45 protein-coding genes (1 of these 45 running past the window's edge) are annotated in these 47,618 nt (G+C 65.5%); 9 read left to right on the top strand and 36 right to left on the bottom strand.

All coding sequences use genetic code 11. From position 1 onward, the window contains the following. Positions 1 to 1,343: 1,343 nt before the first annotated feature. Together BLW48_RS28985 and BLW48_RS28980 are read right to left on the bottom strand one after the other, a co-directional pair. Positions 1,344 to 1,673, bottom strand: a complete 330-nt coding sequence (locus tag BLW48_RS28985) for a type II toxin-antitoxin system RelE/ParE family toxin (protein WP_093178950.1) — start codon at positions 1,671 to 1,673, stop codon at positions 1,344 to 1,346. After that, positions 1,670 to 1,927 (bottom strand): type II toxin-antitoxin system ParD family antitoxin, encoded by a 258-nt coding sequence (locus tag BLW48_RS28980; protein ID WP_093178949.1) that lies wholly within the window; start codon positions 1,925 to 1,927, stop codon positions 1,670 to 1,672. Before BLW48_RS28980 ends, BLW48_RS28985 begins: the two co-directional genes overlap by 4 nt. Positions 1,928 to 2,287: 360 nt before the next feature. Here BLW48_RS28980 and BLW48_RS28975 point away from each other — a divergent pair, with 360 nt between their 5' ends. From BLW48_RS28975 to BLW48_RS28965, 3 genes are all read left to right on the top strand, one after another. Beyond that, positions 2,288 to 2,647, top strand: a complete 360-nt coding sequence (locus BLW48_RS28975) for a DUF2958 domain-containing protein (protein WP_093178947.1) — start codon at positions 2,288 to 2,290, stop codon at positions 2,645 to 2,647. Positions 2,648 to 2,976: 329 nt separating this feature from the next. Further along, a complete protein-coding gene (locus tag BLW48_RS28970; protein WP_093178973.1) occupies positions 2,977 to 3,798 on the top strand; it encodes a prephenate dehydratase in 822 nt (273 codons plus the stop codon). 605 nt (positions 3,799 to 4,403) lie between these two features. Further along, positions 4,404 to 5,465, top strand: a complete 1,062-nt coding sequence (locus tag BLW48_RS28965; protein WP_093178945.1) for a DUF932 domain-containing protein — start codon at positions 4,404 to 4,406, stop codon at positions 5,463 to 5,465. Positions 5,466 to 5,581: 116 nt separating this feature from the next. Here the strand turns inward: BLW48_RS28965 and BLW48_RS28960 are convergent, their stop codons facing one another. The 4 genes from BLW48_RS28960 to BLW48_RS28945 form a co-directional block, all read right to left on the bottom strand. Next, positions 5,582 to 6,238 (bottom strand): HNH endonuclease family protein, encoded by a 657-nt coding sequence (locus BLW48_RS28960; protein ID WP_093178944.1) that lies wholly within the window; start codon positions 6,236 to 6,238, stop codon positions 5,582 to 5,584. Next, positions 6,231 to 7,601: an AAA family ATPase gene (locus BLW48_RS28955; RefSeq protein ID WP_093178942.1), complete on the bottom strand. Its 1,371-nt coding sequence runs from the start codon at positions 7,599 to 7,601 to the stop codon at positions 6,231 to 6,233. The genes BLW48_RS28960 and BLW48_RS28955 overlap by 8 nt, the downstream gene beginning before the upstream one ends. A gap of 158 nt (positions 7,602 to 7,759) precedes the next feature. Then, positions 7,760 to 8,056: a hypothetical protein gene (locus tag BLW48_RS28950; protein WP_143047810.1), complete on the bottom strand. Its 297-nt coding sequence runs from the start codon at positions 8,054 to 8,056 to the stop codon at positions 7,760 to 7,762. Positions 8,057 to 8,067: 11 nt separating this feature from the next. Then, positions 8,068 to 8,316, bottom strand: a complete 249-nt coding sequence (locus BLW48_RS28945; protein ID WP_143047809.1) for a hypothetical protein — start codon at positions 8,314 to 8,316, stop codon at positions 8,068 to 8,070. Between the two features lie 747 nt (positions 8,317 to 9,063). Here BLW48_RS28945 and BLW48_RS28940 point away from each other — a divergent pair. The 3 genes from BLW48_RS28940 to BLW48_RS28930 all read left to right on the top strand — a co-directional run bounded on the left by BLW48_RS28940 (position 9,064) and on the right by BLW48_RS28930 (position 13,456). Beyond that, positions 9,064 to 11,229, top strand: coding sequence for a ParB/RepB/Spo0J family partition protein (locus BLW48_RS28940; RefSeq protein WP_093178937.1), 2,166 nt, complete (start codon positions 9,064 to 9,066; stop codon positions 11,227 to 11,229). Positions 11,230 to 11,805: 576 nt separating this feature from the next. Then, positions 11,806 to 12,357, top strand: coding sequence for a hypothetical protein (locus BLW48_RS35930; RefSeq protein WP_256330976.1), 552 nt, complete (start codon positions 11,806 to 11,808; stop codon positions 12,355 to 12,357). Beyond that, a complete protein-coding gene (locus tag BLW48_RS28930; RefSeq protein ID WP_093178935.1) occupies positions 12,350 to 13,456 on the top strand; it encodes a relaxase/mobilization nuclease domain-containing protein in 1,107 nt (368 codons plus the stop codon). The genes BLW48_RS35930 and BLW48_RS28930 overlap by 8 nt, the downstream gene beginning before the upstream one ends. Before the next feature lie 161 nt (positions 13,457 to 13,617). On the opposite strand, the gene BLW48_RS35140 is transcribed toward BLW48_RS28930, so the two are convergent. From BLW48_RS35140 to BLW48_RS28860, 16 genes are all read right to left on the bottom strand, one after another. Then, the gene (locus tag BLW48_RS35140; protein ID WP_143047808.1) at positions 13,618 to 14,118 is read right to left on the bottom strand and encodes a hypothetical protein; all 501 of its coding nucleotides are present in this window, start codon (positions 14,116 to 14,118) and stop codon (positions 13,618 to 13,620) included. Positions 14,119 to 14,433: 315 nt separating this feature from the next. Next, positions 14,434 to 15,096, bottom strand: coding sequence for a TraX family protein (locus BLW48_RS28925; RefSeq protein WP_256330975.1), 663 nt, complete (start codon positions 15,094 to 15,096; stop codon positions 14,434 to 14,436). 65 nt (positions 15,097 to 15,161) lie between these two features. Further along, positions 15,162 to 15,488 carry a phospholipase D-like domain-containing protein gene (locus tag BLW48_RS28920; protein WP_093178934.1) on the bottom strand — a complete coding sequence of 109 codons (327 nt, stop codon included), beginning with the start codon at positions 15,486 to 15,488 and terminating at the stop codon, positions 15,162 to 15,164. Positions 15,489 to 15,591: 103 nt separating this feature from the next. Then, complete coding sequence (locus tag BLW48_RS28915) at positions 15,592 to 16,785, bottom strand: LPD7 domain-containing protein (RefSeq protein ID WP_177142441.1); 1,194 nt, start codon at positions 16,783 to 16,785, stop codon at positions 15,592 to 15,594. Positions 16,786 to 16,854: 69 nt separating this feature from the next. Beyond that, the gene (locus tag BLW48_RS28910; RefSeq protein ID WP_256330974.1) at positions 16,855 to 18,840 is read right to left on the bottom strand and encodes a type IV secretory system conjugative DNA transfer family protein; all 1,986 of its coding nucleotides are present in this window, start codon (positions 18,838 to 18,840) and stop codon (positions 16,855 to 16,857) included. Beyond that, complete coding sequence (gene virB11 / locus BLW48_RS28905) at positions 18,770 to 19,918, bottom strand: P-type DNA transfer ATPase VirB11 (RefSeq protein WP_093178930.1); 1,149 nt, start codon at positions 19,916 to 19,918, stop codon at positions 18,770 to 18,772. The genes BLW48_RS28910 and virB11 overlap by 71 nt, the downstream gene beginning before the upstream one ends. Continuing rightward, entirely contained in the window at positions 19,887 to 21,224 is a 1,338-nt protein-coding gene (gene virB10 / locus BLW48_RS28900; RefSeq protein ID WP_093178929.1) for a type IV secretion system protein VirB10, read from the bottom strand. Before virB10 ends, virB11 begins: the two co-directional genes overlap by 32 nt. Then, the gene (gene virB9 / locus BLW48_RS28895; protein ID WP_093178927.1) at positions 21,221 to 22,063 is read right to left on the bottom strand and encodes a P-type conjugative transfer protein VirB9; all 843 of its coding nucleotides are present in this window, start codon (positions 22,061 to 22,063) and stop codon (positions 21,221 to 21,223) included. The genes virB10 and virB9 overlap by 4 nt, the downstream gene beginning before the upstream one ends. Next, positions 22,060 to 22,782 (bottom strand): VirB8 family type IV secretion system protein, encoded by a 723-nt coding sequence (locus BLW48_RS28890; protein ID WP_093178926.1) that lies wholly within the window; start codon positions 22,780 to 22,782, stop codon positions 22,060 to 22,062. Before BLW48_RS28890 ends, virB9 begins: the two co-directional genes overlap by 4 nt. Before the next feature lie 154 nt (positions 22,783 to 22,936). Then, positions 22,937 to 23,989 carry a TrbL/VirB6 family protein gene (locus BLW48_RS28885; protein ID WP_093178924.1) on the bottom strand — a complete coding sequence of 351 codons (1,053 nt, stop codon included), beginning with the start codon at positions 23,987 to 23,989 and terminating at the stop codon, positions 22,937 to 22,939. An 11-nt stretch (positions 23,990 to 24,000) separates the two neighbouring features. Continuing rightward, the gene (locus BLW48_RS35130; RefSeq protein WP_143047806.1) at positions 24,001 to 24,225 is read right to left on the bottom strand and encodes a hypothetical protein; all 225 of its coding nucleotides are present in this window, start codon (positions 24,223 to 24,225) and stop codon (positions 24,001 to 24,003) included. A 15-nt stretch (positions 24,226 to 24,240) separates the two neighbouring features. Further along, entirely contained in the window at positions 24,241 to 24,975 is a 735-nt protein-coding gene (locus BLW48_RS28880) for a TrbJ/VirB5 family protein (RefSeq protein ID WP_093178923.1), read from the bottom strand. After that, positions 24,968 to 27,478 carry a VirB4 family type IV secretion/conjugal transfer ATPase gene (locus BLW48_RS28875; RefSeq protein WP_093178921.1) on the bottom strand — a complete coding sequence of 837 codons (2,511 nt, stop codon included), beginning with the start codon at positions 27,476 to 27,478 and terminating at the stop codon, positions 24,968 to 24,970. The genes BLW48_RS28880 and BLW48_RS28875 overlap by 8 nt, the downstream gene beginning before the upstream one ends. Before the next feature lie 14 nt (positions 27,479 to 27,492). Next, the gene (locus BLW48_RS28870; RefSeq protein ID WP_093178920.1) at positions 27,493 to 27,861 is read right to left on the bottom strand and encodes a VirB3 family type IV secretion system protein; all 369 of its coding nucleotides are present in this window, start codon (positions 27,859 to 27,861) and stop codon (positions 27,493 to 27,495) included. 12 nt (positions 27,862 to 27,873) lie between these two features. After that, positions 27,874 to 28,374, bottom strand: coding sequence for a TrbC/VirB2 family protein (locus BLW48_RS35925; protein WP_256330972.1), 501 nt, complete (start codon positions 28,372 to 28,374; stop codon positions 27,874 to 27,876). Further along, positions 28,371 to 28,940 carry a DUF4200 domain-containing protein gene (locus BLW48_RS28860; protein ID WP_093178917.1) on the bottom strand — a complete coding sequence of 190 codons (570 nt, stop codon included), beginning with the start codon at positions 28,938 to 28,940 and terminating at the stop codon, positions 28,371 to 28,373. Before BLW48_RS28860 ends, BLW48_RS35925 begins: the two co-directional genes overlap by 4 nt. 183 nt (positions 28,941 to 29,123) lie before the next feature. On the opposite strand from BLW48_RS28860, the gene BLW48_RS28855 reads away from it, so the two are divergent. Together BLW48_RS28855 and BLW48_RS28850 are read left to right on the top strand one after the other, a co-directional pair. Next, on the top strand, positions 29,124 to 29,915 hold the full coding sequence (locus BLW48_RS28855; RefSeq protein ID WP_093178915.1) for a ParA family protein: 792 nt from the start codon (positions 29,124 to 29,126) through the stop codon (positions 29,913 to 29,915). After that, a complete protein-coding gene (locus BLW48_RS28850) occupies positions 29,912 to 30,820 on the top strand; it encodes a ParB/RepB/Spo0J family partition protein (protein WP_093178913.1) in 909 nt (302 codons plus the stop codon). The genes BLW48_RS28855 and BLW48_RS28850 overlap by 4 nt, the downstream gene beginning before the upstream one ends. Positions 30,821 to 30,986: 166 nt before the next feature. Here BLW48_RS28850 and BLW48_RS28845 read toward each other — a convergent pair whose 3' ends face one another. After that, on the bottom strand, positions 30,987 to 31,973 hold the full coding sequence (locus BLW48_RS28845) for a GlxA family transcriptional regulator (RefSeq protein WP_093178912.1): 987 nt from the start codon (positions 31,971 to 31,973) through the stop codon (positions 30,987 to 30,989). A 338-nt stretch (positions 31,974 to 32,311) separates the two neighbouring features. Here BLW48_RS28845 and BLW48_RS28840 point away from each other — a divergent pair, with 338 nt between their 5' ends. Beyond that, positions 32,312 to 33,022 carry an autoinducer binding domain-containing protein gene (locus BLW48_RS28840; protein ID WP_093178910.1) on the top strand — a complete coding sequence of 237 codons (711 nt, stop codon included), beginning with the start codon at positions 32,312 to 32,314 and terminating at the stop codon, positions 33,020 to 33,022. A 38-nt stretch (positions 33,023 to 33,060) separates the two neighbouring features. On the opposite strand, the gene BLW48_RS28835 is transcribed toward BLW48_RS28840, so the two are convergent. From BLW48_RS28835 to BLW48_RS28775, 13 genes are all read right to left on the bottom strand, one after another. Further along, a complete protein-coding gene (locus BLW48_RS28835; protein ID WP_093178909.1) occupies positions 33,061 to 33,657 on the bottom strand; it encodes an acyl-homoserine-lactone synthase in 597 nt (198 codons plus the stop codon). A 232-nt stretch (positions 33,658 to 33,889) separates the two neighbouring features. Continuing rightward, positions 33,890 to 34,786 carry a nucleotidyl transferase AbiEii/AbiGii toxin family protein gene (locus BLW48_RS28830; RefSeq protein WP_093178907.1) on the bottom strand — a complete coding sequence of 299 codons (897 nt, stop codon included), beginning with the start codon at positions 34,784 to 34,786 and terminating at the stop codon, positions 33,890 to 33,892. Continuing rightward, on the bottom strand, positions 34,779 to 35,714 hold the full coding sequence (locus BLW48_RS28825; protein ID WP_093178906.1) for a type IV toxin-antitoxin system AbiEi family antitoxin domain-containing protein: 936 nt from the start codon (positions 35,712 to 35,714) through the stop codon (positions 34,779 to 34,781). Before BLW48_RS28825 ends, BLW48_RS28830 begins: the two co-directional genes overlap by 8 nt. Before the next feature lie 457 nt (positions 35,715 to 36,171). Then, positions 36,172 to 37,035 (bottom strand): DMT family transporter, encoded by an 864-nt coding sequence (locus tag BLW48_RS28820; protein WP_256330971.1) that lies wholly within the window; start codon positions 37,033 to 37,035, stop codon positions 36,172 to 36,174. Beyond that, entirely contained in the window at positions 37,028 to 39,223 is a 2,196-nt protein-coding gene (gene pabB, locus BLW48_RS28815) for an aminodeoxychorismate synthase component I (protein WP_093178902.1), read from the bottom strand. Before pabB ends, BLW48_RS28820 begins: the two co-directional genes overlap by 8 nt. A gap of 371 nt (positions 39,224 to 39,594) precedes the next feature. Next, positions 39,595 to 40,632, bottom strand: coding sequence for a tyrosine-type recombinase/integrase (locus BLW48_RS28810; protein WP_093178901.1), 1,038 nt, complete (start codon positions 40,630 to 40,632; stop codon positions 39,595 to 39,597). A 242-nt stretch (positions 40,633 to 40,874) separates the two neighbouring features. Beyond that, complete coding sequence (locus tag BLW48_RS28805; protein WP_093178899.1) at positions 40,875 to 41,705, bottom strand: hypothetical protein; 831 nt, start codon at positions 41,703 to 41,705, stop codon at positions 40,875 to 40,877. A gap of 6 nt (positions 41,706 to 41,711) precedes the next feature. Next, a complete protein-coding gene (locus tag BLW48_RS28800) occupies positions 41,712 to 42,845 on the bottom strand; it encodes an alanine racemase (protein ID WP_093178898.1) in 1,134 nt (377 codons plus the stop codon). A gap of 36 nt (positions 42,846 to 42,881) precedes the next feature. Then, positions 42,882 to 43,667, bottom strand: coding sequence for an HAD-IIA family hydrolase (locus tag BLW48_RS28795; protein ID WP_093178896.1), 786 nt, complete (start codon positions 43,665 to 43,667; stop codon positions 42,882 to 42,884). Next, entirely contained in the window at positions 43,658 to 45,304 is a 1,647-nt protein-coding gene (locus BLW48_RS28790; protein WP_093178895.1) for a hypothetical protein, read from the bottom strand. Before BLW48_RS28790 ends, BLW48_RS28795 begins: the two co-directional genes overlap by 10 nt. Continuing rightward, positions 45,301 to 45,912: a dephospho-CoA kinase gene (locus tag BLW48_RS28785; RefSeq protein ID WP_093178893.1), complete on the bottom strand. Its 612-nt coding sequence runs from the start codon at positions 45,910 to 45,912 to the stop codon at positions 45,301 to 45,303. The genes BLW48_RS28790 and BLW48_RS28785 overlap by 4 nt, the downstream gene beginning before the upstream one ends. A gap of 23 nt (positions 45,913 to 45,935) precedes the next feature. Further along, positions 45,936 to 46,985 (bottom strand): phosphoenolpyruvate carboxykinase (ATP), encoded by a 1,050-nt coding sequence (locus tag BLW48_RS28780; RefSeq protein WP_093178892.1) that lies wholly within the window; start codon positions 46,983 to 46,985, stop codon positions 45,936 to 45,938. Then, a protein-coding gene (locus BLW48_RS28775) for a hypothetical protein (RefSeq protein ID WP_093178890.1) crosses the window boundary here: on the bottom strand, positions 46,982 to 47,618 show its 3' portion. Its footprint extends 488 nt past the window's final position; the window shows 637 of its 1,125 coding nt (coding positions 489-1,125); its start codon lies beyond the right edge, outside the window; it ends in the stop codon at positions 46,982 to 46,984. The genes BLW48_RS28780 and BLW48_RS28775 overlap by 4 nt, the downstream gene beginning before the upstream one ends.

Genomic DNA, 47,618 nt, shown 5'->3' with positions numbered 1-47,618 from the left:
ACAGCGGCAAGTTCGCCTGGCCCAAGAACATCGACGGAACGCTGGCACTGAGCCGGCCGCAGTTCGATGCGCTGGTACTGGGACTGCCCTGGCAGTTCGTCGGCGAGGCCGGTGTGATCACCACGCTGTAGCGCGTCCATTGCGGCAGCGGATTAGCGCGCACTGAGCTGAAGGCTGATCCTGGCCGGCAGCGAAAGTCTGGCCTGCGGGCAGGAGACTATCCGCAGTCAAGACGGGATGGCTGCTCGCTTACGCTGCAACTGCGTGCTGCCTGAAATTGAACTCGATACCCACGTCGGTAAATCTGACGCAAGCGCCTAGTTCAAATTAGCTTGATACGTAAGCGCACGATGAAGTCATCTTGAGTGCCTGAGAGTCGGCAGGCATCGTGTCCGCGATGAATGATGTGGACACGATAGATGGTGTGGTTAAGCGGGCGACTCGTCGCAAGCACAGCGCGCAGTTCAAGGCGGAGGTCCTGGATGCATGCCGGCAACCCGATGCGTCTGCTGCGGCGATCGCTAGGCTGTACAACCTTGTTCCCTACATTCGTCAATCGCGGCCGCGCGTTCCCGTTCTCATGTGAGGTAGCACACAGAGCGTAAGACCAGGAAGTGCCACCATCGCTGCGTGGCAAAGATCCCCTCTACGATGAGCAAGCCGATTCAGCAAGCCTTGGCGGTTTGAGCAACTGCTATTGAAGCCGTCCTGCAAGACATCGACCGAATTGCAAAAGGGTGGGCAGTCGAATCCTGCAGTGACGGGTGAATTGATGGCCGCAGTTGAAGCTGCTCGCCAGCGATGCGAGGAGGTGGATCTTTGTGATGCGCCCCTCATCAGCACCAAGCTCGGCCTCTGAGAAGCACACACAAGATGAGTTTTCCGGACGCATACACTTCCCGTGCGAGTGGGGGGTGAATTGCTCGGACGCCTGTGCCTGTGTGAGTGAAGCCAAGGGAATTTCTCTCGACAATGTCGAGAGTCCGTAGCCAGTCCGGTGGCCCATGGCGCCATGAGGGCCTTGGCTCCAGCCAGTAGCTTCGATGGGCCGATGCAGCGCTCTGTCCGACATCGACCCTCCGGGCTCCCGCGTGTGCCGGATCCTGCACCTGCTTTCCTTTCGCGCACAGGTGCGCGAGAACGCCTGCGCGGTGCAGGCCCCGGGCACGGCTCGCTTCGCCTCGTGGCCGCCCGAAGAAGGAGAGCAGAAAAGGCGACAGTGGTGGTGCGTCGGCCGGCATGCTGGCTCCTTCATCGTGGCACACCTTTCTCACCGTCAACGCCTGCGGGCACCTCTGCGTGGCGCGCTGGCGGCCTGGGGGCCGTCTTCGAACCAGGTCTTGTCAGATCTCGTCCGGTACCCGCATCCACGCAGGAATGTCCTGCTGGCCATGCAATACACGCCACACATCGATGTGGGGGCCGCGCTCGACATAGAAGACCAGGTACGGATAGCGCGTCAAAGGCCAGAACCGCAGCCCCGGCAGGTTCAGTTCGTGCGCGTACCTTGGCGAGCCGGTGGACGGGTGGCGCGCAATGTGCGCGTAGGCCTCTTCCAATGCGTCGATGAAGCCCAGCGCGACACGCTCGGCATCTTCGCTCAGGTAGTGTTCAATGATCGCGTCCACGTCCTCGTGGGCTTGTGCGCGGGGGACGATCTCCCTGGCGGTCACTTGCGCGCGTTGGCCTGCGGCTTGTCGGCTGCACGAACCCGGTCGCGCAGCGTCCTGAAGTAAGCCGTGTCGGCCGGCTTTCCGGGCGCTGACGCCGCCCCCTCAAGCAGCAAGCCGCGAAGATGCAGACGCTCCTGATCCTTGCGGATCAACTCGCGCACGTACTCGCTGCTGGTCCCGAATGCGCGCTTTTCGACTTGTTCGTCCACGAAGGACTTGAGCGTGTCGGGCAGGGAAATGTTCATCGTGCTCATGGCGCGATGATAGATTCGATGGCAAATTTTGGCAAGAATAGCCTGGATTGAACCCGAGACGGCGCGAAAGGCCCCCCGCCTGTTCTGCAGGTCTCGGGCGCGCTCGCTTTGCCTCGTGCCGACCCGAAGGAGAGGGGGCAAGGGGGAGGTGCAGAAAGAAGAGGGAGGCGGTGGTGATGTGTGGGGCTGGCTTGCTGCTGGCTCCTTCATCGTGGCACGCCGTTCTCGCCGTCAAGGTCTGCGCGCGCCTGTGCGGCGCGCTGGCGGCCCGCGGGCCGTCTTCGAACCCTGACCGCTGCGCTGCGGCGTGTCCGCGACGGTGCCGGGCAATCCCGCCCGCAACCGTTCAAGGAGAACGCCATGGCTGCTTCCATCTTTACCTTCCTCAGCGACGCGCAGTTCGACCAGTTGCTGGCCAACGGCCTGGCTTCGCGGGCGCAGGCGGACTTCGATCCGCTGCCCGTGGTCAAGCTGTTCACGCCCGATGCGGGCGCCATCTGGCTGCTCAGCGAGATCGACCCCGAGGACCACGACACCGCCTTCGGCCTGTGCGATCTCGGGATGGGCTTTCCGGAGCTGGGCTGCGTGAGCCTTGCCGAGCTGGCCGGGCTGCGCGGCATGCTGGGGCTGCCGGTCGAGCAGGACCTGCATTTCCGCGCGGACAAGCGCTTGCGTGCCTATGCGAAGGAGGCCCGCAGCGCGGGACGCATCCAGGCCTGAGGGGGCCCGCCGCGGCAAGCCGGGCCGCCCAGTCGGTGTGAGGCTTGTCGCGGGTTTCGCGCGGCGCAATGCCGGTGGGCCTGGCGCCCCGGGGGCGTCGGTCTTCTTGCGGCGTGCGGCAAGTGCATGCCATGCAAGCGTTGCGAGAGGCATCCCGCGCCCGGATCATCGGGCCTCCCCCGTCGCAGACCTGCGGGCTTGCGGCATTCGACCCCACAGGGACTGCGGTGAGCTATGTGCCGTGCGTCCGTGTGCTTCATGCACTCAGCCGCTTTCTCTTGCCGTTGCCCATCATGAAATCTTCCGTCACCTTCACCGCCATGATTACCATGCTCTCCATGAGCATCTGCACTGCCGGTGCCCGGATCGGCTACCTGGGGCCGGCGGGCAGCTGGACACACCAGGCCTGCGTGGAGCTGTTCGGCGACGCGGACCTGGTCGCGCTCGACAGGCAGGCGCTCTTCGAGGCGCTGCAGGCGAAGACGGTCGACAGGGTCTGCGTGCCCGTCACGACCGCGGTGGTCGGGGCCACGCCATACCTGGACGACGTGCTCGCGCTCGAGGGCGTGCACGTGGTGGCCGAGTACCCGAAGGCGCTGGGCTACAGCCTGCTGGCCAGGCCTGGCACCCGCAGGCAGGACATCCGCACGGTCGTCGCGCATCCCGTGGCGCTGGAGGAGGTGAAGCCCTGGCTCGACCTGGAGATGCCCGGGGTCGAGCGCAAGCCGGCCGCCAGCGCGGGCGCCGCGGCGCAGCTGGTGGCGCAGGGGACGGCTTCGGACATGGCGGCCATGGGGCCGCCCGGCGCCGCGCGCATCCACGGGCTGGCGGCGATCGTTAACGGCATCGAGGAAGGGCCTCACAACACCACGCGCTGGTGGGTGCTGGGGCATGCGCTGCCCGCGCCGAGCGGCAACGACAAGACCAGCCTGCTGCTGACGGTCGACGAGACCGGCTTCCAGCGTTCGCTGCAGGCGCTGGCGGGTTCGGCCCGGGTGCTCGCTATCTACGAACGTCCGGGCAGGAAGTCGCTGGACGGACATCGGTATGTGATCGACGTCGCGGGCCATGCCTCGCAGCCGCAGATCGCCAGGCTGCTGGCGCGGCATGTGGAGTTCCGGCTGCTCGGTTCCTATCCCCGAAGATACTGAACACTGCCTGCGCGTCCGCGCTTCGCGGGGCTGAGCAAGTTGCAGGGCCTCAAGACGGACTGTGTCCGCCTGAGCCGGCATGCTCAGGCGAATCAGGATAGCTGGTCAGCGCGGCGACGTCGTCGGCGCGTGTGTGCGACACATCCACCATGACCACGAGATCCGGATGCCTGAAACAGGCGATCAGGTAGGGGTACCTGGACAGTTTCCAAGAACGCAGGCCGGCTCCCCAATGCGGCTTCAAGACTGGCGTGACGGTCGGAATCTGTCTGCCGCCGCGGCCGCAACACACACGCCCATGCGCCGAGGCCTTCGGCAGGCGCCCCTGCACTCAGCGGTGCCGGGACAGGCACATGCCCTGAGCCTGATGTCCGTCGCCGGTCATGGCGGTGCTCGCAGGCGCGGCGGCACGCAGCTTCTCGAGTACCTGGCCGTAGTTCTCGTGAAGCGCAGGCCAGTCCGCACCGGGCTGGAGGTGGCTGGGGTCCAGCCGGCGCAGTGCACCTCGGCGCCGGTCCTGGACTGGTGGCAGGCGAACATGGCCGCGCCGTGGTCCGGGCCCACGTTGCGCTCGTCCGGACAGCGGGCGCGGGAAGGGGGAGAGGATGAGGGGCAGGGGAGGGCTTGCCTGTGTCGGGTCAGGGTATCACGCGGTTCTCGCGTTCAAGGCCCTGCGCGCGCACCTGCTGTGCGTGCTCGGCGCGTGCCGCGCGCCTGCGGCGGCCCTGAGCGCTGCGCTGCCGCGTGAGCCGGGGGCGACGCAGGCAATCCTGCCTGTGTTTCTCTTCCAGGAGCTCATCATGACGCTGTCTTCTTCCCTTTCCGCTTCGTTCGTTTCTTCCTCTTCGTCCTCCTCTCATGTCTTCGCCGCGAGGACGTCCCTGTCGCCGCAGGAGCTCGCGCGCAGCGCGCCGGCAGCGTTCGCGCAGCAGGCCGCGGCATGCACCGGGCCGAAGTACGTCTTCATCAGCACGCGCGAGATCGTCGCGGCGCTGGGAGAGGCGGGCTTCGAGCCGACGTTGGCGGTGCAGACGCGTTCGCGCGGCACTGGCGCGGATCGTGCAGATCGCGAGGGTCATGCGCTGCACATGCTGCGCTTCCAGCCGGTGGTGCAGGCCCTCTCGCTGGACGACGTGCTCGGCGAGATCGTGCTGATCAATTCGCACGACGGGCGCAGCGCCTACCAGCTGAGGGCGGGGCTGTTCCGGCCCGTGTGCACCAACGGGATGCTCGCGGCGATCGGCGACTTCGGGCTGGTCCACGTGAGCCATCGCGGCAACGTGGTGGCTCAGGTGGTCGATGCGGCGCAGCGGATCGCGGGCGAGTTTACCCGGGTGGGCGAGGCCGTGGAGGCGATGCGCGCCACCGTGCTGTCGGGCGCGCAGCAGCTGGACTTCGCGCGCGAGGCGCTGGCCCTGCGCTACCCGGACAAGGCCGAGCCGCCGGTGCAACCGGCGCAACTGCTCGAGCGCCGGCGCATGGCCGACGTCGGTGACGACGTCTGGCGCACGTTTAACGCGATCCAGGAGCACACGCTGCGCGGCGGCCTCGACGGCCGTACCGCCACGGGCCGTGCGATGCACACCCGAGGCATCCGGGCCATTCGCGAGACGGTGCGGCTGAACACGGGCCTGTGGGATCTCGCGCTCAAGCGCATCGCTGGCTGACGCGGCAGGGCCGGATTTCGTCTCCGGCCCTTTCGTTGCTTGCACGGCGCGACTGGCGCAGGTCCCGATTGCAGGGCCTGGGCCCGAACGCCGCAGAAAATCCGGATGCGGCAGCGTCACATCAGTATCAGCATTTCCTGCAGCGATTTCAGCGCTGCAGATCGGGTGAGAGGATCCTTGGTGCCCAGAAACTTCTCGGCTGCGGCCGATACGTCCGCATCGTCGTAGGGCGCTTCCCATCCAAATTCCCGCAGCCTTCTGTTCAGCTTGCAAGCGCCGATCGTGAAATGCCCCTTGCTGGACAGATCGAGGTAGTAGGCGCCGTTGACGACCTTGATGTGGCGTTCGTACTCGTCATAGTGAGGGTGGACGATCTTGAAGGCGTTGGACGAGCGCGGGTAGCGTTTGCGGCCCTCGCCGCCCACGACCGTGTCGGGCTCATTCCGAAGAACTTCCTGCTCTCTCTTGATCGCGTTGCAGTCGGCGCAGATGACGCAAAGATTTTTGGGCTCGAAGATGAAATGCCGATACTTCGATTTGGGTGCGATGTGTTCGACATGGCAATTCATGGCCGACTGAAGAGACACGGACTGCCTGCAGTACGCGCAGATTCCGACTTGCGCCCTGCGGTAGTGCGCCCTGATGTGGTGGCGCAGCGCCTCGAGTTCGTCCCTTGCCCAGTCCTCGTGCGTGAATGACTGGTCGGCGAGCTTGCTCGCGATGAGCTGCGTCATTTCTTCGGAATAGGCGACTGCTTGAGGAAGATCAGCCATAGGTCCGGGCCAGCTCTTCCAGGGCAGCGACGAGGTCTCGCAACGGATCGTCCGGGCGAAGCTCGGGGAAGGCTCTTCTGAGCGTCTCCAGGTCGGCGTGGCTGCGAGGGTCCAGCTCCTTCGACTTCGAGACCCTGGCGAAGACGTTCAGGGCGATGCGATTCAGGTATTCGTTCTTGTAGCCGGGCGCATTGAAGACCTCCGCGAGCTGAAAATCGATGGAACGATGCGCATAGCGTGCGGCCCGCCGCGCGACACCGTCTTCCATCGCCATCACATAGCAGTTCCCGTCCGGCAACTGGGCGACGATCTGCGGGGAATGCGTCGCGATGACGAAATGGCAGCCCCGGTAGCTGTTGAAAGTGCGGAAGAGAAGCTCGATGTACTTCTCCTGCCATTCCGGGTGCAGGCACACTTCCGGCTCATCGATGCAGATGAGTGCCCCGTCGGCAATCTGGCTGCCGATGCCAAGCAGGCTCATGACCACCGCCTGCTCACCCGAGCTGGCTTCGTGAAGCAGAAATGGCCCGAAACTCCTCTTGGACAAGACCACTTCCTTGTGCTTCAGCAAGCCCGAGTTCGCCAGAAGGATGACCTCGTCCGGGCTGCAGTCCCAGTCCGCTCTTACCTTGACACCGCGGGCACCGACGGTGATGTAGGCACGACCGCGCGGGAGCCGTGTGACCATGCGCGCGGCGATTCCGAGGACTTCAGAAAGCTGCTCGGGCTCCAGCCCAAGCAGCTGTCGCGGTGCGACAAGGTGACTGTCGTGAATCGGGAACGGTGAAGGGCGCTGAATGTACTCGTACAGGAATTCCTGAGGATGCTTCGCTGCAACAAGCTCCTCCAGGAATCGCGCCGACGGAGGAAGGAACGTCGCTTCCAGTTCCTCCTCGTAGCCGAGATACCTGAGCACCTTGCTGATGGCCGAAGCCTGCGCGCGACTTCGTGCGGCAGCACCGATGAGGGCCGAAACGATGCGCGACAGGTAGGCGACGCCGAGGTTCGTGCTGGGCAGGCCGCGCAGCCCGAGGTAGCTGTACCGGTCGGTGACATAGTCCCTGCGGAAGAGCGGAAACCTGTCGAAGGGGCTGGTCGAGACGCAGATGACTTTCGAGGGGCGATGCACGGTGTCGACGGTGCCGACGTAGTCCAGGTTCGAGCGCAGGCGCTCTTCCTTCGCGAAGGCGATCGGGTCCACGGAATCCCCGATCAGGTTGATCACCAGGGACCTCAACAGGCGGCTCTTTCCCGTGCCGTTTCTGCCGACGATCACCGTGAATGTGTTTCGGTCCGAGGACCCGTGGCCGTCCGGTTCGACGAACTCGAACGATCGGCCGTCAGTCGTATAGCTTTTCAGCATCGCAATCCCTCCGGGTCCGGAGAATACCGAAGCCGCGCGGGCCGCAATGCTCGGCGTCTCCCGGATATCGCAAGGAAAGACACCGGTGGTGCGCGGATCGGATCAATCGGCGCACCGGGGCGATCGCCGTCGAGGCGCCGGCCACCGGGCGGGCGCGGTCAGCGAGGTGACTTCGGGCTGGCGCTGAGGCTGTCGAGGAACGAGATCACGCAGTCCTCGGGCAGCTTGACGAGTTGCTCGCCCCCGCGGCCCGCCACCTTGACCACCAGCCCCTGGGAGCCGGTCGCCTTCCTCCGCGGCTCCCCGGTGAAACTCACGCCGACGGTTTCCCAGTAAGTGCACTCGTACCTGCAGGACGTGACGTCGGTGTCGATCCTGGTCACGGGATATCTGACGCCGCCTTCCGTGTAGGCCGAGTCGTAGTAGCGCCGTCCGCCCTCGAATGACGCCAGCACGTAGAGCTGGATCACGTCGCGCTGGCCTGGTCACCTGAATGCCCGCAGGTGCGCGCTGTTGAACCGCTCCTGGCGACGTACGCGCCCTTGAATGTCGTGAGGCCCTTGAACGTGTCGTTCGTGACCTCGAGCTTGCGGGCCCAGCCCGCCTGCCGCTCGGCGGGCGTGCGACCCACGATCTCCGGTCCTTGCACGCATGCGCCCAGAAAGACCGAGGACGCGCACACCACCGCGATGGCCGAGATTCTTCCAATACCCATCATCATCGCTCTCCAATTCCTCCAAAGATTCCTGATCGAGTGCTTCAGTCTAGCCACGTCCCTGCGGCGGCAACCGGCCTGTCGGACGCCTTGCGCCATCGGGCGTGCGCTTGGGCTCGACCCCGGTCCCTCCTCGCGCGGCGGAGGTGCCCGATCGTGTCGTTGCGGCATGCATGGGCGCATGTCTTCGCCGGAGCAAAGAGATGGCAGATCGAATGGCAGATAGCGGCCCAAGCGCCCCGGCGGCTTCTCGCCGCCGTCGGGCTGCTGCAGGTTCGCACCGCCGCGCTCATCCCCTCTCGGGGACGGCCCGCGGCCGCCTTGCGCATCCCTGGCGCGGGGGCTGGCGCCCCCTGAACATCCTCCTGATCGGACCTGCCTGCGGCAGGTGAGGGCGCTCGCCGCGCGGCGGTGGCGGTGCGCCCCGGTCCGTGGCAGGGGGCCGGCGTCTTCCCGCGTCCTTCGCCTTGTGCGGTGACTGTGCGGGCCCGGCGCCAGGGCACCGGCTTCGCCTGCAAGGGGGTCTTCATAACGCTTCGCGTGACGAATGCTTCCCCCTTGCTCCCCCGTCCCCGCCCCCGCCTGGCGTCACCGGGCGAAGAACTCAGGAAGACGGCGGCCGGCTCCGGATGCCCGGCCGATGCGATCCGCCACCCTTTTCCCGAAGGGCTCCGAATCTAGGAATCCGGCAGGGCTCTTCGTCCATTTCTTTCTTCAACGCATCCATGCTGCAAAGGAAACACGGAAATGACTGCTGCTACTGCTACCACTACCACCACGGCCACCACGGCCACCACCGCGCGCCGCGCGAAGTCCCGCAAGCGCGGTGGCGCGCTTGCGCCGCAACCTGCTGCCGTTGCCAAGGCGCCCCAGGCCAGGCCGGCGGGGAAGGGAAACCGCAAGGCCGCGCAGGCCGCCGATGCGGTCGATGTCACAGGCCGCGATGTGCTCGTGCCGCTGGACCGGCTCGCGCTCGGCGAGGCCAACGTGCGCAAGGTGCCGTCGAGTCCCGAGGGCATCGCCGAGCTCGCAGCGCTGATCGAGTCGCAGGGCCTGCTGCAGCGCCTCGCGGTGACCGCGCTGGCCGATGGCCGCTTCGCCGTGGTCGCCGGTGGGCGGCGCCTGCGCGCAATGCAACTGCTGGCCGCCGATGGCCGCTGGCCGTCCTCGCAGCCGGTGGAGTGCAGGTGCTACGACGATGCGCGCGCGGCGGCGGTGTCGCTCGCCGAGAACTCCGGGCGCGAAGCCATGCACCCGGCCGACCAGATGGAGGCTTTCCGCCAGCTGGTCGAGGACGGCCTGAGCGCGGCGCAGGTCGCCGCGCGCTTCGGCGTGAGCACGCTGACCGTCGAGCGGCGGCTGAAGCTCGCACGCCTCGCGCCCCGGTTTCTCGCGCTCTACCGGACCGGCGACATCGAGCCCGAGCAGTTGCAGGTATTGGCCCTCGTGGAGGACCACGCGGCGCAGGAAGCGCTCTGGGACGGTTTGCCGTCCTACGACCGCGATGCGTGGACACTGCGGCGCGTCATCACCGAGCAATCCTGCCCGGGCGACAGCCGGCTCGCGCGGTTCGTGGGCATCGAGGCCTACGAGGCCCGCGGTGGTGCCGTGCGGCACGACCTCTTCGCGGATGCGGAAGACGCGGCCACCGTCTATCTGGACGATCCGGTGCTGCTGCAGACGCTCGCCATGGAGAAGCTCCAGAGCCTTGCCGAGGAGGTGAGGGCCGAGGGCTGGGGCTGGGTGGATTGCCTCACCGTCGGCGACAGCCTCGCGCTGCGCCGCTACGGACAGGAAACCCAGGTCCGGCGGGAGCCGACGCCCGAGGAGGCGCAGGCCATCGAGGCGATGGAGGCCGAACACGCGGCCCTCTCGCAAGCCTACGACCGGAACGAGGAGGCATCGCAGCAGGACGCGGACACCGATGGAGACGACGATGGCAATGTTGACGGCGACGGCAGCTCCTCTTCCAACGCGTACGAGGCTGAGGAGCAGCGGCTGGCCAGCGCGCTGGATGCGCTCGACGACAGGCTCGAGGTCGCGCGCACCGCGCTGCTTCAGTGGACACCCGCGCAGATGGCGCATACCGGCGTGCTGCTGCACATCGACCATGACGGGCAGGTGCTGGCACATCGCGGCCTCGTGCGGCCCGAGGACAGGAAGGCGGCGGGAGAGGGCGGCGGTGATGGATCGCCGGCGGCCGCATCGATCCATGCCGATCCCGATGCCCGCAGCAAGCGGTCCGATTTCAGCGAAGGACTGATGCGCGATCTGACCGCGCACCGCACTGCCGCCCTGCAGGCCGCGCTGATGCGCAACCCGCATGTGGCGCTCGCGACGCTGGTGCACCGCATGGCCGAGACCGTGTTCGACCGCTACGGATGGGGCAACGACGTGGTGAAGGTCCACGTCCGGGCGACCAGCGACCACGCGCTGGCCGAGCATGCAAGCGACTACGCGCGCTCGTCCGCCGGGGCATTGCTGGGACTGGCGGTCGCAGCATGGAGCGAGCGTATCCCCGACGATCCGCAGGCCGTGTTCGGCTGGCTGCTCGGTCAGGACGAGGGCACGCTGCTCGAACTGCTGGCTTATTGCACGGCGCGCAGCATCGACACTGTGAGCGGACGGGAGCGCGAGCGCGATCACAGCGATGCGATCGCCGAAGCGCTGGGCGTGGACATGGCCGACTGGTGGGCGCCGACTGCCGCGAACTATCTCGGGCGCGTGAGCAAGGCCAAGGCGCTGGAGGCCGTGAAGGAGGCGACCGGTACCGACGCCACGCAGGCCATGGCCGGGATGAAGAAGGCCGATGCGGCGGCGCACTGCGCCGTCAGGCTGGCAGGCTCACGCTGGCTGCCCGCGCCGCTGCGCGTGATCACGGCGGCGATGCCCCAGGGGGAGACTGAGGCGTAGTCGTCCCGCTCGTCTTGCCAGTCCTTTGCTTTCCTTCTCTTCCCTCGATGTTCGGCATGCCGAACATCGAGGGCGCACGACCTCGGCGGCGCGCACCTATCCCCTGTCCCCCGGCCCGCAGCCCGGCCCTGGCGTCCGTCAGGCCCTTGCCGTCTCGTCCAGTTCCGCCAGCAGGTGCCGACGATTGGAATGCCCGCGCTCCAATCAGTGACAGTGGACTCCTTCTTCGAATCATCGAGCGTGCGTCGCGGTGGCCGCGGGCGCTCCATCCATTCCTTGCTTGCTCATGATCTTCTCCTCGCACTGTCCAGGACCTCCAGTCCAGGATGGGCGGGTACGGCCCGGCTGTGGGGAAGGGCGACGTCGTGCGCCGAAGTGATCTCCGAGGCTCACGAGGCCGAGAGCCGCCTTGCTGTAAACCGTGCGGTCGCGGCAAAGAGGCGGCGAAGACCATGTGTGCGCGTCGCAGGTGCGGCAGGCTTGGCGTGCGCGTGAGCCTCCGGGGGCAAAGTCCTTGTGCGGTGTTGAGGGCAGGATAGACTGCCGTCAGACATTGTTAACAGCCATGGCGTTGCGATGACCAAGACCTCTCTGTCGAGCGTGATTGGGACCCGGGTGCCGCCCGATACGAAGGCGCGGTTTGCCGCGCTGGCCGTGCGCCACGAACTGAGCGAGTCGGGGCTGCTCGCCAAGATGGTCAACGAAGTGCTGAAGACCAACAGCGCGGGGGCGCGTGATTCGACGGCCGACGGCGCCGCATCGGATCGCATCACGCTGCGGCTTCGCAACGGCGATCGAAGGTTGGCGGCAGAGCGGGCCCGTGCCCGTGAGATGAAGACCGGCAGCTACCTGGCCATGCTGGTCCACAACCATGTTCGGCGCTCGGCGGCGTTGCCTCCGAAAGAGCTGGACCAGCTCAAAGTGACCTGCGCAGAGCTGGCCGCGCTCGGGCGGCAGCTTCGCATGTTCGGGATGCCGAACACTTTGACGATGTCTCTGGCCTCCGAATTGAGTGAGGTGATCGCACTGGCCCGGCGGGAAGTCGAAGTAGCGCGTGAAGCGACAGCTGCTGTCGTGCGCCAGAACGTCATCAGCTGGGAGACGGATGGGGAGTTGAGCCATGCCTAAGCAGATGGTTCGCCTCGGTCGGAACAGCCGCGGGTCCATCGGTGCAATGCGCGACATGGCCTTGGACATCGTGAGCTACGGCCGGCGAGGGCCCGGTGGCACGCTGCGCTTCGGAGCCGACCAGATCGCGCAGATCCAGCGCACGGTGGGTCGCACGCCCGAGGTGATGGTGAAGGTCTCCGGCGGCGGGCGGGACGTGGGCGGGGTCGAAGCGCACCTGCGCTACATCGGCCGGCACGGCAAGCTGCCGGTGGAAACAGACGAGGGACTGATCCTGCAGGGCCGGGGCGCTGCCAGGGACATCGCGGTCGACTGGCAACTGGACCTTTGCAGAAGCCAGTACAAGCCCAAGCCGGCCGAGGGCCGGAAGGACACCCGGGCGAAGCTCGTGCACAACATCGTGCTGTCGATGCCGGCCGGTACCCCACCACAGAAGGTGCTGGCCGCGGCACGCGGGTTCGCGCGCGAGAACTTCGCGCTGCAGCATCGCTATGCCATGGTGCTGCACACCGACCAGTCGCACCCGCACGTGCACCTGGTGGTCAAGTGCGAGCATGAGTTCGAACCAGGCAGGCGCCTGTACATCCGCAAGGACACGCTGCGGCAATGGCGCGAGCAGTTCGCCGCGCTGATGCGCGAGCAGGGCGTGGCGGCCAATGCGACGCCACGGCAGGTGCGAGGGCAGACCCGCAAGCCGTACAAAGACGCGATCCATCATCGGCTCCGCGTGCTTCGGGCGTTCAGAAAATTGTCAACCGACGAGCGTGCGAAGCGTCGGCAGCCGAAGACATCAACCTTCATGCGTGCCAAGCTGGAGGGTGTGTTCGAGGTCCTGCGAAGGAGCAGGGGCGCATCCGATGCGGGCCAGGAGGCGATGCAGGGCACTCGGCAGGCAGTGATCTCAGACTGGCGCACAACGGCTGAGGCGTTGCGAAGACAGGGAGAAGATGGTCTGGTGGCTCAGGTGAATCGTTTCGTCGCACGCATGCCGGCCGTGCAGACTGATACGCGGCGACTGGCCGATCGCTGGAGAAAACAAGCCAGAGGCCGAGCGCTGGAGCGCACAAACACCAAAACACCAGGCCAGCCAGTCCGCTGAGCCGTCGCCCGGTCATCGCAAAATGAGGTCTTCCTGCGCTGCTGGCGATGGGCTATCTTGCGGGTTGACCAATTTCGCCTCCGGCGCGAAGGTCCGACGAGCGCTCAAGTTCCGGTACTGCACACATGACGGGGAGGTCTGACCGGCACCCGCCAACATCATCACCGCATGCGAGTGCGGTTGACGACTACGTGGAAACCGGAGTCAGCGTCCGCCTCCATCTGCGTGGTCGAAGCGGGGCCGGACGGGACTGAAAAACTTGCCTTCGTTGATCGCTGTTCTGGGGGAGCCATGGCCGAGCACTTTCCCATGCGGCCATTTGCAGGCAGATGCTGCTCATCGATGTCCAACATCTGTACTTCGAACTGGATTTCAGCCTTGGTGCGTTTGGCATTCAGCCGAACACCGAGACTGCGATCAACCACTTTGATACTTCGAGGCTGGTCACCATTGCATGTCACTTCAAGCTGGCCAACCGTCAGTACCCTTGCCGAAGCTGCACTTGACTCTTCGAGTCCCAGTGCGACTGGTCCAGAAAAGACCTGACCGTTCTTGTGAACGACGATCTCAATCCGGTCCATCGGTGCGGGTTGGGCTTGGGACGCCAGGCTGACCAAGCCGATTGCAAGAAAGGTGAGTGTTTGGGATACGAGAAGCCTCATGGATCTCTGATGAGTGCTGTTGGTTTCGTCCCGAACATGCGTCGTCTTGGGTTGTGAAAACTGTACGAGCGACCGCCGATTTGCGCTCGCTCAATCCACTTCATCGGCAATTCTGAGAGAAACTTTAATCGGCGAGGTGCTGGGTGGCCGACCCGGCGCATCAGCGAGGTGGCTCGCGCGACTGGTCAGCTACAGCATCATTGATATTCAGGGTCGGCGCTGCGGCAAGACATCCGTCCGGTCGCCGAGATGACACTGAAGGGCTGCCGAGAAGAAAAAAGTCGCGAGTATCTGTCGCTCCAGAGGCTTGGCTTTTCACGTCTGCCGGTGCACGAGAGCAATGAGCGAGAGGTGCGCCGGATAGAAGCTGTAGAAGATCCACCGGCTGCGCGGACATGGTGTCTCGACCTGGCTCGCTCCCCAGATCAGGGGCAGGGCGACCACCGCGGCGAAGTTGCCGTTGACGACGGCGAGCGAACCCGTCGCAAAGGCCCACAACAGCAGCCGAAGCATGCCGGGCCGGCGCAGGAATCCCCAAGCGGCTAGGCAAGAGAGCAATGCCGGCCACCAGAACTCTACCATCGCGCCACCGAAGAGAAAGGCGATCACAGCCGCACAGCAATGGACCCAACCGCCCCGTTCTAGCAGCCAGACGATCAGCGTTACCAGGAAGAGGGTGGCCAGAATGTTGAATGGCCACCAGCCGTTCAGGCGAACGAAGGCAGGTGTCGCCAGCAGTGCAAAGATCGCCAGTCGTTTCATGACGCGCAGGTGCACACCTGCTTCGAGCGCCCCGGGCCGTGTCAGATTGACCATCAGCACGAAGCCGAAAAGGGGCATCACCAGCCGTCCCAGTGCGTAGAGGGCAGGGCTCGTCTCGGGCAGCAGATACTTGTTGACGTGATCACCTGTCATGAGCAGCAGGCCTACCCATTTGAGTGCTTCCAGTGAGCCATTCGAGATCGACCACGCGCTCATCGACGTTCGGGGTTTCTGTTGGATTGGCTGGGACATCGCGGCGCGATTGCGTGGCTCCCCGTGCATCAGCGCACTGGAGGCCGTTCGGCGCCTTCGCCCCACGGACGCCACCATGCTGCGCTGCACTGGGCGAAGAGCGCTGGCGTGTTGCGCGCGATCAGCACGTTCTCGGCGTTGTGTACTGCAGCTGTGGGCGGGGAGTTGAAGCTGCCGGTCTCCGCCGTCAGGTCGTGCGCCGCGAAGACTCGGATGTTGCGGCGCTGGACATCTCGCATGGAAGTGGCCGCCGATCGGGTGGTGAACGAGTAGACCGAAGCCAGGAGCGTGGAGCGGACGGCTCGTATAAGGTTCAGCACCATCGGCAGGGCCTTCTTGTGCGTGAATGCGGCCAAGCATGAAGTCGCCTGCGTGGCTGCGGATATGGGTGACGCCAGCAACGCGGACATGAGGTTTGTTGCCAGGGCAGCGAACTTCAGGCCTGGCTCCTTACGATGTCTAAATGCGTTCATGGATCAAGTCCTCACGGCCGCGACCCATGCGTTGGCGCACGTGCTTTGGCGTGGGGCTCGGGCGGTGATCTGGGAGGTAGATCGAGCGGCCTTGTTCCATAGTGGTGGCCAGCCGTTCGCGAATCGCCTGCACTAAGCGTTGCTGGGAGGCTTGATCGCCGGTCACTCGCCGGGCGTACTGCTCGGCCAGTTTGAGGCCGGCAGCCACAGTGACGAGGTCAGGGTCTTGGCCCGCGTTGGACTGAAGTTCTCCGTTGCGTACGCGTATGGCACGGTGCTCCATCGCGCGGATGTGGCCGGGTGTTTCGGCGCTCCATCGGGCACGCTGCGCGATGATCTTCTTCTCGCCGATCAGCTCGCCGTCCGCATTGCGGGCAGTCGTGCGGACATTGACCGGCCGGGTGCCATGCTGCGTGAGAACGACCTCGTCACCGATGCGCGGTTGCGAGGCCGACTCGGCAAGCGCGCGCTCGAGGTCCGCTCCCCAGATGGTGCGCTCGCCGGTTTCCGTGCGAACCGTCGCGTAGAAGGACATTCGCTGTGCGGGATCAAAAAGGTATGGTGCGGCGGCCGCCGCCACGAGCATGCCTCTGACAGGCGGTCTAGGACCGTCGCGCAGGGATCGATTGTCTTGCGATGCGTCGGGCGGACAACTATCGGAGTTGCGATAAGGTTCGGCGGGTACGGAACCTTCGCGCGCGATCGGCACGTCGCGGTTCGGTGATGCGGGCTCTTGACCGGATTCCATCTCGTGCGAGGGGCGCGACTTTTCACGCGCACGCTGTACTTGGAGGACTTCAGCCTGAGTCGGCTTGTAGCCCTGGGCCTGGATGCCGCGCAAGGCGGCTTCACGCCACATGCCCTGGCGAAAGGACCCGGTGCCTTTGAGCTCGATGACCCTCCAGCCGCGCATTTCCACGATGGCCACGACGCTGTGGAGTACCTCGCGGTTCTCGGTCCGCACACGGATGCGGCCGTCGTCGTCGATGAATGCGAGTGTGCGGTCCGGAAAGAAGTAGCGGTTGTCGACGCGCAGGTAGCGGCGCACGATGGCGTCGGGTACCCGATGGCGGCTGTGGCCCGCGGGAGGCGCGTCGCCTTGGATGGAGCCGGCAAAGTCCGGCGAAGCCGTGCCCGCGCCGCCAGTTGGAGAGTCATCGGAGGAATGGTCTGTAGACATTGCGGCTCCTTTCACTGTTCGTGCAGTCATGTCGGACGCAGGGGTCGGCCGAATCGGCTCGATGCGGCATCAATCCAGAATCTGCGACACGAATTCATCGGCTCGGCGCTTCACATCCTCGTCACTGAGCTTTTCGGTGGGGATCTCCACGTCATCGAAGTCGAACGAGAAGTCATCCAGTTTCAGGTTGCCATTCAGTACTTCGCTGGCGATGGTGCGAGCCTCTTTCATCGACGCAGATTCGCTGCCTTGTGGCGCGGCATTGGTGATGGGCCCTCGACTCGCGTCGGGCGCGTCCTCCTCGTCGTCCGTCGTCGTCCGAGCGGTCGGGATGACCCGACCAGACCTGTCCACGTCCAGCTTCGGAACCGGCGGTGGCGGTAGTTCGCGCTTGGCGAAGAACTTGTCGCGGAAGTAGAGGATGCGGTACGCAAGCACCGGGCGCAGGCCTTCGCGGAAGAGGATCATCCGCTCCGGGTCCAATTCCTTGACCTCCTGGGGAAGCAGCAGGCGGCGCGGTTGCTCGCTCACGCTCACGGTCGGTGTCTTGCCCGCGCCGCCCCACATCGGGCGGCTGACGTTCTTCTGCTGAACGGTATAGGTCCCTAGTTCGCGCGAGATGGCTTCGGCATCCTCGTACTCCTTGGGTGGAAACACGATGCGTGCAGCCAGCGTCTTGCGGATCGACTTGGCGCCCTCGACGCCGTACTTCTCGATCAACTGCGAGTTGGACTGGACAATGATCACCGTGCGCACGTTGTAGCCCGGCAGAAAGGCCGTGGAGTCGGCGATGACGGGGATGCGACCCAGGGCGGGGAATTCGTCGAGCATCAACAGAAGCTGGTGACGAAGCTGCGGGTTGTTTTCGGGCAGCTCGCGCGTCTGCAGGCCGATCGCCTGCTGGAAGAACAGGTTGAGCAGCGGCCGCAACCGCGCGATGTTGTCGGGGTTGATCTGCACATAGATCGAGATCGTGCGCTTGCGCAGGTCGCGCAGGTCGAAGTCATTGGCCGAGGTGGCTGCATCGATCATCGGGTTGAGCCACAGGTCCAGGCGGCTGGTGAAGGTCTTGCGGATGCTGGAAGCCGTGGTCGGTGCCAGGTCGATCACGTCGTAGAGGCTTTGCACCGCCTCCTGCGACAGTGGATAGCCGGCGCGCTCGCAGGCATCGATCACACGTTTCCAGTGCTTCTGGAAACCCTCGGCATCGCTGGCCATGCCCTGGCGCAGCACTTCACCCAAGGTGCGCGTTGCGCCTTCGGTCTCGAAGAGGTACAGAGCGACGCCCAGGAACAGGGAGCGCGCCGACGAGGTCCAGAACGGATCGCCGACTTGCGGGTCGGGAAAGAGCATCGTACCGATGCGTTGCAGATCGTCGATGCAGCGGTAGGGCACCTCGGACACATAGCCCAGCGGGTTCCATCGCGCCGAACATTCGCGTTCGGACAGGGGGTCGAACAGATGCACCTCCTGCCCGTGGGCCGCGCGGAAGCCGGCCGTACGCATGAAGTTCTCGCCCTTGATGTCGCTGACGATCGCCGAGCCGGGCCAGTTCAGCAGGTTGGGAATGACGACGCCGACGCCTTTGCCGCTGCGCGGAGGTGCCTCGAGCTCGACGCCCTGCTGGCCCGGAAGCACCAGGTAACGGTGGCCGAGGCGGCCGAGGATGATGCCCTGCTCCTTCAGCAGGCCCGCCTTCGCGATTTCGCGCCGAAGGGCGAATCGCGCCGCGCCATGCAGCGGCGGGCGCCGCGGCAGCATGGCAAGACCCACCAGGCCCAGCATGAGGCCCTGGGAGCCGAGCAGCGCCGCGATGAGCGCACGGCGCACGTCCGGCTGCTTGCCGTAGGCCCCCCAGTACCGATGGAGGGTCAGCGGCGTGGCATTCTGCGGCGGCAGCTTCATGGCCATCAGGAAGGCGTAGCCGCCGACATACAGGCCGACCACCGCCGCCATCAGCAGCGCGGCCGCGATCCTGAAAGGACTAGGCAAGCCCTCGGTGCTTGGTGCCCGGGTCATACCAGATCTCCCGTACGATGCGCCGCTGCCGGCCATCGAGCCGGTCCCTCGCGCATTGCACGACGACGTCCACGCTCATCTGGGCCAGCTCCACGCCCTCGCGTGTGCTCATGCCCTGGCCTGCCTGGCTGCGCTTCATCAGCTGCGCCAGCGCCACGAAGGCCATCTCCGCGCTGTCCGCATGCACGCTGGTGATCGAGCCGGGGTGGCCGGTGTTCACGGACACGAGGTAGTCGTAGACCTCTTCGCCGGTGCGCAGCTCTGACACGAACACCCGGTCGGGGCGCTGCCGCTTGGCGCTGGCCAAGAGTTGGCCGGGCGTGACCTCGGCCTGTCCCTGGGCACCTTGCGAGTAGAAGAGTCTCACATGATTGGGCTGGTTGCGCAGCGACAGTTCCTTGACGTCCTCGATGGTGATCAGTCGGTCTTCGGAAGGCACTTCGAGGATCAGTGCCTTGCTGACCGTGGTCTTGCCGGAGCCGGTGGCGCCGGACAGAAGGATGTTCCTGCGCAACTGAACGGCACGCCGCAAGAAAGCCACGAATTGCCTGTGTGCGAGGAGGTCCTCCAGTTCCCGATCTTCCGGCGACGGGATCTTCGAACCGGGTTGCCGCGTCGGGGTCGCGGGCGCGCAGCGCGTCGGCTCGAAGATGCACAGGTCCTCCAGATCCTCGAGGGTCCAGAGGGTGCTCGACGGGCGCCGGATCGTGATCGAGACGGTCCGGTCCAGGGTCGCAGGCGGCAGCACGACTTGGATCCGTTCGCCGCCAGGCAGGGTCGCGGACAGGAGGGGCTCGCTGGCCGAGATGCGCTGGCGCGTGAAGTTGGCCACGAGCTTGGCGACGGACATGCACCAGTCGAAGCTGGCGAAGGGAAGCTCCTCGCGCGTCCAGCCGGACTGCCGTTCCACGAAGGCCGCACCGGGCTCGTTGATGCAGATCTCGGTGAGCGCGGGGTCGTCCAGCAGCCGGCCGAGCGGACCGAGAAAGAGAGCGAGTGATGAGGGCGGCTGCACCGGTGCACCGACAGGCGCAGGCTTTCCTTTCGCCTGTCCGCTGCCCGTTGTGGCACCAGGCTCGAGATCAAGGATTGACTGTGCCGGATCGAAGCGCATAGACGCTCCTGAAATCCACGTCGCGCGCGACCAGGATCTGGATCCGCTCGCCCTGGTTCTTGACGACAGTCGGTGGGATCGAGACGGTGCTGCGCAGCACCTCCGCGATGACGTCGCGGCTGCCCTGTGGAGCGAGCACCACGCCACCGCCACCGCCGACGCTTGTGCCGCTTTGCTGATGGGCAGCGATGGCCTGCATCGTTCCGTCGATCACCGAGATCAGGATCGCGGTGCCGAAGCGGTCCCAGAAATGGGTGTTGACGAAGCCCGGGAGACCGCTGCGTCCCAGCTCGTCGGTGCCTGGAGAGGCCAGCAAGGCCACGACGCCGGTGGGTGTGCGGGCTTCGTTCCACACGACGAAGACACGGCCCTGTCCCTGGCGCGGTGTTCCGCGCTGTTCGCCGACATACTTGGTCCCCCGTTCCAGCAGCACGACCTTGCCGTCGGCTCCGTAGACGTCGCTGGCGCCGATGCACGTGACCATGCCCCCGTAGGTGGAGTCGATGGCCGTTTCCAGGGTGCAATCGATGAATGCGCCCTTGGGTAGCAGCATGCGGCGTGTAGGCAGGACCTGGGCGGCAACCTCCGGCGTGGGGGTAGGCCGGAGGCCGGCGGCGAGGCCGCCACTGCTGCCGCTGAGAGTCGCTGAACCAGTATTGGGCGCCTGCAGCGCGCCGATCAGCTGCGCCATGCCTGGAACACCGCCCGGCAATGTTGCCGGATCCGCGAAGGCGTACGGCGTTGTGACACTCGCCGCCTGCGAAGACTGCGCCCGGCGAAGCACCGGCGCGCCCAGTTGCCGCTCCAGTGCGATCTGCTCGGGTGTTTTCTGTTGCGGCCCCGCGTTGGCGGTGTTCGCCGGCCCCGGCGGTGGCGGGTTGTCGGAGATGGACGTTGGGGCCGATGAGCCCGTTGGCGGGTTGATGCGGCCCAGCGGCGGCACCTTCATTTCGCCGCCGGCGCGTGCAGCGGCCGCCTTCCTCGCGGCTTCTTCGGCCTCCCGGGTCCTGGCGTACTGTGTGTTGTAGTACCAGAACAGGAACCCGGTGCCCAGCAGAATGATCGCCGCCAACGCCAGAGCGCCACTGATGCGTGACTGGATGGAGCGCTCACGATTGACCGAAGGGATGGTGCGCTCACCCTGGATTGTCGTGTCCCCAGTGGTTGCGCGGGAGGCGTCAGGCTTTGGTTCTGTGGTTCGTCGCACGGCCAGGACCTCTCCAGTGCCTGGATCGATCTGCGGCGCGTCGGCATCTTCCCGACGATCGGCCGGCGGGGGACGGCGGAACCGGTCCAGCCAGATCATGGTCCGTCCCCCGTGGTGATGCGCTGCACACCCGGCACGCTGGTGCTGGACGGCACGTGTGAACCGCCGCCAAAAAAGGATTGGTTGACGACGCAGCCGACCAACTGGCCTCGGCGCAGCACAAGTCGGCGCGCCACACGGTGGACGACGACCTCGTCCTCTTCGACATTGAAGTTGAGCAGAGATTCCGAGCCGTCGTCGTTCTGGACGAACATGGCCGGAAATTCCGAGCGTGACTGGAAACGCAGCCGGGTTTGCACCCCGTCGTCGTAGGCGCTCACCGGCTTGAGCGACTCGCTGCCGCAGAACCAGTAGTCGGCGTTGCGTGGACGGCTGGCCGCCCACTCCTTCATGTGTGCTTCGGTCTGGCGACGATCCCGATCGGCTGCAGTTGCTCGTGCCTCGTCCTCCGGATAGGTGAAGCGTAGCGAATACACCATGCGCCTGGCGGCCATGCCCGCAGGCGCGGTGGCGGAAACGACGTAATCGAAGTGGTAGGCCCGCCGGTTGGTGAGGACGGTCAGGTTGGTCGAGGCGCGCGCCTCCCTGGGCTTGATGAAGAAATGGTTGCGCTCTGCACCAACATCGAAGGCACCGTTATCACCGGAGCCGAGGTTCACGAACTCCTCGCCCTCGGCAAACTGCAGGTGGATCTGATAGCCGACGTAGCCATGCAATGAGACGACGTCGTCGGGGTTGTAGGCGACCACTCGTACCCGGGCGTCTATCTTGCCGATCGGGGGCACGGTTGCGGTGTGTGCGGACGGCGCAGCGAGCATCAGGCCCGCCGCCAACCCGATCAGGAGCGGAAATGTGCGATGCGTATCCTGGAGTCTCATCGCGCATCCTGTCTGCCGGGTGCAATGCCCATCGTGGCGACCTCGGGCTCGCGGCGGTACTCCATGACGCGAAAGCCCAGCGGATTGAGCGAGCGCATCTTGTCGTCCTTCGACGGCGGGACATAGGCGAACTCGATCGTGGACACCCAGTGGCTTGCCTGCTCTTCCCCGGTGCCGCCGGCGCGCGTAGAGCGGGTGAAGCGGACCTGGGCCAGCTTGTCCTTGCCGCTTTCCAGCTTGAGGAATGTGATCGAGCGCACCTGCGTGCGAATAGAGGTGCCGTCCTTGTAGACATTCAGAGGCGAAGTCGGGTTGTCGGCGGCCCACAGGGCGGCCCACTCCTGGTTGAGGCTGGGCGCATTCTGTGAGGCGACTAGTTCGTAGTCCGCCTCGGCTGTGCCATAGAAGTAGCGCTCGCGTGCGATCACGTAGTTCTGCAACAGGTTGCGCGTCACCACCTGCTCGATGTCGGCCGTGCCCTCGTAGGTGGGAACGATGTCGACGATCCCGCTGCTGCTGTCGACCCGGATGAGAACGGGAACGGGCTGCTTCAACGGCGTGAGACCGCTGACGGCGGCAACCGCGAGCACCGCGATGACGGCCGCTACCGCGGCGACGATCCAGGCGATCCTGGCCGATCGCTCCGCTCGACGCGCACGATCGAGTTCCCAGTTCTGGGCCTCGAGCAGATAGTTCTCAAGGGCGGCGTTCCGGGCCATTGCGCGTTCCTGGGCTGGGAGCTTCAGCCGAAGCGTTGATCGGCGTGAGCGGCCCTTCGCATTCCGGCGGCAGAGGTGGGCGAGTACCGCAGGCCGTCAGCAGCAAGGCGAGCACGTAGAGCGCAGTCGTGTATTGCATTCGCAGGATCTGTCGCTAGCGATTGCGCGATGGGCCTGGCATGACGTGCTCCCTGGGAAGCACGATGCCGCCGCGTCGCGATGTACCGATGCCGCTGATGGAGGCCATGCCCGCACCGACGCGGTTGCCCGCCAGGCGGCGGAACGAATCCCAACGTCCACCCGGCTCTCGCCGAAGGCCGTCGAGCATGCCGCGGCTGAACTCGTAGCTGGTTCGCTTGGTGCCTCCGAGCCCCCAGCGGAGCATTCCGCTGACAACGCCATAGGTGCTCAGCGCGACGCCGCTCGCAAGTCCTGCCGCGATTGGCATGACTTGACGCATTACCAAGAAAACGAGGGCCGAAGCAATGCAGACTCGCGCACTCGCGGCAATGGTGATTCCGGTACCTGCCGCCGCCGCATCGGCCGCGTACGCCTTGACAACGTTGAGGAGCAACGACGCAGCGAACATGGTCAGCACCCCAACGAGCGCGTAGTTGGCCAGTTGTGCAGTCCAGGATTCAAAAAAGCGCCTGGTTGCATCAAAGAACAGTAGGGCGATAAAGATCGGACCCAGGGCCAACAAGATTGCAATGGCCACCTTGGAAAGGCCGAGCATGTACGCTGTTACGACAACGGTCAGGCCAACCAACAGGTAGACCAGAAAGCCAGCGACGTAGAACGCAAAGTCGCTATCAAGCACGCTTCCTTTTTTGAGCAACTGTTCCGCAACCGTTGTTCCATCCAGCCAGACTTGATCAATCACGCTCACGACTGTCGGAGCCCCGACGATGGATGCCACCAATTGCTCAGGTGCTTGATAGAAGGTATCCGTGATGACTTGGTTGTAAGTCCACAGCCGAAGTCCGACTCCGAGGACGATTGCGATGGTGAAGATCCGCTTGACGCCCTCCCAGACGGGTTCTTGAATTCGTCCGGTGAGGCTGAGGTAGCCCCACACCATCACGTAGATGGTTGCGAGTGTTACGGCTGCGGGCTCAATCGCGGATGCAACCCGCGCCGAGTGCGTACCAACATAGTTGGCGAGTTGGCCGTTGAGCCACGAGAAGAATTGTGCGAAGAAGCCCATGATCGCAAGTGCTATCTGGCATTGCTTTGCGGGATGGGTGTCGGCTTCAGATCTCGCGTGCTGCCAATACCTTCGAGCTTCCGCCGGGTCAGTCCACCATCTGCGAATTGCGGCACTGGATCTGAAGGAAAGGGGGAGGCCTGTTCTGCGGTCTGGCGCCAGATGAGATAGTACGCACCACTGCCCGCCGCAGTGACAACGATGCTTGCGAACAGCGCCCAGGTTGTCTTTTTCATTTCAAATTCCGGGCGCTAGTAGTTGACGCTGGGAAGCGACCTCATGGAGCCGATGTCCGATATGGATTGCTCCCGGGCGCGTTGTTTGCGCATCAGCTCTTCGGATTGGGCAACTTGATAGAGACTCTGCAGCTTCGTCTGCTCATTGGTGAGCATGTTCTGCTCGGCCTGGATCCTGGCCTGCAGGTCCTGGATCGCTTTGGGGTCCTGTGCGGTGGCGATGCGGTTGATCAGTTGCTGCAGCGCCGAGAAGCGCTGGCTGGTGTTCTGGTAGGCGCTCTGGGTCATGCCGTTGAGCATGGCTGCCGACTGCCGGCCTTGCTCGACGATCTGGCGCAGTTCGGGGCTGAGTGCATCCATCTGCGTTCCGGAGAGGACGCTGTTGGCTCTCATGATCGACTGCACCTGGTCGGCCAGCCCGGCATAGTTGCCCGATGAGCCGTTGAGCGTGTCCATCAGATCGCCGTAGCTGGGAGGCAGGTAGTTGCGCGCGAGGTCCGAGGTCGACAGCAACTGCTCCATGCCTCGGGTGCCTGTCAGGGCGCTGTGGGTCTGGGCCAACTGGTCCTTCGATGCCTTCAGTTGGTCGTACTGCTTCTGCATCCCGGAGATCTGCTGCTGCCAGTACATGACCTGTTGCATCAGGTTGGCGATCGCCGTGACGTCGATCACCGGGATGCCGGCCTGTGCGCGCAGCGGTGCCAGGAAGGATGCCGCGGCGAGGATGGAGGCGAGAAGGTATCTATGCATGGAAGGCCTCCTGAGCCGAGGTTGAACGGGAACGGTGATGTGCTGCCAGGGCCGCGCGGAAAGGGGGCAGCCATTGATCGGGCCGTGGCCCATGCCTTTCCATGAGTTCGCGCATGAGCCGGACGTTGCCGGTGCGTCCCGAGATGACATGCAGGGCGTCGTCGAAACCGCGGAGATCGAGCTGCGCGACCACGCTCACGTGGTTCTGCTTGATGAGGAACTGGCGCGAGCCTGGTTCGAGCTCCTGCTTGATGAGCGCGAACTCCCGGTCCGTCAGGTTGAAGCCCTGGGTGTATTCGTCGTAATCCGCTTCCGGGTTGGGGAGCAGGATCTTCGTTGGCGTCTGCTCGATGATCGCCCGTGCGATGCTGGAATCGAGCACATGGCTTGCGCTCTGGGTGAAGGTGGCGATGTTGGCGTTCTTCTTTCGCCAGGCCTCCAGCCCGTTCTTGGCGAACTTCGTGAAGGCCGGGTCGCTCAGGAGCTTGGCGAACTCGTCCATCCAGCACACGAGTGGACGACCGTCCACCATGCGATTGACCAGATGGAGGAGGTACATGGTCAGCGGCGCCCGGACTACCTCGTTGTCCAGGAAGTCGGTCACATCGAAGCCGATCAGGGAGTGGCGGGTGAGCAGGGACGCCACGTCGTCCTGATCGTTGTCGAAGACCCAGGCGTAGCCCCCATGCTCCGAAGCGCACCATTTGCGAAGGCGCGCATGCATCCCCTCCGGGTCCGTGATGTCGAGGAAGGCGACCAGTCGCGACAGGCGCCTGTACGGTGGATCGAGTTTCAGGGTGCCGCGCAGTGCCTGGTCGAGATCGTCTTCCTGACGGACGGTCAGGGTATCGTTCGGCGAGCGCATCACGAGGCGTCTGAGCCAGTGCCGCATGAATTCGATGTTGTCGGGGATCGCGTCGTCGAGCTGCAGGGGATTGCAGCCGGTCGGCGTTCCGTTCTTGAGGGAGAGGTACCGGCCGTCCAGCGCGCGCACCAGGATGTGCAGCCCTTCGTCCTTGTCGAAGATGACTTGGGTGGCGTCGAGGCGATTGCAGATCGCCACCATGCAAAAGCCCAACAGGGTGGTCTTTCCGGTACCGAGCGGCCCGACGCCGGTGATATGCCCCACGTCTCGCCGGCTGCCGCCATCCGGGCTGCGCGGGTCGCTCGCATGCAGCGAGAAGTAGTAGGGCGAGCCGGCGCGCGTCGTGAACATGGTCAGCGCGTTGCCCCAGTAGTTGCCTGTCGCCCGGCCGGTCGGGAAATTGTGAAACGGTGACATGGCCGCGAAGTTGCGACTGGTGATGGGGGCTTTTCTGTTGCGGTAGCCGAAATTCCCAGGCAGTTGCGCCCAGAACGCAGCCTCCAGCGCGAGATCCTCCCGGGCCACCACCATCCCGGTGTCGCCCAGCAGGTATCGGGCGCGCGCCACGTTGTCGTTGAGCTGCTTCAGGCGGGGCCGGCCCTCGGCCTCGCTGACACCGTCGTAGGTGTCGGCCAGCACGTGGAGGCTGAAGTGGTGGTCGCCCACCACGAACCGGTTGCTCATCAGGTCGTCCAGCGCGTCCTTGAGCTCTTCGGCCTGCGAGACCGCCAGGTCTCCCGCGGCCGCCATCCGGTGGTGCTGGCGACTCATCATGTCGGTGGCGGTGCCCTTGGCCAGGAAGGTGAAGCTCTGGGTGAGCACGAAGGGGAAGGGTGCAGTCAGCAAGGCGCTGAACATGCCCGGTGCCGTGGGCGTCGGATATTCCTTGATCCCCAGGAAGGCGCCGATCCGTGTCTGGGTCCCCGCGCGGTATTCCATGGCCTCGCTGCCGAAGAAGGGTCGAGTGGTGGCCAGGACCTCGTTCAGAGGCGAGCGTGGCAGGGGCATGCGCTGCCACTCCCCGTTGACCAGCAGGCCATGGAATTCCACAAGCGAGGAGAAGAGCACGTCCCTTCCCTCCGGCTGGTAGATGCCCAGCGCGGCCGGGTCGTAGCGCTCCAGGGCGGCAAGCAACTCCTGGCGCAGCTTGGTGCAGGCATCCAGGGAGTCGCGCAGCTCGACCTGCGCGCCTTCGGGATCCGTGCGCTTGAGCAGGTGCAGTGCGGCGTTGCCGATCCTGGTGGCCTGCGGACGAAAGACGAGCGACAGGTACAGCTCGTTGACCATCAGCCGCTCGCCGGCCATCTTCCGGCGATAGCGCTGCTCGACTTCCTCGGCGAAGCCGGGGACCGTTCGCCCGGCCAGGTAGCCGGTCTCGCGGCGCCGGATCACGTGGGTCCACAGGGCCAGGTTGGGCGAGGCGATGTTGCGCAACAGCACGTTGAGGCGCTCGTGCCAGCTGTTGATGTCCTCGTCGTCTGCGCTCTCGAAGCTCGCACCGCCCAGGCGCAGGGTCTGGACGTAGTCGCCTGCGCGCGTGCGGGCCACATGCTCGTCGACATGAGCCGCAAGCGGGATCATGGCTGCGGCGCCGACCTCGCGGCGCAGCGTCTTCTCGGAGCGGGAGAGCAGTTGCATGAAGCCGTCCGATCTCAGACCACCACCGCCGGCACCGCCCGCATGCGGCGACGCCCTCGCAGGCCGGGCATGTCCAGCGCCAGCGGGCTGTACGAGTTGGCGCGCCAGAACCGCTGGTTGCCGCCGAGCACGGCCGGCAGGCGCGTGCGGCCCCACAGCTGCAGAAGGTCGAAGAAGCGCGGCTCGTACAGGCACACCAGGTAGAGCACCCCGTGGACCGGTACGAAGGCCAGCAGCCAGGCGAGGTTCTTCGTCACGATGAACGACTCGGTCGTGACGACGATGTTGAACATCATGGCTGCGTAGGTGACACCCCAGACCATAGAGGGCCGCGTCATGCCTACGAACAGGGGGTCGGCAACGATGCCCTGGTTGCGGTTCATGACGTGCTCTTCTCAGACCCCGAACAGGCCCCGGATCCAGGACACGATCTGCGGCCCGCCGAAGACCAGTACGGTCCCGATCACCACGGCGACCATCCACCACCAGCTCAGGCGCCCGAACCAGGCCATGGCGCCGGAGACCATCACCGCGACCGCTGCCAGCGGCGTCAGGATGGCGACGAGTTGCTGCTGGGTGGCGTTCGCGCCGGTAGCGAACGGGCTTCCAGCCATGGCGACCTCAGGAAGGACCGCAGCAAGCACCGCGATGAGCAGTGGTGCAAGTCCTCTTGTTCTGTTGCGGACTTCATTCACGTTCCAGATGGGAGCTCTGGACGGTCGGGCTGTCTTGCCCGGATCGGGGTGCGGCGCGTGACGAGCGCCTCGAACGTCGAATGCATCGGCGTGCAGCCGGACCGATTCAACGCAAGGGCAACGAGATACTGGCACGGAGTCGCTGCGGACTTCCGTGAGAAGCAGTGGCAATGCGGCGCTGCGGATCGAGCATGCGGTCATGGCACTACTCCAGTGGGCGAGCGGGGAGTGCTGCGGACGCCTTGCTCTGGGGTGGACGCAAGAGGATGCGAGGCGGGCAGTCCGGTACGCCTGCCGCTGCCGTAGACATCCCACCAGGGCATCGGCGCCGTACCCTTGCTCGCGCTGGGGCTGCTCTCGGCCGGGCGGCCGGCAACGGGTCTGAGCGCAGCAGCCCTTCCAGTGCCGAGGGAGGTCGAGGCCATCTCTCGTTTGATGGCCGCGATATCGCGGAGCACGCGGGCGTGCTGCTCCTCGGCCTCGTTCGCCGCTTGCATGTCGGATGCGGCAATGCGCTCGGCCCTGCGACGCACGAGGCCTTCCATCTGCTCTTCGGATTTCTTCAACTCCTGGCGGAGGATCTCCATGCGTTCGTTGTCGCGAGCAGACTGCTCTGACGCAGCGACGGCGTGCGATGGGGCCGGCGAGGCTTGCAGGGGCGGGGCGCTCGCGTCGGCCATCACGCAGACGAAAACGAACAGACAAAGCAAGGCTGCTTGTCCGACCTCGCCGATCGCTTCGCCGCAGAGAACATCCTTTGCTTGCATAGGGTGCACTGTTCACCCATCGCCGTATGCGTGTCGACTGTCACTTATGACAGTGGAGCTGGAAAGACCCGAGGGGCTAAATCCTGACTTCGGGGGCCGGGAAGGCCTCTCGCTGTCTTTCCGCGAAACACACGCGCAGCGCAGCCTTTGGCGCGACGGCCGACGAGGCGCGAGGAGCAAGTCATGGACAACGTGGTCGTCTTTGGCAATCAGAAAGGCGGGGTTGGGAAGTCCACCCTGGCGGTGCTGTACGCATGCTGGCTGGCCGACATGCAGCGCCAGTCCGTGTGCGTGATCGACCTCGATACGCAGGCCAACAGTTCGAAGTCGTTGCGCCGGTTCGCGACAGACATCGACGCGTCCGCGCTCTTCGGCCAGACCGCGCCACCGATCCCGTTGCCGTGCAAGCAGGGCATTGCGCTCGTGGCGAGCAGCAGGAGCGTGGCCGACATTGAGCTCGCGAAGCCGGAAGTGGTGATTCCCGCATTCCGCAGAAGCGTGATGCGGCTGGCGCAGGATTTCGACACGATCGTGATCGATACGCCGCCGGCGCTGGGCTTGCGAATGAGCGCGGCGCTGATCGCTGCCACCGCCGTGGTCTGTCCGATCGAGCTGGAGGAGTACAGCATCGACGGTGTCACGGACATGCTCAAGACCGTCTTCGGTGTCAGACAGCGCTACAACCCGCAGTTGCGGCTGGCCGGCATCGTGCTGAACCGGTTCAATCCGCGGTCGTTGCGGCAGAAGGCCGCGATGCAGGAGCTGGCCAAGAACTTCCGGGAGTTCGCGATCCCGGCGCGGATCTCGATCCGTTCGGCGATTCCCGAAGCGCTGGCCGAAGGTGTTCCGGTGTGGAAACTGCCGAAGAGTGCCGCACGGGAGGCGAGTCTCGAGGTGATGCAGGTGTTCGAGCTGCTCCAGCAGCGCATCACCGGTTCGGGCGAGACGGCGCGAATGGGTGAGGTGAGGGCATGAGAGAGCACGACGGCCTGGATCTGAGCGGGCTGTCGCAATTCAGGGCGGTCGACCTGCTGGGGGGTGATGCGGGCTGCCTTGCCCCGGGCATGCCCATGCAGGTGGCGCTGGATCGCATCGACTTCGATCCTGCCCAGCCGCGCCGGCGTATCCAGGGCACCGGCATCGAGGAACTTGCCGAATCGATCCGCCAGCATGGCGTGCTGGAGCCGGTATCCCTGCGATCCCATTCCGAGCAGCCGGACCGGTACATCGTCAACCGAGGCGAGCGCCGGGTGCGCGCGGCGCGTCGGGCCGGACTCGCCGCCATTGCAGCCTTTGTGGATGAACGGGTCGACCCGTTCGCGCAGGCCGTGGAGAACCTGCATCGCGAGGACATGTCGCCGCTCGATCTGGCCACGTTCATCGCCGAGCGGGAGAGGGAAGGGCACTCGCGCGCCGAGATCGCGCGCCGGTTGGGCAAGCCGCGCTCCTTCATCACGGAAGCTGCCAAGCTGAACGAAGCGCCTGAGGAATTGCGAAGAGCGGTGGATCAGGGACGGCTCGGCGGTGATATCCGGACGCTGTACCAACTGGTGGCGGTTGCGCGCGATCGGCCGCATGAAATTCAGGAACTGCTGGCGCGAGGTGGCCCGATCGGTCGTGCCCGTCCTGATGAAGCGCCGGGGTGTCTGCGACCTCGCGAGTCCGGCGGACCTCCGGAGACGGCAACGAGCGGCTGCAGGGTGGGCAGGGTGGCCAGCAGCGGGCGCACGGTGCTGGTGGTGGAGCATGGCGGGCGGCGCGGGGCATTGCGCATCAAGGCACAGGACAGCAATGTCGGCGAGGTCCGGTTCGGCGATGGGACGTGCGCCTTGCTGCCGCTGGCGGACTTGCGGCCGGTGTGCTGGGCCACGGAGGAATAGGGACGCATGCGTTCTGGGGGATCAGAACGTGCGCGCATGTGGTCAGCAAGTCATGTTGCCCGGCCTTACCGCCCGGAGTGCCAAGCTTCTCTTTTCGAGTCGAGTGGGAAGGTGCGAGCGATGGAGCTGCTCATTCATACTCGGCGTTCCCGCGGCAAGCATAAGGCTATGCCGGGTGCGTACAGCTCGCCACCATGTGGCGGCGTTTGTATTCGAGCGGTGTCATCTTCAGGCTGCGCAGAAAGACCCGGCGCATCACCTCCTGGGATCCGTAGCCGCATTGCGCGGCGACGGCCTTGAGAGGGCGTGTACTCGTTTCGATCAGGCGGCAGGCCATCTCGAGGCGAATCTGTTGCACACCGCGCCCCGGCGTGAGACCCGTCGTGCGCTTGTAGAAGCGCACGAAAGAGCGCGCCGACATGTGAACCTGTTGTGCCAGCATGGCGACACTGAGCTTCTCGCGCAGGTGTGCCGAGATCCACAGATGCAATGCGGCGATGCGCGCATCGAGCACGGGTTTCTCGATCGGGGCACCGCGATGGCGCTTCACGCCGTAGCGTCGGCTGCGCGGCTCTGGCAGACGTGAGGCGAGCGAGTCGGCAAACCATGGCCCCTTGTCCTGCTCGACCCACGACAGTGCCAAGTCCACGCCCTGATCCGGTTCGACGACCCGCCAGCCGCGTGTGGTCATGCGGACGGTGAACGGGTCAGATCTTTCCTTGCGCGCACGTGGCGGATTCGACGGCATCGGGCGCTCTGGTCGTCGTGCGCCGCGGATGCTCGGCACCAGCGGCAACAGGGTCCTGGTCCCCAGCAAGGCGCAGCGCTTCAGATGCCTTCGGCCGTTGGAGAGCCATTCACACAGGCGCTGGACGCTGGTCGGTCCGTTCCGGGGCGAAGCCGAGTCGGGCACTCCGGCAATGACGAGCGTGTTCGCGCGACCCGTGAGCTGGCGCGGCAGTGCGCTGGCGGGCAACGCAATACCGCTGGAGCTGGAGACGGGCCCACCCGCGATGGAGGCCAGTCGAATGGCATAAGCGGCGACATTGCTCCGCGTCCTGCGCAGGGCATTGGCGGCATTGAAGACCGCGATCATGCCGATCACGTCGGCGAGAAGGAACCCGGGAAGCAGCAGAAACCAGATCTTGTGCATCGTTTAGGGGCTACCGTATCCACATTGGGGATCAATCTGCACCCTCCCGAACCTGCGCAGTGCGTTGCCAGTGCTCGCCGGGCCGGAGCTCGCGCGATTGGCAGAAATGGTGGTCAATTTGCTTTCATGGATGGGCGTCGCGCTTCTAGACTGTCAAGCCCCGCCTCCATGACGTGCTGAACCGAGCGCCATGTGCACGGGACAGACTGGCGCGAGGGTCGGTTGGTTCCCGGGCTCAAGCCCTCGGACAGCCATGGTGCCCGCCAGGCTGCCGCAGAAGCGGCGTCGACTGCGCTTGCGACGAACGCGGGGGGGCCGGCGCTCCAGAAAGAACACCCATGAACGATTGGACACAGGATGTTCTCGGCCGATTGACCGAGGCGAGCGAGCCATCCCAGGTGCTCGAGCAGATCAGCGTGGCAGCCAGACACCTCGGCTTCGAGCACTGCGCCTACGGGTTGCGCATCTTCGTGCCGTTCACCCGCCCCCGGACCTTGATGCTCAGCACCTACGACGAGCGCTGGAATCACCGGTATCTGGATGCGGGATACCTCCAGGTCGACCCCACCGTTGCCCATGGAGTGCGCAGTCGGACGCCGGTGGTCTGGAGCAACGAGGTTTTCCGGGACACGCCGCGCATGTGGGATGAAGCGCGCTCCTTCGGTCTGCGTGTCGGCTGGGCGCAATCGGTCTTCGAGGCCGACGCCCGCGTGGGCATGCTGTCGCTTGCCAGATCGAGTGAGCCGCTCACCGCGACAGAGATGCGCGCCAAGGATCCACTGCTCCAATGGCTGGTGAACACGGCTCACCAGGCGCTCGCCCATTGCCTCGGGGAGAGTCCACTGGCAGGCCTCGAGCCGCTGACGAGCCGGCAGGTTGAAGTGTTGCGCTGGACTGCCGACGGCAAGACGAGCGACGAGATCGCGCACATCCTCGGCATCTCGAAGCCGACCGTCAACTTCCACATCAGGAATGCGATCGCCAGATTGCGTGCCAACAACAAGAACTCGGCCGTGGCGCGCTCTTCGCGCCTCGGGGTTCTGAACTGACCCAATGGCTGCAGCCGGCATCGGGGCTGCGCATGTGTTCATCGGGTCTCATTGCCGCAGCGGTCCTGGCGCGGGCGCCAGCCTTTGTCCACGTCGATGTAGCAGGCAAACAGATACTGGCCCTCGATCAGCACCGGCGGTGCCGCCCGGTGCGCATGCACGCCTGCACGGCGCAGGATGCGCTCGACGCCCAGGGGCGAGGCGGAGATCAGTCGCTGCCCGCCCTCTTTCGCGACCGCCTGCATCGCAGCACCCAGCATGTCCAGCGCGAGCGACGATCCGCACAGGTCATCGCCGGGGCTGAGACGAACACCGTCGACGGCGGCGAACCGTGACAGCTCCCAGATCTGCGGCGAGCACGGTGCAGGAATGCTGCCGAGCAGTTGCGGAAAGACCGAGGCCAGCAGGTAAGGCCGGTGCGTCGGCAACAAGCGGCTGGTCCCCACGATCTCGCCCTCCGGATTGCGCGCGATCAGATAGATAGTGTCCTTCCGGTCGAACTCGTCGAGCTCGAACCGCCCGCGCGTTTGCAGCTTCCAGCCCAGCTTCTCGACGAAAACCTGGTGCCGGTAGCGCGCCATGTCGAACAGTACCCCTGCGGAGAATGAATCGACTGTTCCCGCGATGATCTCCATGACGTCACCTCTTGCTACATGAGGTCGCATTACAGCCTGATGACAGACGCGAGGGACACTGTCAGAGTTGATAGGGCGGGCGGCCGATGTGCAGCTTGTGCGCGGCAGTCAAGGCGACTCTGCCGTCGCTAGACAGATGCTCGTGCATGAGCCCGGCGCGATGAAGGGGCAGGGTACGCGTTTCATGGCCGGAGTTGGGCCGGCCTGCGCGCCCAGTGCATCTGCGCTGCTTCTATCGCGGTGCTTGCGATGGTGGCACGGACTCTTGCATCGCGTTCCACGGCAGCGCAGCGTAGAAGGCCTGGACTGTGGCGTAAGCCACATCGAATGGGGGCAGCGCTCCCTCGATCTCGGGGGATAGTTCCTCGTATCCTTGTTTGGCCATTTCCCTGACTTTCGGATCGGCGAGAGAGTCGATGCCGGGTTCTATTTCTCTCGCTCTGCAGGATGCCTGGAGCAGGATGAGAAGAGAAGCGCGTTCTTGGTCGCTCAGGGGTTTGCTTTGAGTAACCAACAGGTGCAGGTCGTAGACATCCTGGCGTCGGTTGCGTCTGCGGATCGGCTGCTGGAGCAGAGAGCGCAATTTTTCTGCCATCAGGTTGAGGAAACTGTAGACCCGCAACTGGTCGCCATCACCGAGTTCGAGAATCTCCACGTCGTAGACTGCCTCGTTGTAGCTGTAGTCGATCTCTACGATTGTGGGAGCCTGTCTGTTCAGCAGCCTGTCCAACTCGTTGCGCTTGCTCCTGGGTGCATAACCAATGTTGAGGGCCAGTGTGGGAAATTGCGCGTCGGGACGGGCTGGACGGATTTCGGCGCGTTGGCGACGACACATCGTGTCATAGGAAAGAGCGTCATTGGCCACTTCAAGCTGTTGGTCGAGTTCGTCGATCAGCTCTTGCTCCATGCCCGCAGCATATTTTTCGCGCGTGGAAAAATCCACGTCCTTGGTGAACCGCCCGCTGTCGTAGCGAATGGCCATCAGCAGGCCACCCTTCATGATCATCTTGGAGCGCAGGGCAGTCGATGTACCAATCGCGGTCAGGATGATGTGCACCGCTTCCCTGAAATTGCGTTTGTCGGCGGGAGCCTGTGACACCCACTGCGGGAGATCGATTTCTTCAAGCATTTCCGTTGGAGTGGTCGTAGGAGGCCGCGAGGGCTAGCGATGGGACGTTGATGGACAACTGCCATCGTTCGGAATAGACGGGGGCGTATTCGTTTTCAGCGTCAAGTTTCCGGGAGCCGCCGCGTTGCGCAAACTTTTGCCACTCATCGATGACTGGCGAGTCGAGCCGACAGACCTCAGTGATCACGAAACCTGCCCGAACCTTGTCGATAGGCTGGCCATGCCTGTCTGTTTCGTCCACGATCAGTTTGAGATATCGCTTTGCTTCTTTCCGGTAGACATCGAGAACGTGCTGGATGCCTCCACAGAGCTTCGGCTCTCTCAGCATGTCCAGAAAGACGCGTCCGAGCGTCGCCACGCGTAGGGGTGATTCGGCGACATTCCTGAATGCACCAAACTGCGATCTTTCGTGAAACTCGATATTCGTATGCCCGATGTTGTTGATGTGAGGGCGGGTAAGCCGCGGCAGGCCGGAGCTCTTGTAGTCCTCGAGCCTGTCATCCAGGTCCCTTGCCATGCGAGCCTGTGCTTGCCTGCGCCAGGCTGTCACTGGTGGTGTTGTCATGTAGACAATCTTTGAGAAGCGATCGGTCAGGCCATGGTATTCCATGGCACTCAGATGGGAGACGTAAGCGAATGGATCCAGGCTGCACATGATCTCATCAGGCGTGGCCCTGGTGCTTCCGAACAGGAGGTAAGCGGTTTCCTGCGCCGATGTGGGGATGGGTGTGAGGAGGCGTACGCCCTTCAGAGCCGTCAGCACCTGCTCGTACATTGCTCTGGACTGTGCCGGCCGGGATGATCGAGGCAGGTGGGAGAAAACCAGCTTGCCGAGTTCATACGAAGAGACAGCCGGCTCCTTGATCAGTGCGAGGGCGTCCGCCACGGAGGAGACGAGATCCTGATGCACAGTGGATGTCATTGGCATTTGGGCAGCCTGAGTCGAAGGGATTGGGGAGAAAAGAGGGTGTCTGTGTTTGGTATATTGATCTCAAATATCTGTAAACTGCGTCCTTAGGACGCAGTTTACAGATATTTGATGGAATTTTCAACTGTGCCAAATACGATTCCGTGGTAAAGCTGAGATCTCAAAGAGATGGCTGTGAAGGCATGGCAAGTACAATGCGTCCTAAGGACGCATTGTACTTGCCATGCTGAACGAATGATCTCGAAGCCGGCTCGGTTCGATTGCATCTGTGCTCGGACTGGGAATGTTCAACGTGTGCATCAAGTCTTCATTCGCCGAGCCAGCCTATGACATCGCCGCACTCGAGACACCCTGGAGGGCGATCGACACATGCCGGTTGCGGGCGTCCCGCCGGCCTAGAGGTGGACTCCGCCGTGCAAGGTGATGGGTATTGGGTGCGACGCTGGAGGGTGCTTGTTCACGGGCGCCGCGCCGCCCAGATGTTGAAGGCACCCGCTGCGATGATCAGGACCACGCCGAGCGCGGCGTGGGGAGGCGGTATGTCGCCCCAGATCGCGTATCCCAGCAGCATGGCCCAGACGATGAGGCTGTAGCGAAAGGGCGTGACGACAGAGAGATCAACGCCGCGGCAGGCGGCGATGAGTGCGTAGTTGCCCAGCGCTGCGCAGCCCGCGGCGGCGGCCAGCGCGGTGAGTTCACGCTGCGAGAGCGGCGCCCAGTTCTCCACGAGCCCCAGCAACAGTCCGGCCAGGCACACGGCAAGCGTGGTTGCGACGGCGATGGTCGCCGACGGGATCGCGACGGGGATGTGCCGCGTCACCAGATCACGGGCGGCCAGTGAGGCAGCGCACAGTAGCGCACATGCATGTCCAGTCGCAGAGACATCGGCGCGTGCAGATGGCTGGATCACCAGCAAGACTCCAGCGAAGCCGGCCGCGATCGCGAGCAGACGGCTGCCGCGCCAGTGCTCCCAGCGTAGCGCCATCGCGGTGACGGCAATCATGAGCGGCGCGGTCATCATGAGCGTGCTGACCGTGGCCAGGGGCGCGAGCGACAGAGCAACCACGGAGGCAAGGGCGGTCGTGATCTCGAGTCCGCAACGCACCCCGATGACGGGACGCAGCGCGGCGCGCCAGCCCACCTGAGCCCGCCAGGCGATAGCTAGGACGAGGGCACTGGCAAAGGCACCGCGCACGGCGAGGATCTGCCCGGGGGGCAGGCTCGGGGCCGTCAGCTTGACGAAGGTATCGTTGAGCACATAGCAGCCCATGGCCACCAGCATAAGGGCGATCCCTCGGCGATTGGCCTGCGCACTAGCCATCGCTGGAGGAGGGCGTTGCCGACGCTGGGTTCTGCGGGACCGTGGAGGCGGATGACTCCCGTGACGCGGGCCACGTGACGGCATCGGCCGCCGATTCCGTATTCGCCACCGTCCCCGGTCGCGGCCCAAGCGGCGCACCGCAATGCCTCAGCACATCCCACAGGGCTTGGGCCTTGAGCACGATCTCCTCGACTTCGGCATCCGGGTCGGACATGGCGACGATGGCGCCGCCAGCGCCGATGGAGATCCGGCCGTTGGCCGCCACCAGGGTACGGATCACGATGTTGAGCTGGGCTGCGCCGTCGAGCGAAAGATAGCCGATGCTGCCCGAGTAGATGCCGCGGGCGGCCCCTTCGAGTTCATCGAGGATCTTCATCGTGCGTACCTTGGGCGCGCCGGTCATGGAGCCCCCCGGGAAGGCAGCGCGCACGCAGTCCACGGCGCCGATGTCGGAGCGCAGCCGGCCTCGGATGGTGCTGACCAGCTGATGCACGGTGGCGTAGGTCTCCACCGCGAACAGGCTGGGCACATGGACGCTGTCGATCTCGCACACCCGGTTGAGGTCATTGCGCAGCAGGTCGACGATCATCAGGTTTTCCGCGCGCGTCTTCTCGTCGGCGACCATCGCGTCGGCGATCGCAAGGTCTTCTGCCGGCGTTGCACCGCGCGCCGCGGTGCCCTTGATGGGCTTGGACTCCACATCCCTGGTGCCAGAGATGTGCAGGAAGAGCTCGGGCGATGCGCACAGCACGGCATAGCCGCCCACGCGCAGGTAGGCCGAATAGGGTGCTGGGTTGTGCCTGCGCAGAACCCGGTATATCTCCAGCGGACTGATGCGTCCCTCGCCCACCAGTTGGTTCGTGAGGCAGACCTCGTAGGTGTCGCCTTGCAGAATCTCGTGCTGGCAGCGAAGGATGAGATCGCGGTAGGTGCCCAGGTCCACCCGCCATCCCAGTGAATGCAGATCACGGGCGGCGTCGCCGCTGGTGTCTGCTGCGAGCTTCTGCGCGCCATTCAGGCCTTCGCGCATGGCTTGCATCCAGCGGCGATTCTCATCACCCGGGACGGTCTCATCCAGACAGACGATCCAGACCTGCCGCTCGGCATGGTCGAAGGCGAGGAATCGGTCAGCGAGGATCCACATCGCGTCCGGGGTATCGGCGTCGTGCATGCGCGACCCGTCCAGTTCCCGCTTGAGCTCGTAGCCGAAATAGCCTACGAAGCCACTCGCGAAGTCGAAAGGGAGACTCGGGCCTGAGGGTGGCAGACCGGGAATGTGGTCGCGCAGGTAGTCGAAGATGCTTTCGTCGCGCACCTGGACGGTGTCGCCCCGGCGCACCAACAGCTCGCGCGGTGCCGTGCGATAGGTCAGCACTCGGGTCCGCGGCCCGCTCGCATCTCCCATGAAGGAAAAGCGTGCCCGCCCAGCCTCGGCGAGACTGCTGTCCAGCCAGAAGGCGCAGTCGCCGTGCGCGAAAGTGCGCACGAACACCGTCTCGGCATCGGCCTCGGTGTCGATGCACTCGGCATGCAGCGACAGCGCCCGCGGTCCTTCGAACCGCAGCGCGGGCCCGAGGTGATCACGGGCCTCGCGCTGCGGTGCCTGTGCGTGCCATGCCTCGGTCAGTTCCCTGAAATTGCGTAGCAGCCGTGCGCCGAATTCCGTGCAGATTGACTCCGGGTGGAACTGCACGCCCCACCAGGGGCGCGAGACGTGGCGCAACGCCATCAGCGTCCCGTCGGACGTCCAGGCAAGCGGCTCGAGGGATGAAGGAAGCTGAGTGACCGCCAGCGAGTGGTAGCGCACCGCTTCGAAGCGATCCGGAATGCCGGTGAAAAGGTCGCACTGCGTGTGCGAGATGCGGTCCAGACGCCCGTGCATCGGCCGCACCGCCAGGTCGACCCGCGCGCCGCAGTGGTGAGCGATCGCCTGGTGGCCCAGGCAGACGCCCAGCACGGGCTTGCGAGAGCGCTGCAGCGCGTCCGCCGAGATGCCCAGATCCTGGGGGCGCTGCGGACGTCCGGGGCCTGGCGAGATCACGATGTTGTCGAAGGGCAGGCGTTCGACCTCGTCCCAGCTCATCTCGTTGTTGCGCAGGACGATCGGCGGCTCGGCATTGCAGGCGGCCAGATACTGGTACAGGTTGTAGGTGAATGAGTCGTAGTTGTCGATCAGGAGGGTGCGCATGGGAGGCTCCTTGGCTCATGGCAGAGGTCTGCATCGTTGGGGAATCGGACCGACGGCGCCACTGCACGATGTGCTAGTTGCCTGCCTGCCTGCCTGCCTGGGCGGGCGGCATGCAGGGCACGTTGGGAGTGCCTGAGGCCGGGGTCGTGTGGGGCGCGTGGCATTCGCTCGGTGCCGTCGATCGTGATGCCCCGTGTGATCGGGATGGAGCAGATAGGCGGTGAGAGGCTTGGTCGAGACGGGCGCGCCCGACAAGCCGAGCGGTGTTCAGGCGGTGTTTCGTCTCGCACTCTTCACCACGGATGTTCGCTCGCCCTGCCTCGGCAGGCCTGACGAGGCGAGCGAGGAGGCCGCCGAGAGCGGGGGACTCCTCAGACGACTTCCACCACGTCCGGCAACACCCGCTCGTAGCGCTTCATCTTCGCCGGCTCGATGCCCAGCCACCGTGCCACCTGCTCGGGCGATGTGCCTCGACGCAGTTGCCTGAGCGCAAAGGTGTGCCGCAGGCGGAATGAACCGCCCTCGCGCGAGTCCATGCCGGCTTCCTCGAGAACGCGTTTCGCGCACTCGTATTGGGACGGCTTTTGCCATTGCTTGCCGGTACGTGTGGAGGGAAACAGGTAAGTGCCAACGATGCCCGCTTCGGTTCGCACGGCCAGCCAGTGCTGCAGCAATTCCGCGGCCCAAGGTGCCATGGGGGTCTCCCTTGCCGGCGAATTGCCGTCCCCAGGCACATGAAGCTTCCAGGGCCGCTCGCGCACACGGCCGCCTTGCGCGACAGGCGAATCCAGCGTCAGCGCCCGCACATCCCCCGGCGTGAGCCCGGCCCCGAGTTGCAAGGCCACCGAGGCCCGATTGCGCACTTCCTGCCAAGTCAGCCCTGCGTGGGCGTTCCGCGGCACTCCGGGCCGCGGCCGAGCGGCCGAGAGAAAGGCAATGAGCTGCCTGGCTTCGCTCACCGGGAGGTATTCCGGCAGGGGATCGGCATGCGCGGCGTCGGCATAGCGGACCTCGGGGTTTGCCTGGATCCAGTCCGCGGCAGCCGTGTTGACCACGGCATCGGTCTGGGCTGCGTGATGGCGCAACACCCGATCGATCAGTCGCATCAGGCGCAACGCGTAGCGGGGCGTGAGCGACAGGTCCGAGGTCTTGCGGCCGAATCGCGCAGCCTGGAATGCCTGCAGATCGGTCAGCGCCAGCGAAGGCAAGGTCACCGCAGGCGACTGCCCCAGACACCATGTTGCGAAGGCCTCCCACATGTCTTTGTAGACCGATGCCGAGCCGTCCCGGCGCAGCAAGCCCGCACCGCGCTGATCGGCCAGCCAAGCCTCGAAAGCCTGCCCGAAGGCGGTCGCATGCGCTGCGGGAGGCAACTCATCGAAAAGAGGAAGGGACAATTCAGCGGCCATGACGCCCAAGTATAAACATGCTAACGGGAGGCGAGAGCATCAGAGAGTTCTCGAGCTTGATGCATCTGTAGAACAGCATTACTTAACAGGAAAGGGCGTGATATGAATCGGCTTCCCGTTAGTTTCTTTTTGATGAACTCACCGCTCCCGATATGGCAGCGGCTGAGCCCCGATGTGATTCGATCGGGCCGCGTAGCGCTCAGAGTGAGCGCATGCAGGATGCTCCCGACAGGCACAGGCCATCACTCAGGCAGCACAGGCGCCGGACTTCTGATCATCAGCTTGACGGTGTAGGGCCCGACGCTGTTGAGCTTCGAGGCCCCGTAGACGAACTCACCCGTGTGCCTGAACCCGAAGCCCTTGAATACGCGGGTGTCGTTGCGATCCGGGTTGCTGCTCTGGAGCAGGTAGGAGAGCCCATGAATGTCGGCCAGCCGCTGGAACGGCCGCGACATTCGCGAGGCCACGCGTTTCTGCTCGTGCACCGGGTGGACACAGACCATGCCGCCGTAGATGCACCGCTCGGGGACGCCTTCGCGCACGCGCATCGCATGGGTCGCGCGCTGCAGGGCGGCCGAAGCGCTCTGGGCCGCCAGGGTCCGGCGCAAGCCATAGGCACGCAAGGCGGCAGGGGCGCCAACCGTCAGCTCGTGAAAGAGCCCCGGTCTCGACGGGATGGCGCTTGGCAGCGTCCTGAGCGCCGCACCGCGGACCGTGCGGGCGCCTTGCGGCTCTTCGCGCGCGGTCTCCAGCACCACCACGCCGCCCGTGCGCAACGCCGCCTGCAGAAGGTAGTGGATGACCCGGGCGATCTTCCGCTCGGCATCGACGAAGTCGCCCGCTCGGATGCGCTTGACGTCAGCGGGCCGCAGCCATGCGATCCAGGCCTTGTCGCGGTTTCTCACGAATGCCTGCGCCATCACCTGGGCTGCGTGCACCAGGTCTTCGGATGTGGCGGCGATGTGCACCCGGGGCGCATCCAGTTCTGCTTGACTGGCGGCGTTCTGCTGCTCGATCAGTTCCACCAAGCTCTGAAGAATGATGGCTTCGATGTTGAGCCGGATGCCGGACATGGCGCATCAGCCCATCTCGTGCTCGCCGACCGTCACCAGGTGGTCGACTGAGAACCCGTTGAACGCGCAGCGCACGCTCTCCGAATAGGCGCCCACATGCTGGAACTCGATCCAGTCGCCCTCCCGCAGGTGAACGGGCAGCGCATACGGAAACGCGAGTCTGTCGTTGCTGTCGCAGGTCGGACCGAAGACGACGAACTCGCTGCGGCCATCGGCCGCCACATCGATCGGCTCGCTGCCGCGCCATGCCCGCACGGGCAGCTGGAAGAACTGCTGCGCCGGCAGCAGTCCCCCGAAGATGCCGGCGCCGCAATAGAGCGCCTGGTCCTTGCGCAGGATGACCCGCGCGAAGAGCGACATGCAGTCGTACGCCAGCACTCGGCCCGGCTCGCACAACAGCTCCACGCGCTTCAGTGCCGAAGACGAGGCAACGAACTCGCCCAGCCGTTGGAGCAGCGAAGCCGGCGGCGACATCGGCATGTTGTCGTAGCGCGCCGGAAAGCCGCCGCCGATGTCCAGTGCGGCCACGGGGGCATTCGCCTGCTCGACCAGCCTGGCGGCCGTCTGCAGTGCGGCGAGGTAGGGCTCGACGCTGATCGTCTGCGAGCCCGGGTGGAACGCGATGCCCGATGACCACCGTGTCTGTGCCGCGATGCGCTGCAGAAGCCGAAGCGTGTCTGCGTGCGACGCGCCGAACTTGCTGTTCAGGTCGTACAGTGCATCCGACGCGCCCGAATGGAATCGCACATAGGTGCGCAGCGAAGGCTCCTGTGTCGGCAGAACCTCCAGCAGTTTCTCGAGTTCCGCGGCGCAATCGACCACGAAGTCGCGCAGCCCCAGTTCCCTCCAGGCGCGTTCGATGTCGCGGCGCGACTTGGCGGGATTCATGAACCAGCAGCGCGCGCCTGGCGCCTCGGCCTGTACGAGAAGAGCTTCGCCGATCGAGGCCACGTCGAAGCCCGCGACACCTGCAGCGCGCACGGTCGAGATCACCTGGGGCAATGGATTGGCCTTCACCGCATACAGCACGCTGCCCGGAAAGCCCTCGACGAAGGCCCTTGTCGCGTGGGCGAGGCGGGCGGGATTGAAGGTATAGAACGCGTCGAACTCTGTCGCGCGCACGGCGGCGTCGAACTGCATGGTGTGTCTGTCCCTCGTTGGTCGTGTGGATGTCGTTCAGCGCGCAAGAAGGCCAGCGCCGTGCAGGTAGGGCATCAGGCCCGCAATGCTCTGCAACTGCGCGTCGGGGGCTGCCGTGCCCGGTGTGCGCGGCGTCTGGCCCTTGCCGGTGTGCACCAGCACGCTCGCAAGGCCCGAGGCCCTGGCGCCTGCGATGTCGGTGAGCAGGTCGTCGCCCACCACCAGCGCTTCGCTGGCGCAGACACCCAGCGCATCGAGCGCGGCCTGGAAGAACACCGCGGAGGGCTTGCCGGTGACGACGGCCGTCTGCCCCGCCGCGGCCTCCAGCCCGAGGATGAAAGCGCCGGCATCCAGCCGGGGCGGCCCGGCACCGTCGAACCAGTAGAGATTGCGATGCGGCACCACCAGCTGTGCGCCGTCGCGCAGCATGCGGAAGACCCCGTTGAGCAGGTCGTAGTCGAAGCGCTCCGCCACATCGCCGATCACGACGAAGTCGGGCCTGGCGTCGTCGCGCCGGATGTTCTCGAAGAGGCTGTCCATGGCATCGGGCACCAACAGGTGGCAGGACGCATCGGGCTGCCTGCGGATGTAGGCGCTGCAGGCCATGGCTGCGGTCTGGATGTTGTCTTCGGCCACGTCGATGCCGCACGCCTGCAGTCCGGCGGCGATGTGATGCGGCAGCTTCGCGCTGATGTTGGTCAGCAGCCGCACCGCGAGACCTGCCTGCGCCGCCTCCTGCAGCGCCCAGTTCGCGCCAGCGATGGCTTCGTTCCGAAAGACCAGGGTGCCATCGATATCGATCAGCAGCGCCTTCAGTGCCATGCCTGCGCCTCGCGCGAGGGTGCGGCATGCGCGGGCCGGCCCAACTCGGCCATGAGGGCCGGTGCCAGTTGCATCAGCGTCAGCGGCGTCTGCCACGCCGGCACGCCGGGCTGCAGCGTCGGCTCCAGGAAGACGCCCTTGAGCCAGGGCGCGTCGGACCAGCAGGTGTGGTCGCCGCCTTTGCGGCTTTCCACGGCAAACGGCAGATGGGGCGACTTGAGCAGGCGGGCAGCGGTCGGCGGCTGCAGATACCAGGGGCTCGTCCATCCACCGCCCAGATCGACCACAGGTCCCTCGATCAGCCGGAAGGCGCCGAGGAGTTCGGTCGGAAGGGCCTCGCCCAGCGCATCGACGATGGCCTGTGTCGTCACGCCGGCTGCCGCCATGCGCGCAGGATTCAGGGCCAGCCAGCCGTTCTCGGCCGGGTGATAGAACGCGAATGAGCGCTCCGTGTCGATCTGCCCGGTGCCGGTCGCCGCGAGCCAGCCCCGCGCCGCGAAACAGCTGTTGGGCGCGAGGTCGTGGCTCAGCGGCTGCATGCCGTGGTCGGAATGCGCGATGAAACGGCAACCCGGTGCGAGCAGCGCCTGGCAGCCGTCGAACAGTTCGAAGAGCCAGTGCGCCAGCCGGGCGCGGATCGCGCCGGCCACTGCATGTGGCGGCGCGGTCGAGTCGTCTCCGAGATGGCGCAGCAGTTGGTGCGACACCAGGTCGATCACCGGGTAGTAGCCCACCGTCAGCTCCGCACCGCCCGCGCGCAGGCTCCACAGGATGTCGTCGAGAAAACTGCGGTGCATCACGTCGAGCAGGTCGAGCAGCAGCAGCTCGGCCGAGCCGTCGCCGCCCTGGTCGACATGCCGCCCCAGCGCCCCGCTCGCATGCAGTCTGGCCGGGTTGCCCACGCTGCAGGCGCGATGACGCAACGCCAGCCGGCGCAGCGCGGCGTCGCGGCCATGCACGAACACCGGCTGGAAGCCCAGGAAGCACAGCCGCGGCTGCCCCTCCACGCGGGTGGCGTGAACCGCGACCGCGCGGTTGGTGTCGCCGGCCAGCGCCGTCGGCAACGCCGGCGACAGCGCGACATGGCAGGTGCTGCCGAAAGGCACGCGCAGATCGCCGCCGGTCGGCACATCGTGAAGCACCATCGCGCTGTTGTCGGGCGACACCGTCAAGGTGCAATGCAGCTGAAGCGCCGGCACCGACAGCGCATCGCCCGGCGCCAGCACCGCGGGTGGGCTCACGGGACGCGCATAGACCTCGGTGTGCGACAGCAGCGCACCTGCCAGTCGCGACGGCTGCACGAAGGGCACGGCGCTGGTGCGGACGCGCCCGCCCGCGACAGCCCAGCGATCCCACACCATCGGCGTGGTGCGCGGCCAGCGGCCGAAGGCATCGGCGACGGCCAGCGGGTCGCCTGCTTCGGCGTCGGGAATCTCGTAGCCCGTGAGGCCGTGCGCGCTGGCGTCGAGCCCGCTCCAGATGCTGAACAGCGAAGGCGGCGTCTGGCAGTTGGGCGACAGCGGCTCCAGCGGCAGAGCGCAATCCACGCGCAGCGGCAGCATCGGTGCGAGCTGCTGCCACAGCGTGTGCGACAGGCCATCGACCAGCAGCCAGAACAGGCCCTTCGCGGGCGTCATGCCATAGCCTCGGCGCGCTCGCCCACGAGCAGCCGGCAAAGGCCGGCTACCTGAGCCTCCAATGCCCTGAGGCTGCCGTTGTTGGTGAGCACGTAGTCAGCTTCGATGCGCGCCATCTGCTGATCAAGCGGACTGTCCTTCACCACGCTGAGATCGTTCCGTTTGGCCAGTCGCTGCGCGCGCACCTCGGCGCGGGCGGCCACCTTGACCACCCGGAAGCCGGCCTCGCGCAGCGCGGGCCAGTCGATGCGGTCGTCGCGCAGGTCGTCGTTGATCACCACGTCGGCGCGCGAAACCGCCAGGCGTCGCAGGAAGCCGTCCGCCAGCGCCCGCGCATGGATGGTGCGCAGGTGCGCGGCCACGCTTTCCAGCAGCTTCTGGTCCTGCGTCTCCGGTGTGAGTGCGATGCCGGCCTCGGCATAGAACATCGCCTGGATGCGGTACAGCGGCTCGGCCAGCTTCACGACTTCGACCGTATGCCCGCGCGCGAGCAGCCAGTCGCGGATCAACTGCGCGGTCGTGCTCTTTCCGGAGCCGCTGGGTGCCACGAGGCACAGGCAGAGGGCCGGGCGCGGTGCGGCCGTTTGCGTGGAAGTGTGGTTCGGCATGTGCTGTGCTCCCCCTCGTGCGTTCAGGCCGCGGCCAGCGCCGCGCGGCCCGGCGTGCTGATCCAGGGCAGCGTGCCCAGCGCGGCGGCGACGGGCGCGGCCACGCGCCGCTCCATCGCGCGGTCGGCCGGCGGCATGCCGTGCCAGGTCGAGGTGATGAAGGTGTGCGGCCACTCGAAGATGCGCGGGTCGCGCAGCACATCGTCGATCTCCTCACCACGCAACTGCCGGGTGCGCAGCACCTCGTCCACCGCGACCTCGGGCAGCACGATGCGCTCGAGCCAGCCGCTGCCCATGGGGCTGCGGCCGACCGCGCTGGCGAAGGCCTCGGGCGTGAGCAGAATCTTGTCGAAGTCGGCGCGCGCCGGGTCACGCGCCGCGTCGGCCTGGTTGCCGAGCCGCTGGACCAATGCCGGGTGCTGCCGCAGCGAGCCCAGGCCGATGTGCGGGTAGTCGGGCCAGCCGCGCGCGCGCAGCCGGCCGTCCACCACGTCCAGCAGCAGCTTGTCGCCAGAGAAATAGCGGTGTCCCTGCCCGAGCACGAGGTCGAGCATGGTCGTGGTCTTGCCCGCGCCCTTGACGCCCGCGATGGCGATCACGCCGCCAGTCTTCTCGTCGAGCACCGCCGAGCTGTGCAGGATGGCCGTGCCTTTGGACTGCTCGACCAGCAGGCCGAAGTAGCGCACGAGTTCGATGAGGTGGATGAACGCCGTCGCCTCGTCGCCATAGAACGCGACCTCGCGCCGCGCGGTGCTGTAGCGGTAGCCCACGCGCGTGTCCGCGTCCCATGCGAGCTGCGTGCCGTCTTCCAACATGCCGCGCACCACCTTGAGCGTGAAGCCGATGGCGTAGGTTTCGCGGATCGTCATCGGTGCGGTGCAGCGCGCGCACCACGCGGGCAGGAAGTCGTCGGCGGCGTGCAGGTCGACCGCGAGGTCCGGCGCGCCGTCATCGGTGCCGGCCCAGAGGTAGGGCGAAAGAAAGGTCCGCAGGCGCATCGCGAGCGGTCTCGACGCTGCGCCCGCTCGCAAGCGCAGGCTGAACACAGTGTTGGTCAACAGGCTGTCCGTCATGGGCGAGGGCTCCCTTCGGCAATGCGTTCGTACAAATGGGCGATGCCTCCGGCGTCGGGCCAGGCATCGAGACCTTGCCGCCGGAGAAACTGCAGGACCTTGTCGCGCAGCGCGGCCTGCTGCTGCGCGACGAGCGCGGCGCTGCCGTCACCGCGCGTGCGCAGATAGCTGACGGCGCAATGGAAAACGGGCGTGGCGGCCTGCGCACAGGAAAAGCCCACGCTGAAGAGGTTGCCCGTCTCGAGGGACTCGCAGCCCGAGCTTGCCCGCGTGTGGCGCCAGCGCACGGCCGGCTGCAGCGGCAGGTCGAAGTGCTGCGCGAGGTCGACCTCGACGGCCGCGCCATAGGGCTGGTCGGGGTGGCGCTGTTCTGTCCATGGCGCGCCGCCGTCCGGCCGCAGCACTGCGCTGAATTCGGCCAGCGGCTCGAGCACCGTGGCGCGGCGCTTGCGGCTGAAGAGCGCCGCATTGGCCCATCCGCACCGGCCCTCGAGATGCGGCAGCACGCGGCACAGGACGTTGTCGTGGCTGCCGTGCTGCAGCTCGTCGCCGATCTGCGCGACGAAGTGCGAGGCAGTGTCGGCGTCGAGCGCGTCGAGCCAGGCATCGCCGAGCGCCAGCACGTCCAGCGGT

The organism is Variovorax sp. YR266 (genome assembly GCF_900107295.1).
Lineage (GTDB): Bacteria > Pseudomonadota > Gammaproteobacteria > Burkholderiales > Burkholderiaceae_C > Variovorax.
Note: the sequence above shows the minus strand (reverse complement) of the source record. Positions and strands in the feature narration are given on the sequence as shown.

Excerpts from the sequence above, each read along its gene's own strand:
- BLW48_RS28805 (WP_093178899.1), bottom strand. The coding sequence starts at position 41,705 with ATGTCCGGCATCCGGCTCAACATCGAAGCCATCATTCTTCAGAGCTTG.
- BLW48_RS28830 (WP_093178907.1), bottom strand. The coding sequence starts at position 34,786 with ATGCTTGAAGAAATCGATCTCCCGCAGTGGGTGTCACAGGCTCCCGCC.
- BLW48_RS28785 (WP_093178893.1), bottom strand. The coding sequence starts at position 45,912 with ATGCCGAACCACACTTCCACGCAAACGGCCGCACCGCGCCCGGCCCTC.
- pabB (WP_093178902.1), bottom strand. The coding sequence starts at position 39,223 with ATGCGCACCCTCCTGATCGACAACTACGACTCATTCACCTACAACCTG.
- BLW48_RS28930 (WP_093178935.1), top strand. The coding sequence starts at position 12,350 with ATGCCTAAGCAGATGGTTCGCCTCGGTCGGAACAGCCGCGGGTCCATC.
- BLW48_RS28975 (WP_093178947.1), top strand. The coding sequence starts at position 2,288 with ATGGCTGCTTCCATCTTTACCTTCCTCAGCGACGCGCAGTTCGACCAG.
- BLW48_RS28870 (WP_093178920.1), bottom strand. The coding sequence starts at position 27,861 with ATGAACCGCAACCAGGGCATCGTTGCCGACCCCCTGTTCGTAGGCATG.
- BLW48_RS28965 (WP_093178945.1), top strand. The coding sequence starts at position 4,404 with ATGAGGGGCAGGGGAGGGCTTGCCTGTGTCGGGTCAGGGTATCACGCG.
- BLW48_RS35930 (WP_256330976.1), top strand. The coding sequence starts at position 11,806 with ATGACCAAGACCTCTCTGTCGAGCGTGATTGGGACCCGGGTGCCGCCC.
- BLW48_RS28915 (WP_177142441.1), bottom strand. The coding sequence starts at position 16,785 with ATGTCTACAGACCATTCCTCCGATGACTCTCCAACTGGCGGCGCGGGC.
- BLW48_RS28835 (WP_093178909.1), bottom strand. The coding sequence starts at position 33,657 with ATGGAGATCATCGCGGGAACAGTCGATTCATTCTCCGCAGGGGTACTG.
- BLW48_RS35130 (WP_143047806.1), bottom strand. The coding sequence starts at position 24,225 with ATGAAAAAGACAACCTGGGCGCTGTTCGCAAGCATCGTTGTCACTGCG.
- BLW48_RS35140 (WP_143047808.1), bottom strand. The coding sequence starts at position 14,118 with ATGAGGCTTCTCGTATCCCAAACACTCACCTTTCTTGCAATCGGCTTG.
- BLW48_RS28850 (WP_093178913.1), top strand. The coding sequence starts at position 29,912 with ATGAGAGAGCACGACGGCCTGGATCTGAGCGGGCTGTCGCAATTCAGG.
- BLW48_RS28855 (WP_093178915.1), top strand. The coding sequence starts at position 29,124 with ATGGACAACGTGGTCGTCTTTGGCAATCAGAAAGGCGGGGTTGGGAAG.
- BLW48_RS28945 (WP_143047809.1), bottom strand. The coding sequence starts at position 8,316 with ATGGGTATTGGAAGAATCTCGGCCATCGCGGTGGTGTGCGCGTCCTCG.
- BLW48_RS28810 (WP_093178901.1), bottom strand. The coding sequence starts at position 40,632 with ATGGCCGCTGAATTGTCCCTTCCTCTTTTCGATGAGTTGCCTCCCGCA.
- BLW48_RS28955 (WP_093178942.1), bottom strand. The coding sequence starts at position 7,601 with ATGCTGAAAAGCTATACGACTGACGGCCGATCGTTCGAGTTCGTCGAA.
- BLW48_RS28875 (WP_093178921.1), bottom strand. The coding sequence starts at position 27,478 with ATGCAACTGCTCTCCCGCTCCGAGAAGACGCTGCGCCGCGAGGTCGGC.
- BLW48_RS28940 (WP_093178937.1), top strand. The coding sequence starts at position 9,064 with ATGACTGCTGCTACTGCTACCACTACCACCACGGCCACCACGGCCACC.
- BLW48_RS28980 (WP_093178949.1), bottom strand. The coding sequence starts at position 1,927 with ATGAGCACGATGAACATTTCCCTGCCCGACACGCTCAAGTCCTTCGTG.
- BLW48_RS28960 (WP_093178944.1), bottom strand. The coding sequence starts at position 6,238 with ATGGCTGATCTTCCTCAAGCAGTCGCCTATTCCGAAGAAATGACGCAG.
- virB9 (WP_093178927.1), bottom strand. The coding sequence starts at position 22,063 with ATGAGACTCCAGGATACGCATCGCACATTTCCGCTCCTGATCGGGTTG.
- BLW48_RS28840 (WP_093178910.1), top strand. The coding sequence starts at position 32,312 with ATGAACGATTGGACACAGGATGTTCTCGGCCGATTGACCGAGGCGAGC.
- BLW48_RS28925 (WP_256330975.1), bottom strand. The coding sequence starts at position 15,096 with ATGAGCGCGTGGTCGATCTCGAATGGCTCACTGGAAGCACTCAAATGG.
- BLW48_RS28890 (WP_093178926.1), bottom strand. The coding sequence starts at position 22,782 with ATGGCCCGGAACGCCGCCCTTGAGAACTATCTGCTCGAGGCCCAGAAC.
- BLW48_RS28800 (WP_093178898.1), bottom strand. The coding sequence starts at position 42,845 with ATGCAGTTCGACGCCGCCGTGCGCGCGACAGAGTTCGACGCGTTCTAT.
- BLW48_RS35925 (WP_256330972.1), bottom strand. The coding sequence starts at position 28,374 with ATGACCGCATGCTCGATCCGCAGCGCCGCATTGCCACTGCTTCTCACG.
- BLW48_RS28970 (WP_093178973.1), top strand. The coding sequence starts at position 2,977 with ATGCTCTCCATGAGCATCTGCACTGCCGGTGCCCGGATCGGCTACCTG.
- virB11 (WP_093178930.1), bottom strand. The coding sequence starts at position 19,918 with ATGCGCTTCGATCCGGCACAGTCAATCCTTGATCTCGAGCCTGGTGCC.
- BLW48_RS28910 (WP_256330974.1), bottom strand. The coding sequence starts at position 18,840 with ATGGCCGGCAGCGGCGCATCGTACGGGAGATCTGGTATGACCCGGGCA.
- BLW48_RS28885 (WP_093178924.1), bottom strand. The coding sequence starts at position 23,989 with ATGGGCTTCTTCGCACAATTCTTCTCGTGGCTCAACGGCCAACTCGCC.
- BLW48_RS28825 (WP_093178906.1), bottom strand. The coding sequence starts at position 35,714 with ATGCCAATGACATCCACTGTGCATCAGGATCTCGTCTCCTCCGTGGCG.
- BLW48_RS28880 (WP_093178923.1), bottom strand. The coding sequence starts at position 24,975 with ATGCATAGATACCTTCTCGCCTCCATCCTCGCCGCGGCATCCTTCCTG.
- virB10 (WP_093178929.1), bottom strand. The coding sequence starts at position 21,224 with ATGATCTGGCTGGACCGGTTCCGCCGTCCCCCGCCGGCCGATCGTCGG.
- BLW48_RS28845 (WP_093178912.1), bottom strand. The coding sequence starts at position 31,973 with ATGCACAAGATCTGGTTTCTGCTGCTTCCCGGGTTCCTTCTCGCCGAC.
- BLW48_RS28780 (WP_093178892.1), bottom strand. The coding sequence starts at position 46,985 with ATGACGGACAGCCTGTTGACCAACACTGTGTTCAGCCTGCGCTTGCGA.
- BLW48_RS28795 (WP_093178896.1), bottom strand. The coding sequence starts at position 43,667 with ATGGCACTGAAGGCGCTGCTGATCGATATCGATGGCACCCTGGTCTTT.
- BLW48_RS28860 (WP_093178917.1), bottom strand. The coding sequence starts at position 28,940 with ATGCAAGCAAAGGATGTTCTCTGCGGCGAAGCGATCGGCGAGGTCGGA.
- BLW48_RS28790 (WP_093178895.1), bottom strand. The coding sequence starts at position 45,304 with ATGACGCCCGCGAAGGGCCTGTTCTGGCTGCTGGTCGATGGCCTGTCG.
- BLW48_RS28820 (WP_256330971.1), bottom strand. The coding sequence starts at position 37,035 with ATGGCTAGTGCGCAGGCCAATCGCCGAGGGATCGCCCTTATGCTGGTG.